The sequence below is a fragment of the Methylobacillus caricis genome (assembly GCF_020532705.1).
In the GTDB taxonomy this organism is placed as follows: Bacteria; Pseudomonadota; Gammaproteobacteria; order Burkholderiales; family Methylophilaceae; genus Methylobacillus; species Methylobacillus caricis.
Genome location: NZ_JAJAVD010000001.1, coordinates 1263228 through 1320898, shown reverse-complemented (window position 1 = coordinate 1320898; position 57671 = coordinate 1263228). Strand labels below are relative to the sequence as shown.

The window sequence follows — 57671 nt, the reverse complement described above, 5'->3', positions numbered from 1 at the left end:
GGAAACCCACAGTCCAGATGATGGGTGTGGAAAACTCGATACGACCACGGTACATGGTGAACAGCCAGTTGAATATCTTCACCCCGGTCGGGATCGAGATAATCATGGTAGCAATACCAAAGAAGGCGTTAACGCTGGCACCAGATCCCATAGTGAAGAAGTGGTGCAACCAGACAATGAACGACAGGATGGTAATGACCGCTGTCGCCCATACCAGCGAGGTGTAACCGAATAGTTTTTTCTTGGTGAAGGTGGCTACCACTTCAGAGAAGATACCAAATGCCGGAAGAATCAGGATGTACACCTCGGGGTGGCCCCAAATCCAGATCAGGTTGACATACATCATCTGGTTACCGCCGAGATCGTTGGTAAAGAAATGTGTGCCGAGGTAACGGTCAAAAGTCAAAAGGGCAAGAGTGACGGTCAGAACAGGGAAGGCTGCCAGGATCAGGATGTTGGTGCACAGGGCTGTCCATGTGAACACAGGCATCTTCATCAGGGTCATGCCGGGTGCGCGCATCTTAAGGATGGTGGCAAAGAAATTGACCCCAGTTAACAACGTTCCTAACCCGGAAATCTGCAAACTCCATATCCAGTAGTCCACACCGACGCCAGGGCTGTATTCAATGCCAGATAATGGAGGATAGGCCAGCCAGCCAGTTTGCGCGAATTCACCAACTCCCAGGGAGATGTTGATGAGCGCAACACCTACCACAAACAGCCAGAAGCTGAGCGAGTTCAGGAAAGGGAAGGCAACATCGCGCGCGCCAATTTGCAAAGGCACTACGATGTTCATCAACCCAACCATGAACGGCATCGCCATGAAGAAAATCATGATGACGCCATGCGCGGTAAAGATCTGGTCGTAGTGGTGTGGCGGGAGGAAGCCTTCAGAGCCGGCAGATGCAACGGCTAGCTGGGCGCGCATCATGATCGCATCGGCAAAGCCACGCAGCAGCATGATCATGGCCACCAGGATGTACATGATGCCGATTTTCTTGTGATCAACAGAGGTCAGCCAGTCTGACCATAGCCATTGCCATTTTTTGTAATAGGTCAGGGCCCCGACCATCCCAAGGCCCAGCACGCCGACAATCGCCAGCGTGATCATAATTATCGGTTCATGATAAGGAACCGCGTCCAGAGTTAATTTACCAAACATTTTTACTCCTTGCTCCCCGAATGTGAGTGCGCATGCGTACCCGAAGAATGTGTGTACTTTTCAACAATAGCGTCATAGAAGTTAGACGACACTGAAGAGAAACGCTCTATTGGGTTGTTGAATGAAGCTTTTTCCAGAGTGGCGTATTTGCCGGAATCTAGAGTTGTCGATGACTGCTTGACTTCTTGTACCCATTCATTGAATTTTTCTTGCGAGGTGACATTGGCATTGAATTTCATGCCCGAGAAACCATGTCCGCTGTAATTGGCAGACAGGCCGCGATAAACGCCGGACTCGTTTGCAATCAGGTGCAAAGTATTCTTCATGCCGGCCATGGCGTAAATCTGGCTGCCCAGCTGTGGAATGAAGAAGGAGTTCATGACGGTGCCGGAAGTCACTTCAAAGCGCACCGGGGTATTCACCGGGAAAGCCAGCTCATTGACAGTGGCAATGCCTTGTTCCGGGTAGATAAATAGCCATTTCCAGTCAAGTGAGACCACCTGGATGGTTATCTGGGGCTGCTCGGCGACGATAGGTTGGCGCGGGTCCAGAGAATGTGTTGTTTTCCAGGTGATGTAACCGAGAACCAGGATGATAAGAACAGGGATAGTCCAGACAACCGCTTCAATCTTGTTTGAGTGCGACCAGTCAGGAGCATAGGTGGCATTCTTGTTGGATGCCCGGTAACGCCAGGCAAATACGACTGTCATGATAATCACTGGAACTACCACGATCAGCATTAATAGAACTGCCGTGATGATAAGAGATTTTTCTTCTACTCCTATCTGGCCTTTCGGATCGAACAATACAAAGTCACACCCACTCAACAGCAACGTGACAACTAGGGAAGACAACAGACTGAAAAGTCTTGGATATCGCTTTTTTATCATTTCAGCATCTCAAGAATGTAAAGGACTCATAAAACCACCGTACTTCCTAAAAGGAACCTAGTCGCACTTGCCCACAAAGACCCAGAGGCTGTCAAGGTTGAGCTGTTGCTACAGAGCGACATACGCAGGTTTACCATAAACTGTCAGCGTCAATATTAAATACGGCACGCTAACAACCTTATGCTGAGGCGATACAAGGCAATCTTGAAACTAACGAATTACCCAGTTAACCCCCTACGCATTAACCCTACATTTTATACGAATATAGTTCTAAGGCCCATAGAAAAAGCGCCTTTTGAGAGATTTGGTGGTAGTTTTTGCTGATGTGAAATGAATTGTTACATCTGTCGCTATTTGGTAACAATTTGATACATCTGGACGATGCGCTGGATACTGCTTGATTGTCAGCCTGTTACTAAAAGCATTATTTATTGCTCTGTGGCTTGCCGATAGTCCTTGTCTGCTTTCCATATGCGATATTGCACATCAAAACCAACTGGAACATAGACTACGACGGGGAGTTTGCTGTTGTATCTCAAAAAGAAACCAGAGCCATTAGTGCCAACAAATCCTTCACGCTCTGCTTTTTCCGGGCAGGCCATACGCGTCGAGATGGGGCCCGCGATTTTTTCTATCCTGTAATAAGGGTATCCCCAGCCTTGGACTGTATGTTCAACCAAGTCAGCATTGAAGGAATGTCGGTTGCAGTCAATCGACATGGTTTTGCCAACCAATAGTTCAATTTTTTGATCCTCTTCATTCTTCAGGGTTTGTAAGTGGATCACGTATCTGGAATATCCTTGCTCAGCCTGAGGGTAGGGGGCCTTGTTATCAATTTCACCTTCCTGCGCGTAAGCGCTTTGGGGTATGCCAAGTAAGAATACAGGCAAGAAAGCTAACAATGACAGGAAGGGATTCATCAGGTTTCTCCATGGACAAGGTCTATCTTTTTACTTTACCTCAAGCCATGGAGTTTTTCAGGGGATTAATTCACGATCTTCAATATGAGCTGCCGTTGCCGCTCAAGGCGATGATATCCACCACCCAATACCCAAGGATGAAAATCATGATGGCAAATATAAGAAATATTAGAGTCTTGGCCATAGGATGTGTCGTCACCGTGATAAATGTCATATTTACTATAAATCAGGTACGAGGATCCTTTCTTTCAGCCTGGCTCTGACATTTGTGTAGGATAATCCAACGCAGATCCTGGTCGGATTAGGCAATTTGGAGATTTTTGCTTCGAATCAATATGAAAATGGCGCCAACTGGCGCCATTTTTCAAGGAGGCTGTACTGGATTAAATGCGCTCAGGCTTGAATGGTTCCAAGACACAACGCACTTCAAGTACCTTGGCCTCATTTTCTATGCCTTCTTCTTTTTCAAAGCTCAGCTTGGTATTGCGGGGCGCAGTAAATACGACACCATTGGCCTTTTTGATCTGCCCTGCGATATTTTCCAATCTGGCGGCACAGGATTCCACATCATCATGCACCGAGGTTTTCAGCAGGTAATGGTTGTTCAGGTGGTCAAAAATAGCTACAACAGTAGTCCATTGGCCTGGTTGAGGGTTCAGTTTTGACACATCTTCTGCAGCATAGGATTGAGCAGAGAAAACCGTGATCAGGCCCATAGTTAATATGGCTAATGTATGTTTCATCATGTTAGCTTTCTTAGAAGTTGTGAAACCTGTAGACCACCATTAATGAAAAAAGTTGAATTTTTTATCTTTGATTATCTCCACGGACTGAACTATGGCAATTAATGCACATATTCTGTGGATAAGGTTGTGGGCGGCGTCAGGATAGGACTGCTAAGTGCTTGTTGCAGAAAATGCGGTGCAGCCTGGTTATAAAAAGAGCAAGTATTGGCGCGGCTTGCAGGGCAGGTATGATGTACGCGAACACAACTTTGCTGCAGGACATATGACGCAGATTAATGAGATAATGTCACATGGTTTTTGTTCCTGATCTTTTGTCCCAGGCCAGCGCCCAGGGAGCCCTGGATGTCGAGTCCTGGCTGGTCTCCCTAGGTGAAAAGTATACGCCTGAGGAGGCGCTGCTTGTTCGCCACAGCTGCGAGTTTGTTCAGCCTTTCTATTTTGAGCGGAAAGAGGTGACCGGATTAAGCGTCTTCCATCATGTGGTGGGCGTTGCTTCCATACTGGTTGGCATGGGCATGGATGCCGATACCATCGCGGCCACCATCCTGCATGCATGCCCTGAATATGTGCCCGATTGGCAGGCTGTATTGCATGAGCAGTTTGGTGGCAATATCTGCGCCTTGGTTGAAGGCATTGCCCGGATGGAGCAGATTCAAGGTTTCAGCCGCCCGGATGCCATGCTGGCAAAAGATCGCAGGAAAGAAGGGGAGGCACAGCAAGGGCAGGTGGAAAGCCTGCGCAAGATGCTGCTCGCCATGGTTGAGGATATCCGCGTGGTACTGATCAAGCTTGCGGACAGAGTGGAAACACTACGCAGCCTGAATGGGACCAGTGAGCCTGATCAGCAGCGTATTGCCTATGAGGCCAAGAGTATTTTTGCCCCGCTGGCCAACCGCCTTGGCATATGGCATATCAAATGGGAGCTGGAAGACCTGTCCTTGCGCTTTCTGGAGCCCAAGCTCTACAAGGAAGTGGCAACCCTACTGGCTGAAAAGCGGGTCAGGCGAGAGCAATACATCAACGAGGTGCTGGATATCCTGAAAGCCCAGCTTGATGTTGCAGGCATCAAGGCGGAAATGACGGGCCGTCCCAAACATATCTACAGCATAGTCAACAAGATGCGGCGTAAGCATCTTTCATTCAATGAGCTGTATGACGTGCGTGCAGTGCGTATCCTGGTTGATGATGTCAAGGATTGCTATGCCGCTCTCGGCCTGATCCACAATCTCTGGCAACCGATTCCAAAAGAGTTTGACGACTATATTGCCCGTCCCAAGAGCAATAACTATCGCTCTTTGCATACAGTCGTGATCGGGCCGCGCAATCTACCGCTGGAAATCCAGATACGCACACATGAAATGCACCAACATTCAGAGTTGGGGGTGGCCGCCCATTGGCGTTATAAAGAAGGCGGCAAGGCCGACACCAAGTTTGATGACAAGATCGTGTGGTTGCGCCAGATCCTTGAGTGGAAGCAGGATGTGTCTGACAATGGCGGTGCCATCGAGCAATTCAAGAATGAGTTGTTCCATGACAAAGTCTATGTGCTGACACCGCAAGGCAGGGTGGTGGACTTGCCACGTGGCGCGACGCCTGTGGACTTTGCTTATATCCTGCACACTGACCTTGGCCATCGTACGCGCGGAGCCAAGGTGGATGGCAGCATCGTGCCGCTTAATTACAAACTGCAAAATGGCCAGCGTGTTGAGATCATGGCGGCCAAACAGGGCGCGCCCAGCCGTGACTGGCTCAACCCCAATCTCGGCTATCTGCAAAGTTCACGTGCAAGAGCCAAGGTGCGGCACTGGTTCCGTTACCAGAATTTTGAGGAAGATGTTTCTCAAGGCCGTATCCGCCTGGATAGGGAGTTGCATCGCCTGGGCCTGGTAGACCTGAATCAGGAAAAAATTGCGCAAAAACTGCATTTTACCAAGCTTGACGAATTGCTGGCTGCGATAGGCAGGGGGGAGATAGGCGAGCATCAGATTGCCCAGGCATTGCAAGCCGAGCTGCCAGCCAAGGCGGAAGAATCCGAGGCGCCTTTCCAGATCAAGGCGGGTACCACAGAAGATTTGCCTTCAGGCATTCTGGTAGAAGGCGTTGGTAACTTAATGACTTATATGGCGAAATGCTGCAAGCCTGCGCCACCTGACCCAATTGTGGGCTATGTAACGCGTGGCCGGGGCGTGACTATTCACCGTCAGGCTTGTCCATTTATCAAGCGGCTTGCAGTGGATAAACATGATCGCTTGCTGGCAACGCAATGGGGCAGCCGTCAGGAGATGCTGGCTGCAGTGGATATTGATATAGAGGCTTACGACCGTCAGGGGCTATTGCGTGATATCAGTGATCTGTTTGCTCGCGAGCGCGTCAATGTCACCCAGGTCAAAACGAAAAGCCGTAACAACCAGGCCAGAATGCGCTTTTCGATTGAAATTTCAGGTCTGGGCCAGCTTGACCGCCTGTTGGCGTTATTGCGCCAAGTACCCAGTGTCAACGAGGCCGTGCGCCATCTTTAAGGCTGCTTTTGATGACGCGGCACACGCCATAGATACCAAGCGGCTGCGGTGCGGTAAGGGCTCCATGCTTCACTGAACAATTTCATTGCCTTGCTGGCTGGTGCTGCATCCAGTGATTTAAGCCTGCGATAGCCTTCGCGGATACCCAGGTCATCCGCTGGCAGGATATCTTGCCTGTCCAGTGTGAACATCAGTAGCATTTCTACCGTCCACTGGCCTATGCCTTTTAATGTGACTAATTGCCTGATCAGGTCCGCATCCGTCATCTTTGCAGCCTGTATCTGGGAAGGTACGATCCCATTTGAGACGCCTTGCGCAATGCCATAGATAGTGGCAATTTTTCTGCCGGAAAAACCACAGCCCCTGAGAGTATCTACATTGGTTGCCAATAACTGGGATGGTTGGGGAAACTGGCCATCAAACAAGCAAAGCAGGCGGGCCAATATGGCATCTGCGGCCTTGCCATGGAGCTGCTGATATGCCACGGCCCTGACCAGGGCTTCGTAAGGCTCTCTTTCTGCTTGAGCCTGATGCTGGCAGGGGCCAAGTGTTTTTATAAGTTGTGCCCAGTCTGGATCTATGGCGGCCAGAAAACTCGAGGCTTTTATAAGGTGAGTATTGGCTTGGAACGGTGAACTCATGATGATATGTTGGATATAGAGTTGTCGAGGATAATCTTTTCAGCTTTATTTTCCATCCGGATATTGCTTTTAATTTTCCTTGATACTCGTGAGTGGCAAAGCTGAATTCAAAAGCAATATCCGGAATGCAGGGCAGGTACAAGGCTGGTAGATTGACGATTATTACTTTATTCATCGAAGTTGACTATCATGAAATTGTCTTTGAAAACGGCCAAGGCCGCAGCAACTGAAAATGACGTGCGATGGCAAGCGGTGCTTGGACGGGATAGCGCTTATGATGGTCAATTTTATTATTCTGTGAGCAGTACAGGCATCTATTGCCGGCCTTCCTGCGCTGCACGCCGGCCCCGGCCTGAACATGTCAGTTTTCATGACAGTATTGAGGCAGCCGAGCACGCTGGATTCAGGCCCTGCCAACGGTGCAAACCCAATGATGCGACGCTTGCCGAGCAGCATGTTGCGTTGATTGCCAATGCCTGCGAGATGATAGAGCAAGCTGAACATGCCTTTACCTTGAAGCAACTTGCACAAAAATCTGGCATGAGCAGTTTTCATTTTCATCGTTTATTCAAGTCGGTGACCGGGCTTACTCCCAAGGCTTATAGCTCAGCCCACCAGCTTAAAAAAATGCGTAATGGCTTGCGTCATAGCGGTAGCGTGACGGAGGCAATATTCGAGGCAGGATATAACGCAAACAGCCGCTTTTATGAAAAATCCATGGCAGGGCTGGGCATGACACCGTCCCGGTTTCGCAGAGGGGGCATTAATACGCAAATCCGCTTTGCGGTTGCAGAGTGTTCCTTGGGCTCAATGCTTGTCGCCAGCACTGCCAAAGGTATATGTGCCATTTTGCTGGGTGATGATCCAGGGCAGTTGTTGCATGAGTTGCAGGATGCCTTTCCCAATGCTGAGTTATTGGGAGGAGACGAAGGGTATGAGGAAACAGTGTCGCGAGTGATCGGTTTGGTAGAGGCGCCTGCAATAGGCTTGGAGCTGCCGTTGGATATTCAGGGAACAGTATTCCAGCACCGGGTATGGCAGGCGCTGCGGGATATACCGCCTGGTGAGACCGCCAGTTACACTGAAATTGCAGCCAGGCTGGGCGCTCCTCGTGCAGTCAGGGCCGTCGCATCCGCTTGTGCCGCAAATAGGCTGGCGGTGGCAATTCCGTGTCACCGTGTCGTACGTAGCGATGGCGAGCTGGCAGGGTATCGCTGGGGGATAGAGCGTAAGCGCACCTTGCTGGAGCGAGAGTCGAATTGCGATGACGGAGGCCAATAATCTTGATTTCATCATCCGCGTAATAGATTAAATATGAGCGCTGATTTATTCGATTTTATGGAACCACAGGCACATTGCGAGTCAATGGGAAGGGATGCTTTTGTTCTCAGGCGTTTTGCTCTGCCATTTGAGCAGGATATCTGGGGAGAGTTGCAACAAGTCGTCTGGTTGTCTCCACTGCGGCATATGACAACTCCAGGCGGTTTCAGGATGTCGGTCGCCATGACCAACACTGGCAGGCTGGGCTGGATATCTGACAAGACAGGTTATCGCTATGATGAAATTGATCCCTTGTCAGGCAGGCCCTGGCCAACCATGCCATCAGCTTTTAAGTCACTGGCGAAGAGTGCAGCCAGTCATGTGGGATTTGAAGGGTTTGAGCCTGATGCCTGCCTGATCAACCATTATGAGGCAGGAGCCAGGCTAAGCCTCCATCAGGACAAGGACGAGCGAGACTACGCCCAGCCAATAGTTTCTGTATCGCTGGGTTTGCCTGCAACATTCTTGTTTGGCGGACTTGCCCGCACTGACAAAACCTTGCGCACTGTACTCCAACATGGAGATGTCGTCGTATGGGGTGGTGTTTCAAGGTTGAACTACCATGGGATATTACCACTCAAGCCTGGGCGACATCCATTGACAGGAGAGTGCAGGATCAATCTCACATTTCGTCATGCGGGAAGTTAATTAATCACTGACCCTGATATTTTGTGAAATCTGGATGATCATCATTGCCTGGTTTTTTGCTAAATTCCCTATATTCCGTGATTATCTGGCACCAGGCCCTGATAACATCTGGACAGACTTTAAATATTTGAGAGTTTAGTTGATGAAAACTGCAATAGCCCTGCGCCATCTTGCGTTTGAAGACCTCGATGGCATAGCGCCGGTTCTGGAGGAGGCGGGATACCAGATACAGTATATCGATGCACCTTCAGCAACTGACAGCGACTTCAGGCGGGCACTGAATGCTGATGTGCTATTCGTGCTGGGCGGCCCAATTGGCGTTTACCAAACGGATGATTATCCATTTCTGCAACAGGTGATAAATGTTACCAGGACGCGCCTTGAGAGTGACAAACCAGTCCTTGGCATATGTCTGGGTGCCCAGATCATGGCCTGTGCACTGGGGGCCGATGTTTATGCTGGTGAACAAGGCAAGGAAATTGGCTGGAGCCCTTTGTCATTGAGTGAGAAGGGCAGGGAGTCACCACTGGCCGCGCTGGCGGATGCCTGTCCGGTGCTGCACTGGCATGGTGATACGTTCGACCTGCCCGCAGGTGCTGTGCATCTGGCCTCCTCCGCACTGTACATTAACCAGGCATTTGCATATGGCAGGCATGGCCTGGCGTTACAGTTCCATATTGAAGTCACAGCGGTAGGGCTGGAGCGCTGGTATGTTGGCCATGTGGGAGAGCTGGCTAATTTTTCCGTGCGGGATCTCCGGCGCCAAGGTCAGCAACTGGCGCCCGCGTTGCAGCCAAAGCTGCAGGCAGTGATCACGCAATGGCTTTCCCAACTTTAAAACCCCTTCAGGTGAAACATGACGCTTAATCAATATGGCCAACCAATTGGCCCAGGCTTGCCTGATTGGCAGATACGGCCATTGCCCCCTCATCATCAACTTGTTGGGCAGTATTGCCGGCTTGAGCCTGTGGAAAAAAAACATGCAGAAAGCTTGTTTGCTGCTTATCAATTGGCACCTGACCACCGGGATTGGACTTATATCGCAGTTGGCCCGTTTGACGACTTCAACAGTTTTGAACAATATGTTCTGGAATTGGAATCCTCGCATGACCCATTGCACTATGCTGTGATAGATATCCAAACTGGGCGTGCGGTAGGAACCTTGTCCCTGATGCGAATAGATCCGCGCAATGGGGTGGTGGAGGTTGGATTCGTGGTTTACTCGCCGCTCCTGCAAAAATCAAGAATGGCAACTGAGGCACAATTTCTGCTGATGCAGCACGTGTTTGACGATCTTGGCTACAGGCGTTATGAATGGAAGTGCGACAACTTGAATGTACCATCCCGCGCTGCGGCCCGTAGGCTGGGGTTCAGTTTTGAAGGGGTGTTCCGCCAGGCCGTGGTCTATAAGGGACGCAGCCGTGATACTGCCTGGTTTTCCATTCTTGATCGAGAATGGCCAGGATTGCGGGATGCCTACCAACGCTGGCTTGCACCTGGAAATTTTGACGGGACTGGGCAACAGCGTGTGCGCTTGTCCGAGTTTATTGAAGCGAAGCGATAAAGCTGATTAATATGGTTCGAACATCAATTCATTGACGCCTGTTGTGGGCTGAGGCTCGATTTCAGCTTGGTCAGGGCGTGGATATTGTCCTCAGTCAGCCCAGTATCCGGATTACAACGTACCATGCGGTTAAATGATTCCGGGAAACCCGCATCGTCCAGTACTATCCATGATTGATGGTCTCCGCAACATTTAAGCCAGTCGAAAATTTCCGATAACCGCCAGTATTCTTCTTGCATGTCCTCTTGCAAATCTGGAGTCGTGCCGATGATACGCGATTTGATATCGTCGGAAAATATATGGCAAATATCTTCAAAAGGCATATTTTTGCGCCATTTACTACTGACAACAATTCGTATTTCCTGATGCATCCGTAACCAATTTTCCAGCAACGGCAATTTGCTGAAACTTTTATTGGGTTGGTCTGTGGGATGCAGTACACCGTCAAAACTAAGAAAGAGAATCATGAGTGAGGGATTGGCCTAAATCGCGCAAAGATTATTTTAAATGTATGTATAGGATATTCAACATTTGTTATGGGAATGTTACAACTTCAAATGAAAGCACATGACATTGTAAAAAGAATGATGCAGGACGTTGTGCAGTTTTCTTGAAGTGGCCCGGTTTGACGGGCCACGGTTTTGTTATTGAATTTCTGCCACTTTGCCAAGTTGTTTGATGAACTCTGCAATATTATTTTGGATAGATTTTTCGTTTGCAATCCTTAGGCGGGCAATAGCCACTGCCGCATCTGAGAAGGTAGCTGTCCCGGTTGCCTTGATGGGCAAGACCTTTTCAAAACCATCCTTATATACGCGATAGTTGACATTAGAAACGACATCAAATGTCAGGCCGATTAGGGGCTGCTCCAAAGAGACCAGGTTTGCATCGATTTTATATTGGGTACCATTGGCATCCGTTGCGGTCAGGCCTGCCAATATGAGTGATTCCTTCAATGCCCCTTCAAAATTTTCCTGACTGACTTGGGAAGTCCACATCGGATTGGTAGCCTTTCCTCCAGTCACTGCAGCAACGGTAAATTTACCTTTTTGTACAGGGTTCACGGTTTGAATAGTCTCTGAATTAATCAGCATGGCTTCCTTTGTTGCTGGTGATGCGCAGCCAGTGAGTGCAGCCAATATCAATAGAGGAATAATGTTCTTTTTCATTGTTATATAACCCTGAGTAATGAGATGAATTGATGCATATGCATCAAGGGCGAAGTTTAATGGATTAATGCTCATTTACTATACCCACTCAACCTATCAACTAATCTCATCACTCGACTTCCATACTCAATAGTCAGCTTTCTGTCAGCTAGAGTTAAGGTTGGCGTATGGTCCGGTCAATATTATGCAGCCATGAGTGAGAAAAGATTTTTCCTGGCTTTAACAAGGCAATTATTTTTATTGTCATTGCTGGCCTTGGTACCTTGCAAGGCATCGGCTGAGGATGCTTCGGTTATGAGCTTGCAGCAACTGGCTCAGGAACTGCGGGCTCGGAATCCGCAGTTCATGCAGGCCGAACAGGGACGGTTGCAAATTGAGGCGCAAATTCCGCAGGTGCTTGCGTGGGATAGGCCGATGGTGGGCATGGAGCAAACGCCGATTCCTCATGGCAATCTTAATCGTTCCCAGGGAATGAGCTACCGGCTTACCCAAACCATGTCTTTCCCCGGCAAAAAGCAGCTAGCGGCCGATATCCTGCAATCTCAGGCCGATAGCGCCGGAGCACAGATAGATGGGCTCCATGTTCAATTGCTGGCACAACTGAAAAATCAGTACTATCAATTGCTGGCCCTGCAAAAACAAGAACAGATCAACCAGGACACTATAGAGCGCCTTGGCCAGGTCAAACAGGTAGCCAAGGTGCGTTATGCCAATAATGCGGCGGCCTTTGTTGACTACATGAATGCCCAGGTAGCGCAGGGGAGCGCCGAAAATGACATCTTCCAGACTCGCCGCCAGATTGCAGTGGCGCAGCAAAGCATTAATAACCTCATAGGTCGAGATCCTATCCAGCCACTAACGGTGCAGCAACAAGAAATAAGCGAATTCATGCTGAAGCCCTTGGCTGAATTGATGACCGAAGCTCAAGTCAGGCATCCTGCATTGCGCGACAGCGCTTTCCAGCTGGAAGCCGCCCAGAAAAATGTGGCACTGGCCAAAAAAGCCTATTACCCCGATATGCAGCTCATCCTTACCAAGATTAGCGACCATCCTCCTTATGGTATGGCAGGCAGTGAATATGGCCTAGAGGTGGATCTGGTTCTGCCTACCTGGTTTTTCCAGAGTGAAAAGGCTGGGGTCAATGTAGCCAATGCCGGCTTGATTTCTGCCCAGGCTGGTGCCGAGGTGACATGGCGCCAAGTACAACTGGAGGTGGCCAATGCTTACAGCCAAGTGCAGCAGGTCATTAGTGAAAAGAACTTGCTGGAGCAACGACGCCTGCCAGAGGCCAGGGCCGCTTACCGATTGGCGCTGAATAGTTATGCCAATAACGCTGGTGATTTCAATGGCTTGTTGCTGGCTCAGCAGAATTTACGGGACACCGAGCTTGCTGCTGCTCACATAGAAGGAGGGCTGGCACAGGCAATAGCCGCGCTGGATGCATCCGTAGGAAGCGGAATGGAGTAATAACTATGCACAAGGCTTTGATGTTGTTCATTATATTTGTATTGGGGGCAGCGGCAGGGGCTATGCTTGCGCCTATCAGCTGGCGTCAGGATCAGGCACATCCACCCGAGATCAGCAATCAGCCGGATCCTGTGTCACAAGAGTCACAGCCAAGGACAGACAGGGTAGATCCTGATTTTTTTGAAAGCGCATTGCCTGAGTCTCGTGAGATCAGTGACCAGATTCCCATCATGGGTAGACTGGCATTCAATGCGGAGAATATCCATCTGGTGTCTGCGCGGATTGCTGGCCGGCTGGACCGCATCCTGGTATTTGAAGGAGTGACTGTGAAACCCGGGCAGCCGGTAGCTGCTCTCTACAGTCCGGAATATATCTCTGCGCAGAATGAGCTACTGTTGGCACGTAATACCTGGCGCACCTTGCAGGGCAGCCAGGTTACCCAGGGATTGGCGGAAGATGCGGAATCCACTCTCCAGTCGTCTCGTGAACGAATGAGGGTCATGGGTGCTTCCGAACAGGATATACGTCAGCTGGAGCAGACTGGAAAAATCAATGAGCATCTGTTGTTACGCGCGCCAATTGGTGGCGTGGTCACAGTTCGCAATATGGACCCTGGGGCATTCATCAACCTGGGTGACAGCTTCATGTCGATTGCCGATGTTTCAACACTGTGGTTTTACGGCAATGTTTATGAGCAGGACTACGCGCGGATCAAGTTGGGACAGGCGATGCAACTCAGTTTGCAGGCATTGCCGGGTAAAGTCTATCGGGCCCGTGTAGAACTTATCTCTCCTAGCCTTGATAGCGAAACCAATACGTTGCGAGTGCGTTGCCTTGTTGTCAATGATGGGCAGTTGCGCCCGGACATGTTTGCCACAGCTAGCCTGAATGTGGGCAAACACCAGGCTTTGCTTGTGCCGGCGGATGCCATTATCCGGTCTTTGCAGCTGGATTACATCATCGTGGAAATGACTGATGGCAATTTCCGCAAACGGCAGGTGACTACCATGCCTTATCAGGATGGGCTTGTGGCGATCGTGCAGGGATTGGCTGCCCGGGAGAAGGTGGTGGTAAGAGGGGCAACCTTGCTCAACCAGAAATTGTCAGGGGCGGCTTGATGCAGGCGAGCGGCGCTTTTATCGCGGGCGTGTTGCGCAGGCGATTGTTGATCATGGGCTTGTGTCTGGGTTTGTTGGTGTTGGGTTATATCAGCTTTAACAAACTGCCGATCGAACCTTATCCCAATATATCGCCGCTCAATGTCCAGGTGATCACGCAGTGGCCGGGGCGAGGCACCAATGAAATAGAACGCCAGATTACGGTGCCGGTGGAAACGTCGCTGGCCAACTTGCCACATCTCAAGACCTTCCGTTCTGTCTCCTTGTTTGGCCTCTCGGTGGTCACCCTGCAGTTCGAGGATGGTACAGACTCTTTCACTGCCCGCCAGAATGTGCAGCTGCAACTGGACACCGCCGAATTGCCAGAGGGCGTTCAGAGTGATCTGAGCCCGGATGCCGACGCACTGGGGGAAGTGCTGCGTTATCGTGTGGCCTCAGAGAGTGGCGATGATGTCATGCTGCTTAAGTCTTATCAGGACTGGGAAATTTATCGGCAGCTCAAGACCGTACCTGGCATCGCCGACATCAATGGGTTTGGCGGGCCCACCAAGCAGTACCAAGTGTTGCCGGATATTAGAAAACTGCAGGCTTACAATATTTCGCTCAACCAACTTTTGGAGGCGCTTGGCAATGCCAACGCCAATGCGGGGGGCGGCAATCTTAGGTCGGGGGAACAGCAATATGTAGTGCGTGGCATCGGCCTGGTGAAAACCCTGGATGACGTGCGTAACATCGTGATCGTATCCAAGCGCGGTATTCCGGTGCGGGTGGGGGATGTAGCCACGGTGGAATTTGGCTATGCGCCGCGCTTGGGCGTGGTGCAATACAACGACAATCCGGATGCGGTAGAAGGCATTGTGCTCATGCGCCGTGGCGGCAATGCCTCGGAAATGCTGGAGCGGGCGCACCGCAAAGTTGACCAAATCAACAGCAGTGGCTTATTGCCACAGGGCATACACCTGGAGCCTTTTTACGACAGGCAGGAGTTGCTGGACCTGACCATGGGCACTGTACATCACACGCTATTGTTCGGCATGGCGCTGGTGTTGGTGGTACTGTTCATTTTTCTGGGCAGTCTGCGTGCCGCGATTGCGGTGGCAATCGTCATCCCATTAGCGCTGAGTGTTTCGTTTGCAGGCATGGTGCTGGCGATTCCTGCCAATTTGATCTCCCTGGGTGCGATAGATTTTGGCCTGATTGTGGATGCAGCGGTGATTGTGATTGAGAATATCATGCGGCGTATGGAAAACGGCAGCAGCAATTTGCGCCAGACCATTGTGGCAGCCGCGGCCGAGGTGCAGCGACCCATGATCTTTTCCACCATGATCATCATCATGGCGTATGCGCCACTCTTCATCATGGGCGGGGTGGAAGGGAAAATTTTTCACCCGATGGCATACACCATGGGCTTGGCGCTCCTGGCCTCCATGATCCTTAGCCTGACCTTCATCCCATCCGCAGCCTCTTTCCTGTTCAAGCCGGACAGGATAGAACACAGGCCTGGCATGATCGGCGCTTTGATCAAAGTGTATCGTCCGCTGCTGGCGGTTTTGCTGCGCAGGCCTGGCATGGTGGCGGTAGCTGCATTAGTTGCCTTCGGCATTGCCATATTGGGTGCCAGCCGTTTGGGAACAAGCTTTTTACCCACACTGGAGGAAAACAACCTTTGGGTGCGCATCACGCTGCCTAACACGGTGGATTTGCATTACTCCTCTGACTTTGCTTCCCGCGTACGTGGTTATCTGCTGAAGCAACCTGAAGTAAAAACCGTGGTGGGGCAGATCGGCAGGCCGGATGATGGCACTGATGCCACCGGTGTCTTCAATGTGGAGTTCGGTGTTTACCTGAAAAAACCTGGAGAGTGGGCTGCAGGCGTGACACGAGATGACCTGGTCAAGCGAGTAGAACGCTATTTGCAGGCAATTCCCGGTATTGAGTACAATTTCTCGCAATACATACAGGACAACGTTGCCGAAGCATTATCTGGTGTCAAGGGTGAAAATTCGGTGAAGATTTTTGGTGACGATCTTGAAGTGCTGCATGAAAAGGCATTGCAGGTGCAATCTATACTCCGTGGCATTCATGGCATGACTGATGTTGGCATATTTCGCGAGCTGGGGCAGCCAACGATGAATATACGCGTCAACCGTGAAGCCAGCGCGCGCTTCGGGTTGAATGTGGCAGATATACAAAACCTGGTGATCAATGCCATTGGCGGCAACCCGCTGGGCAAGGTGCTGGAAGGCGAGCGTTCATTTGATCTGGCATTGCGTTTCCCCGAAGCACAACGCAACAGGCTGGACTTGATTCAGCGATTGCTGGTTGATACTCCTGATGGCCAGCGTATCCCGCTGTCCATGGTAGCGACAGTGGAACTGAGTGACGGACCGTTCTTTATTTATCGTGAATCTGGGCGCCGCTACATTGCTATCAGATTTGGGGTGAGGGATCGTGATCTTGGCAGCGCTGCGGCAGAAGCGCAGAAGCTGGTGAGCGAGCAGGTAGACTTGCCGCGTGGCTACAAAACCCAATGGGACGGACAGTTTAACCAGATGCAGGAGGCGCACAAGAAGCTGGCAGTGATTGTGCCCTTAACCCTGCTGGCCATCTTCATCATGCTGTATTCTGCATTTGGCAGTGCCAAGGATGCGGCGCTGGTACTCCTTAATGTACCTTTTGCCACCATAGGAGGCATTGCCGCGCTTTACCTGGCAGGAGAGGAACTATCGATTTCAGCCGGTATTGGTTTTCTTTCCCTGTTTGGCATTGCTATACAGGATGGCGTCATTCTTATCTCTTATATCAAGAGTTTGTATAATCAGGGAGAGCATGGGCTGCAGCAGGCCATTCTTGAAGGGGCTTCCATGCGCTTGCGCCCGGTGCTGATGACGGCCATGCTGGCAGGGCTGGGGCTGCTGCCAGCCGCGTTGTCACAGGCCATTGGCTCCCAGGCACAGCGGCCCCTGGCATTGGTGATTGTAGGGGGAATGGTCACTACTACCATACTCACCCTGCTGGTATTGCCGGTAGTATTTGGCTGGATTTACCGTCACTACCCCAACAGTTCCCGCACCGAGAGTGCTTATTAAGAGAGGTTTATGCGCATACTGGTGGTGGAAGATGATGCCATCCTTGCGGAAGGCACCTGCGAGTCGCTATCCAAGGCAGGCTACGCGGTAGACCTGGCTGAAACCGGCACAAGGGCAAATGCCATGATAGAAGCTGGCAGCTATGATCTTGTACTGCTGGATATAGGTTTGCCGGGCATGGATGGTTTTGAGGTGTTGCGCCGCCTGCGCAAGCACAACCGTAATATCCCTGTGCTGATTATCTCAGCGAGGGATGATATCGATTTTCGTGTCTATGGTCTGGACCTGGGAGCTGACGACTTCATGCTCAAGCCTTTTGTGCTGGCAGAGCTGCATGCCCGCACCCGTGCCTTGCTGCGGCGCCATGCATTGAGTGAGCGCAACACACTTTCCTGCGGCGAGTTGCTGATCGACCTCGGAGCACAACGAGCTCATGTAGACGGAGAGCCCCTTGAGCTTTCAATCCGGGAATGGGATGTCCTGGTGTACTTGCTACGCAACCAGGGTAAAGTAGTGCGCAAAGAGGCAATCGTTGAAACACTTTGCGACTGGAAAACGGATATTACACTCAATGCGGTGGAGGTCTACATATCACGTCTGCGTAGCAAGCTGGATAGTCATGGAGTGCATATCCGGACAGTGCGGGGTTTTGGATATCTGCTGGAAGAGCCTGCAGAATGAATGCTGCCAATAGTCTCAGGCAGAAGTTGCTGCGATGGCTGCTGGTTGCACTAAGCCTGCTGGTGGCCGTGGGCATTGTCACCGATTACTTCATGGCGCTGGAACCCGCACGAGAAGTCTATGACCAGCATCTGCTCAAGATGGCGTACAACATGGAGCGTAACCTGCCTGCTGATAGAAGTGCATGGCCGGGTGCTTATCCAGCGATAGAGCGCTCATTGCTCAAGAGTGAGCTGGATAGTTACGATGCTGCCATAGCCGCCATCTTTGACGAGTCTGGACATTTCATTGCAGGTGAATCCGGCCTGCCGATTCAAGCTCCATCCATTGATGCCAAGCCTTTGTTTTACGACGCCAAGTTCAATGATGACCCGATACGGGTGGTAGCGTTGCGGAGCCAATCCTTGGGTGCCGTGCTGTATCTTGCGGAAACCACCTATAAACGCAACCGCCTAGTGCAGAAAACCCTGTTGCACATGATTGTGCCGGAGCTGGTCTTTGCCATTTTTTCCATTGTTGTATTGTGGGTCGGGGTAGGGCGCGGCCTGCAACCCTTGGCGCAGATAAGGGCCCAGATCAATGCGCGTTCAGAAACTGACTTGAGTCCAATGGACGAGGGGAAAGCCCCAGAGGAAATACGAGAGATTATTGCTGCCATCAACTCTCTGTTGGGACGGTTGGATCATTCGATCAAACTGCAGAATCAATTTCTTGCCAACGCCGCCCACCAATTGCGTACCCCTCTGGCCGGATTACAGATGCAGCTGGAATTATCCGGCGACCAAAGCCCACAAGAACGGGAGCAATCGTATCAACGCATGTTGGCCAGCACCAAGCGTATTGTTCGCTTGGCCAATCAGTTATTAGCCTTAGCCAGGGCGGAGGGGGAGGCAGACGCCAATAAATTCACCATCATCAACATCAGTGACGCTATTCAGGATCTTGCCTCGGATTGGCTGGCTCGTGCCTATGCAAAAAACATAGACTTAGGCCTCAATCTGGAAAATGTGCAGGTTGAAGCCAGTCGATGGCAAATTCAGGAAATGCTCGCCAACCTGGTAGATAACGCCCTGCGCTATACCCCGAGTGGGGGCAATATCACCATACGCTGCTATGCGGATGCAACCCAAGCCGTGATAGATGTTGAAGACAATGGGCCAGGAATTCTAGAGGAGCAACGCGAGCAAGTGTTTGACCGGTTTTATCGTCTGGATGAAGATCCTGAAGGATGTGGCCTTGGGCTGGCTATTGTGCGCGAAATAGTGCGGCATCATGGTGGAAGTGTTGTCATCAATCAACCCATAGAATCTGCAGGCACACTAGTAAAAATTCATTTGCCACTGGCGATTGACCAAATACAGCCTCAGGAATAGCGGCCACCAGATTGGCGCGGAAAAGGCTTCCATGTTGAATTTTCTCAATCCTACTACTCAATCCAAGGCAGTCGGTGATAGAATGCTGCCTCGCTTCATTTGAGGCGTTTCAACATTCTCCATCATGCCCGGGTGGTGAAATTGGTAGACACAAGAGACTTAAAATCTCTCGGCTTATGGCCGTGCCGGTTCGATTCCGGCTCCGGGCACCATGCAAAATCAATAAGTTAGATTTTCCACTTTTTTTCGAAACTCCGCTTTGGTCAACATTGTGTCAACTTCGCAAGCGGGTTGAGCGTCTTGGCTTCTTGCAGATGATCTGGTGCCATGTGGGCATATCGCATGGTCATGGCTAGGGTTGAGTGTCCAAGAAGGCGTTGCAGCACAAGGATATTGCCGCCATTCATCATGAAATGGCTGGCAAAGGTATGGCGCAGCACGTGGGATAGCTGGCCTTTGGGTAGTTGCAGGTGGCTCTTTTCAACTGCTTTTCTGAATTGGTTATAGGCTGGTTTGAAGATGTTCCCACCTAGCGTTTTTGGTTTTAGGTTGGCCAATTCTGTATATAAAGCCTCATCAATTGGAATAGAGCGGTTTTTGCCGGATTTTGTACGGCTCAGATGAATCATGCCGTCTCTGACCTGGGTAGCTTTCAAGCTTTCCGCTTCGCTCCATCTGGCACCAGTAGACAGGCAGATTTTGGTGATGTGCAAGGCATCATCACTCAGGCAGCCCAATAGCTGCCTGATCTGGCTTTGTGTGAGGTAGGCAAGTTCTTTTTCTTCTATCTTGAATTGCCTGATTTTGGATAGTGGGTTTTCTTTGTTCCAATAGCCCAGTCTCTTGAGTTCATTGAATACCGCGCGCAGATAGGCATGGTCACGGTTGATGAAGTTAGCTGATATACCAGCATCAAGACGTCGTGCACGATAAGCTGAGAATTGCTCCGAATTGAAGTCATCAGCAAAAGGATTGCCCATGGCTTTGCAGAGGTTCTTGAGCTTTGGGAGTGTGTTTTTAGATTTCAGATGTTGGCCATGGTGCTGATGCCATAAATCAACCAGGTCAGAGAGTTTGCGCTTGTCTCTCTTGGGTGGCATCCATTCGGGCGTTTGAATGATCTGGGTTTTCACCCAGGCTTCCCAGGCCAAAGCTTCAGCTTTGGTAGTGAAAGTCTTGCGGAAGCGTTTAGCGCCACGACCACCGGGTTGGATGTCGACTAGCCAGCCGGAAGGGGTTTTCTTGATGCTCATGATTGTGACATTCCCGAAGTTCGCGAGAACCACATGGAGAAATAAGCATCAAGGGGCGGCATAAAGCCGTTCCGTTTCACTCCACTTTTTATACGCCCGGCTTTGCCGGTTTCACCCTTGACCCTTATTTCCCCATGTGTTGCTGGGCGGCCATGCCGTATGGCGAGGGCTGCACCCCTTTGGGGTACGCCTTCACCAATCGGCAGACCTAAACGCGAGGATGAAGCGATGAGAATCAGCAGGAGTTTTATGAGGTCAAGGGAATTCAGAGAGCGGCAGGGCTGGCTGGCATTTGAGTGCGCAGCAGGCATTGCCTTGCAGGTGATTGCCGATAGTATGGATGAAGCTAGGCGGTGGTTTAAGGGTTGGGTGAAGGTGTTTAGGTTCAGGCCGAAGGTAAAGACGGATAATTTCCTGCAGTTTGAGTTAGTTTTGCTGCAGCGGGATGGTATCCAGGGTGATTTTTTGACAGGGAATTTAAACAAGGTAAGATAGGTCCATGGATTACAGATTAAGTGACCATGCGTTAAAGCGGATGGTTAAGCGTGGTGTTAAGGAAGAGTGGGTCAGGGAGGTGCTGACCAATCCAGATACAACACGTAACGATGAAGATGACATTACGTTGGTACATGCGGTCAAAGCTATTGCTGACCGAGGATTTAAGCAGTTGCGTGTCATCTATAACGAAACCACTGAACCTGTGACGGTTGTCACGGTATTTTTTGAATAGGTGATGAATATGAAAATTGAGTTCGATCCAATAGCAGATGCTTTGTATATCGCGCTTAGCGAAAACGACGTAGAACGCACAGAGGAAATCAGGCCAGGCGTGATCTTGGACTATGACGCGCTGGGCAACATTGTGGGTTTTGAGATGTTGTCGGTCAGTAAGCAGAGCGGCAAACTTAAACACGCCGCTTGATAGTGAAGCCCCGAAAGGGGCTTTTTTATTGCCTACGTATTCGGGAATGCCCATTGGCTTTCCTTCATCCGTTCACGCTGAATAGCACTTGGCTGTATGGGTTGCTGTGAGATTTCAGGCTGCTGCGCTGTTTGAACAGGCGCTTGCTGTTGTTTCTCTCGCTCAGCCTCTTGACGTTCGCTGGCTCGCTGATGGTCATCAGCGATACGCTGGCGTTCTGCTGCCTGCCTATCTGCGACTTCTTGCCTGCGCTGGACTTCTGCAATGCTTTGACCGGGATTGAAGTCAACAAAGAAGCCTTTGGCAATGATCTGACGACACATGAGCTCATCAGTATTTAATTCAGTGGCTTGTTGTGTATAGCACTTGCATTGTCCCCTGAAATCAACACAGGCAGCATTGATAGGAGCTGTGACAGGCTTTGTAATCTCATCATAGACAGGCCTGGTGTGCGGAAGCCCAGGGACACGCTCGACTTGCTGCGCATACCAATCAGGCTTTGGATTGGTTGGTTGAACCGGGATCTGATTCACTGGCTGGACGTTCATTAACCCGTCCTGGGTCTTTTCAGGTTGGATTTGATGCTTGTCGGAAAAGCTGCCAATAGTGACCAGGGCGTACCAGATAGCAGCGATAAGCAGGATTGGCAGCACCACGACCAGCACAAGCCTTGCGGGTATGCGCTTCTTCATGGTGTGAAGATCAGCGGACTTGTACCAGGTGAACACTTCCTTTGGATAAACAAAGTGTTTTTCTATCGAACCCTTTAGGCTTTTGACGTTTTCCCGGACTGACTGGAATTCATGGATAGTCGACTTGGCAAACCCATAGAACCGCTCGACATGGTAATGACGCCCGACCAAGCGGCGCAGGTTGCCGTCGATCAGCATGGGATGCTGAGTGATCAAGAACAGGTCATGGCCGTCATGCCTATGCACCTCAAGCTGCGAGACATGCTTAGGCACCTGCGAACCATTCTGCCTTGGTCTGAAAGTGCCCTGGCATTCATCAATGACAATGATGGCGCCTTTTGGGCAATTGACCCAGTCTTCCCCCTTTTCCATCAATTGCCAATCCAAGGTCAATTCAGGAATGCCATGATAAAAAACCGGACGGTTTTCTTTATCAGCCAGATCCTTGACGGTTTTAAGCGTGAACAGGCTTTTGCCAGAGCCGGGCAAACCAGTGATCAATGTGATCATTGTTTAATTTCCAGCTTGGTAAATACGCCATTAGTAACCCCCTTCAATACCAGGCGCACCATGAAGGCGCTTGCAATAACATTCAAACATTTATCCACCTTTAACACGCCTAGCATGCCAACCATTTCAGGCGGCAGCGCACTGAGATTGACCTTAATACCCGTCAATATCTGCTGAATGAGTACGTCCAGACCTTGATACATGGCCCAGCCGATACCCATTGCTGTCAAAAACTTAACAATTCCTTCCATTAAGCCTTTACTGAAACCACCTACAATTGCGGCAACTAGCCATGCCGCTGGCGATGCGAAAATACCCATTTACCAAATCCCCACTATCCGAAGAGCATATAAATAAGCCGCTGCAAGCAATATGTAGCCAATCATTTCAAAATATGGGCACAGTTTGCTAAAGGGCACCGTGACGGAATGACCGCCAATACTGAACTGAACATCTGAAATACACTGCGCAGCGAATTGATATTCACCACTTTCTTTAACTTCATCGGCAAGATTAATGGTTCTTTTGTGATCTCCCTCTTTGTTCAACCAGCTCTTAATCTCAGGATCTTCCTCACCCATCAAAATACGCCTGCCTTCCTCAGCTGCCGGCTCAAATTCCTTTAGTTCATTCACGTCATCACAACGATGCTGATAAGCAGCACGTGCGATTGCACAATTCACACCGTCACCAGAGCATGTAAAACCAGTAGCACAACTACCTTTAAAATCGCCGCCACCAGAGCCGCCATTACCTGTGCCAGTGGATTTACATGTGGCACCAGTCGCATTGTTTTTGCAGTATTCGCCCATGCCGCTAGTAACAGTAGTCGTTGAACCATCGGGGTTGGTCGTTTCCTCCTTGACTGTAGGTTCCCCACCGCCGGGATTAGGGATAACCGTGACTGTAGGCTGAGGCTCGATTGTCTTTACCGGATCAGGATCAGGGTTTTCTGGCGTAGCCGGCGGCTTGGTCTCAGTGACTTTTGGCGGTGGAGTGGTCTGGACAGGCAGGGTGCCGGGAGTGCCTTTAGGTAGGCAAACATCAACGCCCTGAACTTGACCAAAGGAGCCGCCCGATTCCATGCAGTCGCATGCCGGACATGGCGGCTTGTTTGCTGGCGGTTCTTTAGGCGGGGCGGTTTCACCGTCTGAGCAATTCGAACCAGTATCAACATAATTGCCAGGGTAAACATAGCCGCAAATACCCACAGAGCCGGCACCGCCAATAGAGCAATTGATTTGAGGCGCACCCCCACCAGTAAGCGTTGCACGGCAGCCAGATATGCAACTGGACGAAGGTATTGAGCCATCACCATCGGTATCAGAGAAAGGGCCAGTAAGCAGAATGCGACCAGCCTGACAAACAGCAGGAGGGTCTTCACACGCCCCGGTTGTTTGGTTTCTAACTTGAGGTGCAGGGCAGCTTGTCGGGAAACGGCATATTTCCACACCGCCTACAGTGAGGCGGCTAGAGCCCGACGGGCAATACCATGTCTGATTCACCGGTTGATTATCTCCATTCCATTGGCAAGCAGGTATAGCCTCATTGAATATCCAGACACGACCCGTTCCAACCTGAAAAAGTGAGCACATTTCCTGTCCATCAAAGAAATTGCCATCCACAGTAACCATGGAATATCGCTTTCTGGCTGGTATATCATCAGCAAAAGCATAGATAGAACTACAAAGCAGCAGCAAAACGACGATCAAGCGTTGAACAATAGCCATAGCGCCCCCAATATTCCCAACATCACGATCCAGCCTTCCATCGCTGCCCCCTATAAATGAAAAAGGCCATGAGGGATTGATGCTCATGGCCGATTGGTTGATTTACTGATTAACCGCCACGCACTGCTGCGTAGGCCTTCTTGGTGCCCCAGATCAGTAGCAGGGCAACGCCTACCAGACCAACGGCGGTAGCCGCTTCACCCAAGAGGGTAACGATTGGCGCTACGTCAATTTCAGCGCGAGCAGCAGAGCTTGCAATCGCCAGTGGAGTAGCGACAACTGCACCCTGGACGATGTTGCGACCGTACTTCTTTAATTGATTAAATGGCTTCATTTGAATCTCCGTTTCTTTCTTTCAACATATGAATGACTACCCTAAAGGCAGCCGCTATAGCCCAGAGCAGCCCAATAGCGAGGCTGATCTGAACACCTTCAGCAGCGGTGAGATGCATCACACCGTTCTGCAATTCGGAAGGACTCACCACGAGCTGCATGCAGGTGGTGTAGTCGCTTGGTTGTGGTTCCAGCACTTGGTATTGGCCGGAACCGAGGTCAATGAGGCATTTCATGCGAAGCCCAACACCAACATGCCGCCCAGGCAGAGGCCTATTGCCAGCCATAACAGGTTAGTTAAGAGGCGCATCCTCTTCCCCCTCAAAGAACGAGTGAATTTCATAATCTCCCTCGTCAATGTTGTTGATGGCCGTGTCTATGGCTTCTTGCGGGTCATATAGACGGCCTGCCTTTTTAAGTGACCGCGTATAGAACAGTCCCTGGGTAAGGAACTCTCCTGTTCTGCGGTACTGGATGACATAGACACGGCGCAGCATGGTTAGGCAGCCTTGGATTGAGGTGCTTCTTTCACCAGATTGAAGCCGCGGCAGACAAAGCCTGATGTGGTCATTTCAATATCCAGTTCAGCTTGAACAGGGAAAGGCAGGTTTCTAAGCTTGTCGTAGTTATCTGACTTGCCAAAATTGATATGCACGGCATCAAATCCGGCTTTGTCTTCACTATCGTTAAACGGTGTTTCCACCACAACTTTGGTGAAATCGTGTTTGGTGCCTTCTACCGTGTCATTGAAACGGCGAACGCCTAGAACTTTGAATTGCTGACGCATGGTTATTCCCTTTCGAGGTCAAAAGATTCGTAGTAAGCCGCCATTGGGTAGACGGTTTTTTCGAGGTTGTGAAGGAATTCACCCGCCGTTAGGTAGCTTGGCACTTTGATGCCCTCGGGTAACTTGCCTTCACGCATGACCAGATCTAGGACTTTCTTTGCATCGCCCTCAATCTGGAACATTAGGTTGAGTGCAGCCCCGCACTGATGCTTGAGCCACTTCTTTGTGCGCTCATAGTAGGCCTGCACTGTTTTTTGAGTAGTTAGGATACGTTCAGCACGATCGCTGAAGGTGGATAGCAACGGGTAAGCCGCAGCAAAGTAGTCCTGGGGCCTAATAAGACACTCAAGCGGTACAACTCGACTTTTGGCGAGAAACTCAACTTCGTAGCGCATCCATGGGGATGTTGGGCAACCCAATTGCTTGCCTTTTTCATAGCCTCGGAATGACTTGCCATTCCCGCGAGTGCCAACGTAGAGGGTGCGCCCCTTACCATTAGGATTTTTCCAGTTTCCCCGCATTTCAACATCAGGATTGCGCCCACCGGCGTTAAAGTGGCCATCGTCATACGCCTTTTCTAAGGATTCCGGGGTGTGGAACTTTCCTTCATAATCATCATGAGCAAGGTCAATCCGGGTGATTTTTCCGGTCACTGATGCCTGTAAGAACTCATATAACCGTCGTTCCCAACCATGTTTGGCAGCCGCACAGCCAGTACCAGTCAACTGAATCAATACGGTGTTTCTTTGGCCCCCATAGCACACATGCCCGTATTTATCGCCCAGGACATAACTGGTGTTGTAGAAATGCATACCCCTGTCACGCTTGGCCGTGATGCCAAATCCAAAGATGGATTCACAAGTGCGGGATACATCCATGATGAAGTGTTCATCTGATACCCCATTGGTATGGTCAAAAGAGGCTTCATGGCAGGTAATGTGCAACCAGTCGATAAAACACACCTCATTTTCTGAATGTGTTCTTTCAGTAAGCAGTAGGAGTTTTCCCCCTTCAGTCACTAACTGAAATTTCTTTCCCCCCGTGTTACAGAGGGGGGGCAGCGTCTGCGCTGGCGCCGCTAACGCTGTCGCCTGCGCCGCCGCAGCTACTCGCTCAGCTGCTTCGCGCAGGCCTTTTTGCACTTCTGCATTGATGGCGTCAAAGTCGGATTGCACTAACGTGGCACGTGCAATCACGTGCGCGTCTGCCATCGGAACGAATTTGCGCTTAATCGAAGCCATTAGAGTGAAAACTCCTGATCCAGGGCGTGTTTGTTGAGTAGCGCGAGGTTGACGAGGCGGTATTTACCGATCTCTATCACAGGGAGATAACCGCGATTAATCCAGCCTGTGACGGTGTCTTCTGTCACACCCACTAGGTCAGCAAACTTTCTGCGCGACATCACAGGTACTGATGGCATTTGACTTGTATCTACTGGACTGTCCATAATCGCGTTAGGCCCCTTTGCATGTCATTGGATGTCTATATGTGAATTCACATATACGTTAAGTCACACTGTAAGGATATTCACGCATACATGTCAAGTGCTGCTGGGAAAAAAATAAGAGCAATACGCGAAAGTCTCGATATGGGTAGGCAGGAATTCGCCGATTTGACGGGTATTCCTAAAGGCACATTGATTGGGATAGAGCAGGACAGGCACGAGCCAAAGGCTGGTGTACTAGAGATCATTGCCAGCCACTGGCCGGAATTTGCCGCTTATCTATTAACGGATGAAACAGGCATTAAGCAGAGAAACCCGGAGCTAGAAGCTTTGGCCCGGGAATTGGAAGATCAGAAAAAGGCGAGTTAATCGCTCGAGAAGTGAAAAGAAGGTGGTTTAAAAAATGATATTAAAAGAATTAGACCCATTTTCCTCTGAGGATAAATATCAAAAAGCTGGAAGAAATGCTGAGGAGAGCATTTCGTTTTATCTCAAACGTTTTTTTGAAGATGAAGAAAACATACTTGTTTTAAATGGCATTCGATGGGAGGTAAATGATGATGCAGCCCAAATAGACCATTTAATTATTCATGAATATGGGGTCATCCTTATTGAATGCAAAAGTGTATCTGGAAAAATTCAGTTACTTGATGATGGCCAGTGGGTGCGTTGGTACAACGATAAATCCCAAGGTATGAAATCGCCAGTCACTCAAGTGAAGATGCAAGCAGCATTTTTTAAAAAACAACTCAGCAAAGCTGTCAAACAAGAGGGATTCTTTAATAATATCCCATTCGATACATTAGTGGCCCTGTCAGACCAAGGCCACTTTATCCCACCCAAAAACTCCCCACGCCCTAACGAAGTATGTAAAGCAGACCAGGTAGCCGACAAAGTTAATGAACTGGTGAAACAATATAAAGAACAGCAAGAAAAGCCTGTTTTATCGAAAAATAATCTCAATATTTTAGCTAAATATTTAATTGCATCCCATAAGCCTTTGAATACTTCAGCAGCACCTCAAAAAGAAGAAAAGGTTGAAATTCATGTTGAGGAAGCAGCGGCGGCACCAATCAATAAGTTGACTACCGCCAAACTAGCAGAATTAAAAGGGATGAAAACGAACTCTCTTACACAGCTATTAATAGATGCTGGATATTTGGAACTAAAAAACAAGCTTACTTATTTGACAGAGTCCGGCAAAAAATCTGGCGGTGAATGGAGGAAAGGATTTAAAGGTGGAGGGTTTTATTTTTTATGGCCCTCAGACCTCGCATTACCTGAACAGAAGATAGCTAAAAAGAAAAAATGGTGGGGAGTTTAAGCCGACTATTACTCACTTTGGTAGCAGATCATATTTGCCTGCCCCGAGTTTGCAGAAAACTGTCATAGAAATGTCAACGCCATTAGTCAGTAACATTAGATGAAGGAGAGTAACCCGCTGATGCTGATAGGTATTGAATGATATAGACACTCATTTAAGGAAACTTAAAATCTCTCGGCTTATGGCCGTGCCGGTTCGATTCCGGCCCCGGGCACCATTTAATCGGACTTCCAGTTCGGTTAAATTACTTCTCTCTGATTCGACAGTGTTTTTTTGTGCTATTGGAAATGAATCGGTAAGTCGAGACGGCGGCTTCACTTCATTAATCTTCTGACTCTATTCAATGTTCGATATAGAATAGATAAGTGAAATCAATTTTTGTTGTTCTGGTGATTGTGTTGGTAGGCTGTTCCAGCGCTCCCATTAATTTTGCCTCCAGTAATCCTGTGCCACGGGACAGGGTATATGCGAGTTACCCCAAGTTCTTTACTGGGGCGTATGTCACCGTGCGGCGGGATCCTGCACCTTCCGGAATAGGATTGGGCTGTGAAAACGAGATATATATCGACAATATCCGTTCATACACTATTCTGCCTTCTGAATATGTGACCTTCTTCCTGACTGAAGGAAAACATGTCATCAGGGTTGATACGGGGCGAGGCTCTTGCCAGGGAAGGCCGGGATCTGAGGAAATCACGATATCAAATGGTATTTCTCAGGAGTATAAATTGATTAGCCCTCCCGGCGAACCCCTGCGGCTATTCAGGGTAATGTAGCAATATACGCCTTCTTTGTCGCTAGAAATTAAGTGCCAAGTTTTCTCTTCATTGATTCCTTCCCCCATTCCTTGTCGGCCTGATTGGGAATAATCAAACGTTAGCTTAGCTATTTCATTGAGAGTAGTCGGCGATATCCAGGCAATTTTCTGAAATTAGCTAAGCAACATTTTTTTATAAAAATAAAAATTTAAATTCAATATGTTATTTGCCAATATTGATGTTTATTATTAAAGTGGTGGCCAATGTAATTCTTGAATATTTGAAGGTATTCGAAACATAAATTCTTGGCGTCCTTTTTATTTTATAAAGAAATTCCCATTAAAATGAAAAAAATGATAATTTGTGCTTGATATACTGTTTTATACAAAATCAGTTTACTCATTTAATAATTAAGGAGAATTAAATGCTCAAGGTATTTTTTGCGATCTGTATATTTGCTTTTGTTGGTAACGCTAACGCAGCAACTCCTTCAGATGAGTTGATTTTGAAATTCATGGGAGTTTCCAATGTCAGGGCAACCTTGGATGGAATGAGAGCAAATGCTGATAACGCCCTGAAGAACAATATGCTGCAATCGCTCGGTTATCCGCAGCTTAACGAAAAACAGAAGAAAATTGCAGAGGAGGCTGGAGATAAGGCGGTTAAAATCCAGCAAGAAAATTTATCATATGAAGCAATCGTTAAGTTGATCTTGCCCCTTTATCGCCGCACATTCACCCAGGAAGAGTTGGAAGCTGCCATCAGGTTCTATAGCTCGCCTGAGGGCAAGTCAATCAATCAGAAGATGCCGCTATTGGCAAATGATTCAATGAAGCTGACTGGTGAGGTAAACCAGAGGGTCATTCCTCAATATCAGAAAATCGCTTTAGAGGCAGCAGAGCTCATTAAGCAGGCCAAGTAATATTGCGCTTGAGACAGGCAACTCAAGGGTAAGGTTGTTAGCTATTGCTTAATTTTTGACTGGCTTTTTGACCGATCGTCATCCGCATTCTGTAATTGGTGCTGCTCAATGTTGGTGGCATGTTCCATTCCGAGTGCTTCTGGTTTTTGCATCAGAATTGAATCAATGGCTTGATGGGATGATGCATCGGGCAACATGAGGGAGGAGAGTGGTAACGAAATGCTCTTGAGGGGAGCCGGGTTGCTGGTACGTAGATCCAGTAGCACAGGCAAGCGAATGATTCCGGAGTGGGCTATTGCAAAAAATGCAATAACCAATGTCAGCAACAGAATAATGAATTGCATGCGTGCGCTGTCACGATGCCTTCGGTTTTCCTCCTGGAAGTCGCTCAGGCTTTTCCAGGCCAGCCCGGCAACTTTATAAGCATTATGACCTGACTCTTCAAGGTCTTTTGTCTCAACCAGCGAGGCCAGCTGGTATTTGATTTTTTGTGCATGCCAGTTTCGATCATTCTGTGAGAAGTATAAAAATCCATACATCTCTGCCATGAGTTCATGCAATGTGAATGGCGCATTCGAAATAGCTTTGTGTGCCACGATAAACTTGAGGAGTTCGTAACGCTCTCTGGCTTCTGCTGGGCGACGGTTGAAAATTGCGGTGATGAAGTAATACTTGAGATTGGCCACCCAACGAAAAAGTGGGGTAATAATGAAAGGTAGCTCCAATAATAGTTTGGATAATGACGCATACCTGCGGAATTTACTGATTCCCGCCACTGAATATTTGTACTCAACTACAATATTGTTATAGGCAAAGCGCTCTATGGGGCTGGCGATCACATTTCTGGACAATGCCCCTTCAGGACTGACAAACTGCCCGTAGACATTGCTGTGATCAACTGACAGGATCTTTTGTGCACCATATTGTGAGGTGGTAACAACAATGTTGAATTTATGATCCCGCTTGCCAAGGATCATAATCATGAGAAGCCAGAGGTTGAGTTTCATCTTAATTGATTGTCTTATTTCCTACGAGATATTCTACTTTTTTGTGAAAAGCGTGAAAAATTATTTAATTTGAGCAAAAGCATGCAGCCTTCCCAATTTGACTGAAATCGTCAGAAGATGGATAAAGTCTTCCTTTGATAGTGGTTCTGTAGCATTCGGATCGTTTGGATTGTTGCTGGTCATTTCAACTAATATGTTATAGCAATCAGCAACATAATCGACTTGTCTAGAAACCAGGGATGAGGTGAACATGGTGCCATAGATCGACTGGCATGCGTCCAGGCAAGTGTTGAATAGCTCCTTGTTAATTGCTGGCGGAGTTTTTTCGCTTTCTTTTGAATGATCATTCGCCAGAGTTTCTATCGGCAATGAATCATTGTCGGATACCCACCACTCTTTCGGGATACCAGTGACATTAATCAGCAATTGAAGATTGGCCCCCCGGGGCATTCTGTCGTGCTTGATCCATTCATGCACGGTTTGAACCGGTAAGCCATTTTTTTCGGCCCAGGATTTTGCTGATTGACCGCCAATTACCCTGAGCAACTTCTTTGAAATCCCGTTCATCCGATTTATATTAAAAACTCGGATCTATTTGAGGCGTTGGATTTTATATAAAAGTGCTTGATTTTAAATTGAAAAGCCAATTTATACTCCATTGTTATTATCGAAATGCAATAATTTGACCTATTGACATCCTAATTCGGATGTTTTTTAATGATTCATCTTCATTAGGTTTGGATGTTTAACAACAAGTCGCCATGAAAGATGAAAAAAATTTAACAACTAAAGATTGGCATCGTGCAGATATCATTGCGGCTGTACGCAAAACGCAGACAAACCTCCAAGAGTTGTCCAGGCGTTATGGTCTTTCACGTACAACTTTAAGCAATGCCCTCTATAGTCCTTGCCCTCGCTATGAACGTCTGATAGCCGAGCACCTTGGTCTTGCTCCACAAATCATATGGCCGAGCCGTTACCACCTAGATGGCACACCCAAGAGTGGAAGAGGTGAGCGCAATTTTGGCCGGCCTTCGAGACATAAGGTCAATGTTAGCATTGCCAGTAAATCGCGCAATCAATATCAAATGGCACCATCTCAATTATTCTCGGGACCAGGGCCGGGGAATGACACTTCATTTGACCATGAATCCAATCAACTTTACGACCTTGTCACTGGCTTGCCAAGAAAAGTTCTTTTTGTAGAGCATCTTACTCAATTTGTTTCCTATGCCAAAAGGCATCCTTTGAGAAAGGTTGCCGTGCTGGTTCTCCGACTTGACCGTTTTGAGCATACCGCAGAAATGCTGGGCGGCGTGCATGCGAATACTCTGCTAAATGAGATTGCTGTTCGCCTTAATGATCGTATGCCTGTGGCTCATCTTGAGCGAGATGAATTTGCTGTATTGCGGACTAGCTATGATGATGTCGATGCTGGTGTTTGCAAGGCTGCGGACGAGATCAGAGATGTTTTTTCCAAGCCTTTCCAGGTTGATAGTGGCGAGGTGATTTTGTCTTGCAGTATTGGTGTTTCTGTCTATCCGTGGCATGGGGAGGAGAGCCGAGAGTTGCTTTGCAATGCTGCTTTCGCTTTGTCTTTGCGACGTGGCCATAACAGCAATGGTATCTACGTATATTCAGAGCAGGCCATTGGCAGCGAGAGAGAGCGGATATTTCTTGAGGCTGCCTTGCATAGAGCTCTGGAGCGCAATGAGCTCAGTGTGTATTTCCAGCCCCAAATTGACGTCAGGCAGGGAAAGATTGTCGGAGCGGAAACTTTATTAAGGTGGTATCACCCGGAAAAAGGCTTTGTTCCGCCAGACCGCTTCATTCCCATTGCCGAAGAAAGCGGCCTGATTTTACCCATTGGAGTATGGACGCTGCGCCAGGCTTGCAAGCGTTTTTGTGTATGGACTGCACAAGGCCTGAAGCTTGAGCGCCTCTCCGTCAATATTTCAGCCAGGCAATTCCGTGAAAAGCATTTCCCTTCCATCGTCAACGGAATCCTGCGTGAAACAGGGGTTCCGGCTGACTGCCTGGAGTTGGAAATTACGGAAAGCCTGCTCTTGGAAGATATTGATGAGGTCATTTGCATCATGATGGAGCTGAGACAGCTTGGTGTGCATATTTCGCTTGACGACTTCGGTACCGGATACTCCAATCTTTGCTACATCAACCGTCTGCCAATTGACTCCATCAAAATTGATAAGTCCTTCATCCGAGACATTACCTCGGACCAAAACAGTGCGGCAATAGCGGATGGCATTTTGTCCATAGCTCATCGACTGGGGCTGAGAGTAATCGCTGAGGGGGTGGAAACCGAAGCCCAATTAAATGTGTTGCTAAAGAGCGGTTGCTATTTGGTGCAGGGCTTTTATTTCCACAAGCCTATGCCTGAAGATGTTTTTACCCAGACGCTTCACAATCCCCCTGTTTCCCAACTTTATCACCCCTCACAAAAGCTGCCGTCTCAAATAGATAGGCCATTTCAATAGTTTCACTACAAGAGTTTTTCATCAATAAAAATAGGGGAGATTTGGATGAACCGTGCTTACAAAACCATATGGAGTGCCGTGAGACAGATGTATCAAGTGGTGCCTGAGTCTGCCCGAGGTAGCAGCAGGTCGGCATTGAACATCAAAGTTCTCGTAGCATTGGCTGGAGTGGCGATGATGAGCGAGGATGTATTGGCCGAATCCATTGTGTATACGCCGTATGCAGTCGATATGAACCCTGCAAGTTGGGTTAAAGATAGGGGAGGTAGCCCAGGGCTGCAGCTTGTTGAATGGCAGGGGCGCGATGCACTGAAACTGGAGATAAATCCTCCGGCCATGCCTGATTCCTTCAATAACTGGCAAGGCTATTCTCAAAGAACACTCGTGCCAGCAGGGGCCTCATTTTTGCGTGGTGATCTGTGGATAGAGGCTGATTGGCAAAGTGGGACTGCCACGGACTATATCAATACAGGTTTGTGGGGGAGCGCCATGCCCGAGTCGGTTGTGGTTGAGGATAACTATATTAATAGTGAAGCAGCATTTCCTATTATTCATTTTAACAACCAGGATGGAAGCGGCCATTTGCAGGTGTGGGATGATGGAAGTTGGATTGATCTTGCCGAGACAGCCGGCCTTGTCAAATATGATGGCTGGAATAGTATGGATATGAGGTTGCTGCCCGAACAAAATAAGGTTGAGTACTACTTCAACGGGGCGCTTGTCTATTCATGGAATCCGCCTGCAACAGCAAGTGGCGAGCCATCACAATTCTGGGCAATGTATCTTAAGGCCAGAAATAACGGCGAGACGGTATTTGATAGTTACTGGTCTCGCCTACTTGCTGGGAAAATACATACCAATGGAGAGGTTATTGGGGACATAACCGGGGATCTCATGATTGAGGCTGGGGCCACTGCCAAGGTGCAAGCAGGAGCCACAATCTCTGGCAGCTTGCTTGCCGAAGGAGTGGACGGGCGCGCTGCAGCAGATTTTGCTGGTAGCGTGACCATCACTGGCAGCCTTATTGGCAGCAATGCAACTTACACCTTCACCGATCCTGATCAGTTGGCTGTTATTCATGGCAATGTCGAACTGGAGAATGGTTCGACTGCTGTTGGTGGTACCAAGGCCCGGCCCATTCTTGTTGGTGGCAATATCCGTTTGGCCGAGGCATCGCTTGGAGGCAGCTGGCAAGTGACTAACGGTTTTCTGGAAGCGGTCGACAATGCTGCTGCATTGCTTATTGACAGCCAGTTCAGCGGGACGGTCAATGGGATTGCAGGTGCAGTGGTAAAGTCTGATGCCAGCAGCATTGTGATGCATGGTGGCTCAGTGACTAATGCGGGTACAGGTAATGCCGTAACTGCCATTTCCGAAGGTACATATGATGGCGAGGGAGTTGAGTTGCATGCCTTGGGCAATGGTGGAGCCGGCATCGTCGCCAATACTGGCGGGCAGGCCAATCTCAATGACAGTGAGATATTCACTCAGGGACAGGCTGGGCATGGAATTGTCTCCGATGGGGTCGGTAGCCTGGCCAAGGCCACAGGCTCCAGTATCACGGTAGCAGGCAGCAAAGCATATGGAGTCCATGCAAGCAATGGGGGGCAGGTTGTGCTGGAGAGTGTATTGGTGAACCAAACCAATACTGATGCATATGGAAGAGGGCTGAATGCAACGGGCACAGGTTCCGGTATCACGGTGGGCAATACAGTCATTAATGTCAACGGGACTGGCACTAACGGCAGTGATGCAGCGGTGGGGGTCGCAGCGTCGCAGGGTGCCAGAATTACTTTGGATGGCGGCGATATTTTGATGACAGGGGAAGATCGCACTTACGGAATACGCTCAGACCAAGGGGGCAATGTAACCACCAACGGCACCAACATTTCCACCGAAGGTGTCAATTCCCATGGGTTATTGGCTTGGGCTGCCACCAGTGGCAGTTTTGCCAGCCTGGAGACTACGATCAATATTCACGGCGGTACGGTAACCACTGCAGGACAAAATTCTTATGGCTTGTTCGCTCAAAACCAGGGAGCCCTTGTTCATGCGAGCGAGGTACAGGTCATTACCAGTGGCGGAATTGGTCGAGGCCTCTATGCTTACAATGGAGGCATGCTTGATATTGCTGATGGGTTGATCCGTACTTCAGGTAACGATGCGGTTGCTGTTCAAGCCAGCGGAGCGCAATCCCTAATCAATACCAGTGACTTGACAGTCGAAACCACTGGTGAAAGGGCATTTGGTATTTCTGCTGGGTGGTTCGATGGTATTGGCGGCAAGGTGGTATTCGAGCAGGGAAGTATTTCGACATTTGGTCAGGACGCACATGGAGCTTCAGCCATGTTGGATGGAGAGGTGCAACTACACAATTCCATGTTAATTGTTCATGGGGAGAATGCGGCAGCTGCTTTTTCCACAGCTGGGGGTCAGCTTGAAATAACCTCTTCATCCATCACATCGCAGCAGGGTGCGGGAATTTACCTATTGAATAATGCCGGTGTGATCTTGAGCGATACGGACGTGAATGCTCATGGAGCTTCCATACTATCTGATTTGACTGAGGCAGGTCAGATCCAGAATATCTTGATTGGAACGGGAACAAGCCTGACTCGGAATAACGGTGTTCTGCTTCAGGTTAATCGTAATGAGGATGGTATGGATGGTACCATCAACCTCACTTTGGCTAGCGGTTCGGTATCTCGTGGGGATGTGGTTGATCTCGATGGGCTGGAGTCGGGCCGTAGTGGCCAAACCAATCTGACTATTGGTACAGGGGCACAATGGATAGGCGTTGTACGAGGTCTTAATGATTTGATTGCTAGTGATGGAGCTATCTTGATTGATACCGATGGCGGCCATATAGACGGCAATATCAGTGGCGGCGAGGCGGCCACGATTGCTTTTATAAATGGCGCGGATATTGGTGGAGGTGTCATCGCCGGTACCGGATCTATGGTGCGCTTTGATGGGTTTACCAGCATTGCCGAGACAGTGGCGAGTCAGGGTGCCAGTTTTGTCTTTGGTGGCGAAACCAGCATAGGCAGCAATGTGAGTGCCGAATCTCATGCGCAATTGGAGTTCAATGGGGTGACTACTACCGTGGGCGGCGGTGTTTCTGCAAGTCAAGGTACTACTTTGCTGTTTAACAGTAGTAGTACCAATATCATCGGTGACGTTAATCTGAGTAGCCAGTCCATCTTGAATATTACAGGTGATGCCACTATCGGCGGCGCTGTCAATGCTAATGGCAGCTCACTTTCTTTTACTGGAGCTACGAGGTTGGATAACGGATTAACCGCCACGAACTCTCTCATTCTATTCAGCCGTAGTGAGGCCACAAATATCCTTGGCGATGTTAGCCTTGGTCAAGGGGCGATCACCCATGGTGGCACAATCGCAACCCCCATTTTGGTCGATGGCAATGCCGTGGTGAGTGATAGTGCGCTACTGGGTGGCAATTTTATCTTTAGCGGGGTATTGAGCGGCAATGGCACCATCGGGCCTGGTAACTCGGTTGGTACACAGGCCTACGGATCGGTTGCTGGGTTCAGCGGCACGTACGTTGCGGAGGTCAACCTGTCAGGCCAGTCTGACCTTGTACATATCACAGATACGGGCGTTTCCAATCTTGGTGGTATCAATCTGGAGGTTACTCAGGAAAACGGCAATGGAGGTTATCTGCTTAACCATCGTTATACCATATTGACCACCGATGGCAGCTTGGGAACGCCATTCGGTTCCAGTGCCTGGACTGGTGGAGGCTTGGTTGGTCTTGATACGATTTATAACGCTGACAGTGTTGAGGTCAGCTTGTTCATTGATCAGGATGCAGTCAGTAGTGTGCAATCCAGCTTGACGCGCAACCAGCGTGCTGTACTGGGAGGAGCTTTGTTGGCTGCTGGCAGCAATCGTATTATTGATGCTGCATTGCAGCATCAGGATAGCGCTGCTGCGCTGGATCAGCTTTCGGGGGAAATTCACGCCTCAGTGCGCAATCTCATGACGGAGGATAGTCGTTTTGTACGCAATGCGGCGATTGATCGCGTGCGCCAGGCATTCGGTTCTGTGGCGGCAGCCGACAATGGAAGCACAGTGGAAAATGAGCGCTACACAACTTGGACCCAGGCCATAGGCCAATGGGGACACGATGATGGTAACCGTGATGCGGCAAGCATAAGTCGCCGTGTTGGCGGACTGTTGTTTGGAGCGGATGCCAAAATAGGAGAATATTGGCGAGCTGGCGCATTGGCTGGCTATGCCAATGGTAGCTATGATGCAGATGGCAGGCATTCATCCGCAAGCGTGCGCAGCTACCATATAGGTGCTTATGGCGGCACCGAGTGGAATAATGTCGGCCTCCGACTAGGTGTCGCTCATAGCTGGCATGATATCGATACTAGACGGAACGTGGTGTTTCCTGGCCTGGCAGTCAATAGCAAGGCCGGTTACGAGGGCCGTAGTGCTCAGGTTTTTGCCGAAATGGGCTATCGAGTGGATGCTGGTCGCCTGTCTTTAGAGCCATTTGCTTCTTTAGCCTATGTCAACCTCCATACCGATGGCTTCCATGAAAAAGAGGGGGCTGGCCTGCACGGGATTAGTCAGCGTAGTGATACGACATTCACAACCCTTGGTTTACGTGGAGCGCATTATCTTGGCAAAAGCGACACCAGTACCGCGATCTTGAGAGGATCTTTAGGCTGGCGTCGAGCAAGCGGTGATATTGATGGGCGTACTCAGCTTGCTTTCAATGGGGGCGAATCATTTGGTATCGCTGGAGTACCGATCCGCCGGGATGCATTGATGCTGGATGCCGGGCTCGATATTTCAATGAGCGGAAGCCTGAGCCTGACTTTTTCTTACTTGGGGCAGTTGGCCAGACATTCCGATGACCATGGCTTGCGCGCTAGCCTAAGTTGGCAGTTCTAGCCGTATCAATTAATTACTGCGAAGTATAAAAAGCCTGCATCAGCAGGCTTTTTATGGCCGTATTGCTTAAGCAAGAGCCCGTGCAATACGATCCAGCGCGTTCTTAAGGTTGTCCATCGAGGTAGCAAATGAAATGCGGAAGTAACCTTCAGCGCCGAAAGCAGAACCTGGTACCACGGCAACACCTTCTTGTTCAAGCAGGTATTCAGAAAGGGCCAGGTCGGTGGTTTCCTTGATCTTGCCTGCTGCAAATAGGTTGTTGATGGCTTCGCGTGCATCGGGGAAAGCATAAAATGCGCCACCCGCCTTGATACATTTCAAACCCTTGATCTCATTGAAGCGATTCACGACAAATTCATGACGTTCACGGAAGGCTTCCAGCATGGGAGTAATGCATTCCTGTGGACCTTCAAGAGCTGCCTGGGCTGCTACTTGCGAGATGGAGGTTGGGTTGGACGTTGATTGCGATTGCAGTATCTCCATAGCCTTGATGATCTTGGAAGGGCCTGCAGCATAACCAATACGCCAGCCGGTCATGGAATAGGCCTTGGAAACGCCGTTCAGCACAATACATCGATCCTTGAGCTCAGGAGTGGCATTGAGGATATTGTAGAACTTGTCACCGGTGAGGTTGACGTGTTCATACATGTCATCGGTGGCTACCAGGATATGTGGGTACTTCTTGAGCACTTCACCCAGGGATTTCAGCTCTTCCAATGTATAAACCGCGCCCGTTGGATTGGATGGAGAATTGATCATGAACAACTTGGTTTTTGGCGTGATGGCCGCTTCCAGTTGTGCAGAAGTGAGTTTGAAGCCCTGTTCGATCCCACATTCAATAATCACGGGTTTTGCACCAGCTACTAGGGCAATATCTGCATAAGACACCCAGTAAGGCGCGGGAACGATCACCTCATCTCCGGGATTGAGTACCGCCAATGCCAGATTGAAGATGCATTGTTTGCCACCGACCCCAACAATGACTTCCTTGTCGGTATAGTCAAAACCATTTTCATTCTTGAATTTGGCGACAATGGCTTTTTTCAACCCTGGAATGCCCGCCACAGGCGTGTATTTGGTGAAGCCTTGGTCTATGGCTTTTTTTGCAGCGTCCTTGATATGCTGGGGGGTGTCAAAATCCGGCTCACCTGCACCCAAGCCGATAATGTCGCGGCCTTCGGCTTTCAGTTTTGCGGCACGAGCAGTGACTGCAAGAGTGGGTGATTCCTTGATGGATTGAACGCGCTGCGAGAGTTCCAAGATCAAAATCCTATGAGTGGTTATAGAGACTACGGCAAAACCCTAATTTTACTCATATTATTCTGCTTGCGAAATATGGCGGCACGCGATATTCACTGTAAGCAGGCATTTTTTTAGTATTGCCTGCCGTTTTTTCAACATGCTCCAGTGCAGGCAATGGCTTTACGGAATTCGGCTGCCAGATTTTCACTGATTTTACCCAGACTTTCTTCAATCTGATCGGCTGCTAATTTATCCCCATGCCGAGAGGCAATTATCCCCAAGCGAAAGAGAGCATCCGTATTGTATTCATCCAGTGCTATTGCACGCTTATAAGACTCTTCAGCCATATTAAGATGGCTGAGCTGTTCCTGGGCGTAGCCCAATTCATACCAGGCCTCGCTGCTATCGGATTCTACTTGGGTCCAGCGCGAGGCAATGTCTGCCATGGCCTGCCAGTCTTTCTTCAGTTCCGGAATGGCAATCAGCAGGAAATACAGCCTGGACTGTTCGCTTGCCTCCCAAAGTGCCTGTCCGGCTAAAGGGAATTGGGTTTCCGGTTCGCGTTGTTGCAGGAGGGTTAACCACTCGACAGGCATGGCATAGTAATAAGCCTGCCGACCGATAGTTTTAAAGGTATTGATGCCAATCAGCTTGCCATCCATGTCGTAAAGGCCACTGCCGCTGGCGCCAAGCGAGAATTTGGCAGAGCTGCGAATGATGTTTCCCTGATCCATGCTGTAAATAGATTTGATGCTGCCAACCGAGACCATAGGGGAGGCTACACCATTAGAGTGGCCGATGGATGTGACTTCCTGACCTTTTTTCAGGTGATTGCTTTCGCCAATTTGAACCGGCTTGAAAGGTAGCTCAGCCGTTTTTAATAGGCACAGGTCATGCCAGCGGTCAGCTTGTACGGACTCTACTTCGTAGACATCCTCGCCACGAGAAACCCACGGGCGGCCAGTTTCGCGGAAAATATGGCAATTGGTGAGCACCTTGTTGCTGGCCACTACAATGCCCGACCCATAGCCGAGGCCGCCGTCAGCACGGTATCCACGGACCATGACGGTAGAGAAAAAGGGTTCTATCATCTTTTGCCTGTCATAGGCCTCGGCAATGGGCTGAGATGCGAGCAAGCCTGCAATTACAATCAGATAGCGCATACCACCTCCGAGCATAATGACTAGGTTAAGATGGGAATTGACTCCAACTGGACGAGAGGTGCGCATAGATGATCCATGCCTGTTAAAATCCTTGTTCCACCCTATTGGTAATCGCTGTGATTGTCACTTTCCCAAATAGCAAATACAAGCTTTTTCAACCATTTCCGCCTGCCGGAGACCAGCCGGCTGCAATCGATAAGCTCACGGATGGCATCAACCAGGGTCTGAAGTTTCAGACCCTGCTGGGTGTTACTGGTTCCGGCAAGACATATACCATGGCCAATGTGATTGCACGGACAGGCCGTCCCGCTATTGTCATGGCGCCAAATAAGACGTTGGCGGCACAGTTGTATTCAGAGTTCAGGGAATTCTTCCCTGAAAATGCCGTGGAATATTTTGTGTCCTATTACGATTATTATCAGCCCGAGGCTTATGTGCCTTCGCGCGACCTTTTCATCGAAAAAGACTCCAGCATCAATGACCATATTGAGCAAATGCGACTGTCTGCGACCAAATCCCTGCTTGAGCGCGAAGACAGCATCATTGTGGCTACCGTGTCCGCGATCTATGGTATCGGCGACCCTGGCGAGTACCATGGCATGGTGTTACATATCCATCTGGGGATGAAAGTCACCCAACGCGATATCGTCAATAAGCTGATTGCCATGCAATATGATCGCAATGACTTCGACTTTTCCCGCGGAGCTTTCCGCGTGCGCGGAGATGTGCTGGATGTATTTCCTTCTGAAAATAGTGAAACCGCTGTGCGCATCAGCCTGTTCGATGATGAGATTGAAAGCATAACCCTGTTTGATCCACTGACTGGGCAGATATTCAATAAAATCCACAATTTCCGTATTTTTCCCTCAAGCCATTACGTCACGGCGCGCGAGGCGACCATACGCGCGATGGAGACCATCAAGCATGAGCTACGCGACCGTGTTGATTTCTTCATCAAGAACAACAAGCTGGTCGAGGCCCAGCGTATAGAGCAGCGCACACGGTTTGACCTGGAAATGCTCAATGAAATCGGTTTCTGCAAGGGGATCGAAAACTATAGCCGGCATCTTACCGGCCGTTCGGTCGGGGATGCACCGCCAACACTGATTGATTACCTGCCTGACAATGCGCTGATGATCATAGACGAGAGTCATGTGACAGTGCCCCAGATAGGTGGCATGTACAAGGGTGACCGAGCACGCAAGGAAAATCTGGTGGATTATGGATTCCGTCTCCCTTCGGCGCTGGATAACCGTCCCTTGCGGTTTGAAGAGTTCGAGCACATCATGCGCCAGTGTATTTTTGTCAGTGCAACGCCATCGGAATATGAAGCCACCCACCAGCAGCAGGTCGTAGAGCAGGTGGTCAGGCCAACCGGGTTGATTGATCCGGAAATCACAGTTAAACCGGCAGATACGCAGGTGGATGACTTATTGTCCGAAATCAAGCTCAGAGTGGCGGTGAATGAACGTGTCCTGGCTACCACACTGACCAAGCGAATGGCGGAAGATTTGACGGATTACCTGGCCGAGCATGGTGTCAAGGTCCGTTATCTGCATTCAGATATTGATACGGTGGAGCGGGTGGAAATTATCCGGGATTTGCGTCTGGGTGAGTTTGATGTACTGGTGGGCATCAATCTTCTTCGGGAGGGTCTGGATATTCCCGAGGTGTCGCTGGTAGCGGTATTGGATGCAGATAAAGAAGGCTTTTTGCGCTCCGAGCGCTCCCTGATCCAGACGGCCGGACGTGCAGCACGTAATCTCAATGGTACCGTAATTTTCTATGCCAACAGGATTACGCGTTCAATGAAGCTGGCGATGGATGAAACCCAGCGCCGCCGGCAGAAACAAATGGCTTTCAATACTGAACATGGCATTACTCCCAAAGGAGTGACTAAACGGATCAAGGATATTATCGAGGGTGTTTACGACAAGGAAGATGCCCAGCGTGAACGCAAGGCTGCCCAAGAGCAGGCAAGCTATGATGTCATGAGCGAAAAGCAGGTCTTGAAGGAAATGAAGCGCCTGGAAAAAGCCATGCATGACAGTGCAAAGAATCTGGAATTTGAAAAAGCAGGGGAGTTCAGAGATCAGCTCAAGAAGTTGAAAACCCTGTTTTATGGCGCTACCATGCCAGACGAATTACCCAGGGAGTAAAGGGCAGTCTGAGTCAATGTTCTGTCCAGCAGTAAAAGAAAAAGCCCTGACATGTCAGGGCTTTTTTATGGTACCAATCCAGTCAATTACTTCTGTGTTTCTACCATTACCAGCGGTTCTGCTGGTGCAGATTCCGCAGCTGTCTTTTGTTGCCAGGCTGCTGGCTTGCGTGAACTACGTTTGGCAGGCTCCTCGACAGTGGGTGCAACTATCGCCTTGGCTGCATCAGCTTTTGTTTCAACTAGCTGCAGGCCGCTGGCTGCCAGATCAACAGGTTGCTCTGCAGCTGGTTCAGCTTTGCGGCGACGCGGTGCACGAGGCTTTTTCTCCGGCTTGGCTTCTGCCTCAACAGAGATTGCCTCTTTTGCAGCTTCAGTCTTTGCCGTGGATTTTTTACTTTCCACCACTTCAATGCTGCTGTCGCTTGCAGGTTTGGCCTTGCTTTCCTTGGCTTGAGTGGCAGCGGCAGGCTGCTGTGCAATCGCTTCAGCTTCGGTTTTAACAGGCTCAAGCGCTATCTCAGTCTTGGCAGTTTCTTTTTTCATGACTTCTGTCTTGGCCGAGCTAGCTGTTTCAGCCTTGGTTTCAGGAACGACAGGGGCTATAACTGCTGTCTTGGTTGTATCTTCAGTCACGGCCGGCTGTTGTTCAGCCTGAGCATTCTGACGATTTTCACGTGGACTGTTTTCATTGCGCGGCTGACGTTCACGGCGCCCGTTGCGACCACGACGGCCAGTGCGTTGTTCACCTTCTGCTACACCAGTTTCAGATTGCAGGGCAGCTGGCTGGCTATTTACTTGCTGTTGCGGCTTCTGTTGACGTTCGGTGCGGTCTTGACGCTCGGGTCTTTCCTGGCGCGGCGGCTGTTGCGTATTGGAACGCGTTTCCTGCGGCTGGCGTTTTTCATTATTGCCGCGGGTTTGCTCCTTGCGCTGCTCAGGACGCTCACTACCTTGCGCATTGCGTTCGTTGCGGTTGTTACGGCCATTGCGACGCTGGCTCTGGTTGCGATTGCCATTGTCACGACGCTGGGTTTCCTCAGCAGGCTTGGCCTCAGGCTTGGATGCTGTGACACTGGACAGCCAGGACTTGAAGCGGCCCAACAGTGAAACGTTAGCGACAGGCTTTTCCTTGGCGGTTGGTGCAGGGGAGGCCGGGGTAATTCCCTTGACAGCCGCTTCCACCTTGATTGCCTTGACTTCCTGGGCGACAACAGCTTCGATGGATTCCGATGGCAGCTCCACCATTTCATAGCTGGCACGACCAGTATCCTCAACATCATCATGGCGGATGCGTAAAATGTTGTAGTTGGGCGTTTCCATATGAATATTGGGGATCAGGACAACCTGTACACCCATGCGCTGTTCAATCTTGTGTATTTCAGCACGCTTTTCATTCAGCAGGAATGTGGCAGCTTCAACAGGTAACTGAACCTGGATCACTGCGCTGTTTTCCTTCATGGCTTCTTCCTGCGTGATGCGCAGGATATGCAGGGCAGTGGACTCTATGCCGCGGATATGGCCGGTGCCATGGCAGCGTGGGCAGGGAATGTGGTTGGATTCACCCAAGCTTGGGCGTAGGCGCTGACGAGACAGCTCAAGCAGGCCGAAGCGGGAGATCTTGCCCGTTTGCACACGCGCACGGTCATGATGCAGCGCGTCACGAAGGCGGTTTTCCACTTCCCGCTGGTTACGCTGGCTTTCCATGTCGATGAAGTCAATGACCACCAGGCCGCCAAGGTCACGCAAGCGCAATTGGCGTGCGACTTCATCAGCCGCTTCAAGGTTGGTGTTGAATGCAGTTTGTTCAATATCGCTGCCTTTGGTGGAGCGACCGGAGTTAACGTCTACCGAAACGAGGGCCTCAGTGTGGTCAATGACGATGGCGCCACCGGATGGCAAGCGTACCTCCCGAGAAAATGCCGACTCAATCTGATGCTCGATCTGGAAGCGTGAGAACAATGGGATTTCATCGCGATACAGTTTAACGCGGGAAACATTGCCTGGCATGACATGGTTCATGAACTGAACTGCCTGCTCATGAATGTCAGGGGTATCAATCAGGATTTCACCGATATCAGGCTGGAAGTAGTCGCGAATCGCACGGATCACCAGGCTGCCTTCCTGGTAGATCAGGAAAGGGCCGCTCTGGATGGTAGAGGCACTTTCAACAGCGGTCCACAGTTGCAGCAGGTAGTTAAGGTCCCACTGCAGCTCTTCCACGGTACGGCCGATACCAGCAGTACGGGCAATAATGCTCATGCCACTTGGGACTTCGAGCTGGGCCATGGTGTCGCGCAATTCGTTGCGGTCTTCGCCTTCGATACGGCGTGATACACCACCGCCACGAGGATTGTTCGGCATCAATACCAAGTAGCGGCCAGCGAGCGAGATGAATGTGGTCAGGGCGGCACCCTTGTTGCCACGCTCATCCTTGTCGACCTGGACAATCAGCTCCTGGCCTTCTTTTAATACGTCCTGGATACGGGCACGGCTGGCTTCGCTGTCGTTCTGGAAATAGCTGCGTGCCACTTCCTTGAACGGCAGGAAACCATGGCGGTCAGTACCATAATTGACAAAGGCAGCTTCCAGGGATGGTTCGATGCGGGTGATGACACCCTTGTAGATATTGCTTTTACGTTGTTCCTTGCCGGCAGACTCAATATCAAGGTCAATGAGTTTTTGTCCGTCGACAATAGCGACGCGGAGTTCTTCCGATTGCGTCGCATTAAATAGCATGCGTTTCATTTATTACTCCCGCGCTCTGAAGCGGGCAGCAGACCGTGCCATTTCTGGCGGCGGAGCAGTGCTATGACTGAAGTGCCGTATTGGCCTGTCATGCAGGTCACATTGACACGATACGAGCAGATTGAAATCCGCAGGAGGTAACGCGAAACAATAGTTTCTCAATTTTTCGGCTAGGCAGTTCTTTGCCTTCAGGCCGCTTTTCCCTGGGCGCTATCTAGCGCATGCAGTAGCATCTTGAGCTACTTGGAAAAAGATTTTCTAATACCGGTATGATTCGGTATCAGCTTGAATTTGTTAACGAAAGCTTTCGTAAACTATTGGGTTCTAAACCCCGATACGGCTATTCTGTCTCGGATTAGCCGACGTTATCGGCTAATATGCTATTTTTTTTCAGTATATCCTGGGCCGTGCGCCACCTTAAGAATCTTGGTCTGCGGCAGCTAGAGCGCATTGTTCCTGTTACAAAATCGCTACTTGTTTCAATTGGCGAGCGAGTTAACCAAGGTATTTTCCATTGCGGGTAAATCATTCCTGAAGAAGCGCTTAGCGCATTTACTTCAAGATCGTCGTAGTATAGGTGAGATGACTAATTTAAGCAAAACAAGAAATCAATTTAATCCCGCCGCAGTTAACCTGCTGACAATAGATGAGGCTAGCGAAGGGCAGAGAGTCGATAATTTCTTGGCAAAAACCCTCAAGGGCGTTCCTAAAAGCCATATTTACCGCATCCTTCGCAGTGGGGAGGTGCGCGTTAACAGCAAGCGTGTAGATTCCAGTTGCAAGCTAAACCTGGGAGATCAGGTGCGTGTGCCGCCTGTCAGGATGGCACAGCAGGCGGCTGAGGCCGCCCCCAAAACGCCAGCGGTGTCAAAATTTGAGAATGCGATTATCTTTGAGGACGATGCCATGCTGGTTCTGGACAAGCCTGCCGGCTTTGCCGTGCATGGCGGCAGCGGCATCAGCCGGGGGGTGATTGAGCAGCTGCGCCTGGAGCGCCCCCATGCCAAATTCCTCGAATTGGTACACAGGCTGGACCGTGAAACCTCGGGTGTACTCATGCTTGCCAAGAAACGCAGCGCCTTGGTGGCGTTGCATGACGCCATTCGCAACAACCAGACTGACAAGCGCTATCTGGTGTTGGTGCATGGACGCTGGAACGACCAAAAGCGCAAGGTCAAATTACCCCTGCACAAATATGTGCTCCCCAGTGGCGAGCGCCGAGTGTCGGTGCAAGAGGATGGGCAGGAATCGGAAACTATTTTCTACCTGCGTAAGCCGCTGGGAGAGTTTACCTTGTTGGAGGCGCAACTGGTCACTGGGCGGACACACCAGTTGCGGGTGCAATTGTCTCATCTTGGTTTCCCGATAGCTGGAGATGATAAATATGGTGACTTTGGCCTGAACAAGGCTTTGCAGAAACGAGGGTTAAAGCGGATGTTCCTGCATTCCGCGGAAACCATGTTGCGTCACCCCTTGAATGGAGAAAAACTGAAGTTGATTGCCCCTTTGCCTAAAGAACTTGAAAAGTTTGTCCAACTTATTGATTCCACTAGGGAGTTGCCCAGTGAGTAAGCGTTTTGACCTGATTGTGTTTGACTGGGATGGCACCCTGGCCAATTCCACGCAGATTATTGTCGACAGTATACGAACAGCTGCTGTTGAAGCTGGCCTTGCTGATCCTGGGCAGGAGTCAGCCAGCAGCATTATTGGCCTGGGGTTGCGCGAAGCTATCCAGCAATTGTTTGGTGTCATTACCAGTGAACAGCTCCAGCATATGGCAGAACGCTACAATGTGCATTATCACGCGCGGGAGAATGATGTATTGCTGTTTCCAGGGGCAAAAAATGCCGTGACGAGGCTCAATGAGCAAGGATATATGCTAGGGGTAGCGACCGGCAAAGGCCGCAGGGGCTTGAATCACGCGTTGGAGCATAGCGGATTGGGCACATATATACATGGTACGCGCTGTGTGGACGAGTGTTTATCCAAGCCACATCCGCAAATGTTGCTGGAGCTGATGGACGAGTTCGGTGCTGAGCCTGAACGCACATTAATGATAGGCGACACCAGTTTTGACCTTCAGATGGCGGAAAATGCCAAGGTTTCACGTATAGGCGTGACTTATGGCGCGCACCCGCTTGAGCGATTGTTGCCGCATTTGCCGCTGGCGCATTTCGATGAGTTTGCTACACTCGACCAATGGCTGGAACTGAACGCTTAATTTGCCATAGCCGCGATCTGGTGGATGGAGGGATGGGGGTGCGCTTTGACCTCCCAGAGCTTGGAGAGCGTATCGCCGGATTTGCTGTACGCTTCAACGGTAAGGTATACGCCTATATCAACCAGTGTGCACATGTGCCTATAGAGTTGGACTGGAATCATGGGGAGTTTTTTGATTTCAGTCAGCAATACCTGATATGTGCAACCCATGGCGCACACTATCAGCCTGATACCGGATATTGTGTGGCAGGGCCCTGCCGGGGCCGGACTCTGATACCTATACGGATAAAAGAGCAGGACGATAATATATTGATTAATTTTGAAAGTTTAACGAATGTCTGATAACCACCCTAATGGCTCCAACTGGGAGCGTGACACTCTGCATCAATTGGCACTTGCCTCTGTCAAGGAACAGCGGCGTGCGCGGCAATGGGGCATTTTTTTCAAGTCGATAGGATTTACCTATTTGTTTATTATCTTGTTCTACGCCTTGGGGTGGAATGCAAGTTCCAGTGCTTCGGTTGAGCATACGGCATTGATTGATATAAGCGGTGTGATCGGTAGCGACGATGCGGTGAATGCCGACTCGGTGGTATCCAGCCTGCAATCAGCTTTTGATAGCAAGGGCACCAAGGGCATTATCCTGCGTATCAATAGTCCTGGCGGTAGTCCGGTTCAGGCTGGCATCATTAATGACGAGATCAAGCGCCAGCGTAAGCTGCACCCCAATATCCCAGTGTATGCGGTAGTGGAGGATATCTGCGCATCCGGCGGCTATTACATAGCCGTTGCAGCAGACAGGATCTATGTGGACAAGGCTAGTATTGTCGGCTCTATCGGTGTGCTCATGGACGGATTTGGTTTTACAGGCATCATGGATAAGGTAGGAGTTGAACGCAGGCTGATGACGGCTGGAAGCAATAAGGCCATGCTGGATCCATTTTCCCCAGTGAATCCTAAACATCAGGAATTTGCCCAGCAGATGCTGGACCAGATTCATGCCCAGTTTATTGCGGTTGTACGTGAAGGTCGTGGCAAACGCCTGAAAGAAACGCCAGAAACTTTCAGTGGCCTGTTCTGGAGTGGTCAGTCTAGTATTGAAATGGGCCTGGCAGATGCGCTTGGCAGTTCGGATTATGTGGCGCGTGAGGTGATCAAGCAGGAAAACGTGGTGGACTTTACGGCCAAGGAAGGCTTGGCTGATCGATTTGCCAAGCGCTTGGGGGCAAGCGTCGGTGCCAGTTTTCTCGGCAAGAAGTTTAGTCTGGAATAAATTAAACAGCTAGGATATCAAGCAATAAGAAGCCACGATAAATCATCGTGGCTTTTTTTATTTTAATCAATCAATTGCTATCTGAATTTAAGGTAATTCATCAGGCCATTGGTTGAGCTGTCATACTCGGTTGAGTGTTTGCCGTCATTGAGTTGGGGAAGGATTTTCCTGGCTATCTGCTTGCCGTATTCCACCCCCCACTGATCGAATGAGTTGATGTTCCAGATGATGCCTTGTACGAATATCTTGTGTTCGTAAATGGCAATCAGCTTGCCCAGCATCTTGGGAGTAAGCTTGTCGAACAGAATGGTGGTGGTAGGGCGGTTGCCTTCAAACACCTTGTGCGGCAGCAGGACTTCGAGCTCCTCACCACTTAATCCCTGTTCAACCAACTCTGCCTTGGCTTCATCCAGCGTTTTGCCTTGCATTAGCGCACTGGTCTGGGCGAAGCAGTTGGCAAGAAGTATCAGATGATGCTCATTGCCATTGTTGCCAAGCTGGTATTGACTTTCCAGGGGCATCATGAAGTCGCAAGGGATCAGTCGGTTGCCTTGATGGATCAGTTGATAAAACGCGTGTTGGCCATTTGTGCCTGCTTCACCCCAGATGATAGGGCCGGTGGTGCATTGGACATTCCGGCCATCGCGGGCCACGAACTTGCCGTTGCTTTCCATGTCCGCCTGTTGCAGATAGGCGGGGAAGCGAGCCAGGCCTTGATCGTAGGGCAGGATCGCCAGGCTGTCTGCACCGAAGAAATTGTTGTACCACACGCCCAGCATTGCCATGATGACCGGAATGTTTTCTTCAAGTGGTGCGTTGCGGAAATGTTGGTCTATCTCATGTCCTCCAGACAGCAGGTCTTCAAAGTTGTCCATGCCGATATAGATCGCAATTGATAGGCCAATGGCTGACCATAAGGAATACCGGCCTCCCACCCAGTCCCAGAACTCGAACATATTGGATCCGTCAATGCCGAACTTTCTAACCTCTTCTGCATTGGTGGAAATGGCAACAAAGTGCTTGGCGACTTGGGTTTGGTCTTTTGCTGCATCCAAGAACCAATTGCGCGCCGATAAGGCATTGGTCATGGTTTCTTGGGTGGTGAAAGTCTTGGATGCCACAATGAAGAGGGTGGTCTCTGGATCGCAATTCTGCAGTGTTTGGGCGAGGTGGGTGCCGTCGATGTTGGAAACAAAATGAGCGTTGAGGCTGGCCTGTGCATATGGTTTCAGTGCGCCGCAGACCATGACGGGGCCCAGATCGGAGCCGCCGATGCCGATATTGACGATATCGGTAATACGTTTGCCGCTATAGCCTTTCCATTCGCCAGAGCGGATGAGTTCACTGAAGTTGCGCATCTGTTCGAGTACGCGGTTGACTTCAGGCATCACATCCTTGCCATCTACATAGATTGGCGTATTGCTACGGTTACGTAAGGCCGTGTGCAGTACGGCACGCTTTTCGGTGAAGTTGATTTTTTCACCAGAAAACATGCGCTCCCGCCACTCTTCCACCTTGGAGTCGCGCGCCAGTTTGAATAATAGGGGCAAGGTTTCATCTGTGATGCGATGCTTGGAATAATCCAGTAGCAGGCCTTCAGTCTTCAGGGAGAATTTCTCAAATCGTCGTCCGTCCCTGGTAAATAAATCACGCATCTGGAGGGGGAGGACTTCTTGATAATGAGCGCTTAGATCATGCCATACCGGGCAGTTTGTTGGGTTCGTCATTGCGAGTTTTATGTGTTTATTTAGGATGGGGTTTCTGGTCAAAATTTACTGGCATGAGGTTATCGATGCCAGTGACGGGTGACTGCATAATAATATAATAGGTCTAAATCCAAGTGATTTTGCCTGTCTCTCCATTAATGACCAGTTCAATCCTAATGATTCTATTCAATTCTGGATAAATAAACAATTTTAGTCTTAATGGTATGGGTGAACTTTGGATGAGCGGGTTTTGAAAGGGGTTCTATGCAATAGGATCCGGCATCTTTAGGAAATTGATTGATTAATTGGCGTTTTCTGGCTATGATCTCGGGTTTTCCACCTTGCCTTACCGTTTTCGCATGCGGGAGGCTGCTAATCCAAAAGGAGAGTATATGCGACATTATGAAGTAGTATTTATCGTCCATCCGGACCAGAGCGAGCAAGTGCCTGCAATGATCGAGCGCTATCGCACTCTGGTAACCGCCAACGGTGGTGCCATTCACCGCCTGGAAGACTGGGGCCGACGTCAACTGGCTTACCCAATCCAGAAAATTCACAAGGCACACTACGTGCTGATGAATATCGAATGTAACCAGGCTGTGCTGGATGAGCTTGAGCATGCTTTCAAGTTTAATGATGCCGTGTTGCGTCATCTGACACTGAGCACCAAAGAAGCTGTGACCGCGCCATCTCCAATGATGAAGGAAGAGAAGTCCAAGTCATTGCTGGGCGCTAAGGATGAAGCCGCTGCACCAGTTGCAGAGCAAGCATCTGCTTAAGTGAGTTTCAATCGGCTGGAGTTGAGCGCCGAGCTCGCAAAGATTGCAGAGCTACGCTACACCCCGGCAGGAATACCAGTATTGAGCTTTCATCTGCTCCATGTTTCTGAGCAGGTTGAAGCAAAATTGAAGCGCAGGGTTGAGTGTGATGTGCCGAGTGTGGCCATGGGCCAACTGGCACTGGAAACGCAAACAATTGCTGAGGGTACGCAGGTCAAAGTGACCGGTTTCCTTGCAAAGCGTAGTCTCAAGAGTGCGCAACTGGTGTTGCATATCCAAACATTAGAGAAAATTATCTGAAAGGTTTTATCATGGCACGTGACATGTTTAAGCGCCGCCGCTACTGCCGTTTCTCGGCAGAGGGCATCAAGGAAGTAGATTACAAGGATGCAGATCTGTTGAAGGATTTCATCAATGAAAACGGCAAGATCATCCCTGCACGTATTACTGGAACCAAGGCTAGATATCAGCGCCAGCTGACAACTGCAGTGAAGCGTGCTCGCTTCCTTGCGCTTCTGCCATACACTGACAAGCACTAAGGGGTTAGATCATGCAAGTTATTCTGTTAGAAAAAGTAGTAAACCTGGGTAATCTTGGTGACATCGTTAAGGTGAAGGACGGTTACGGCCGTAATTTCCTGATTCCTCAAGGCAAGGCAAAGCGTGCCACTGAAGCCAACAAGGCTGAGTTTGAAGTGCGTCGCGTGGAACTGGAAAAGCAGCAAGCCGCTCAATTGTCTGCTGCTCAACAACGTGGCGAGAAGCTGGCTGGCTTCCTGTTGCAAGTGACCCAGAAGGCTGGTGTTGATGGCCGCCTGTTTGGTTCCGTGACTACTGGTGACATTGCTGAAGCGCTGAACGCTCAAGGTTTTGAAACTGCCAAGTCTGAAGTGCGTTTGCCAGATGGTCCTTTAAAGACTATTGGTGATCATCAGATCAGCATTGCGCTGCATCATGATGTTGTTGTGGAAATTACTGTTTCTGTACTTGGTGAGCAATAATCTCACGCAGCTTTAACCGTGATTGAATAAAAAAGGCTGCTGATGCAGCCTTTTTTATTTTTGTCGGGCGTAATTGATATAATGCTGCATGGCTGACGATACCTTAGAATCCCTTAAACTTCCCCCGCATTCCGTAGAAGCAGAACAATCCGTATTGGGTGGGCTGCTGCTTGAAAACGAGGCCCTGGACCGCATTGCAGATCTGCTGGGCCCTGGCGATTTTTACCGACATGACCACAGGTTGATTTTTGATCACATCAGCCGCTTGGTTGAGCGCAGCAAGCCGGCTGATATCGTGACCGTGGCTGAGTCACTGGAGAACTCCGCCGAGCTTTCCAGTGTCGGCGGCTTGGCCTATTTGGGTGCGCTCGCACAGAATACGCCTACCGCAGCCAATATTCGCCGATATGCGGAAATCGTGCGCGAACGCGCGATCATGCGCAAACTGGTTGAGGTGGGGTCTGGCATTGCAGAAAGTGCCTACAATCCATTGGGGCGCGATGCGCAGCAGTTGCTGGATGAGGCCGAGGCCAAAATTTTCCAGATTGCCGAAGGGGGCAAGCGCTCTACCCAGGGGTTCCTGGATATGAAAACCATCCTGCCGCAGGTGGCTGACCGTATCGATTACCTTTATCAGCGAGACAATCACACTGATGTAACTGGTATTCCAACCGGCTTCTCCGATCTGGATTCCATGACTTCAGGCATGCAGGCGGGTGACCTCATCATTGTGGCCGGCCGACCCTCCATGGGTAAAACGGCGTTCTCCCTCAACATTGCAGAAAACGTGGCTCTGGATACCGGCTTGCCTGTGGCTGTGTTCTCCATGGAAATGGCGGCCACGCAACTGGTGACGCGTATGATAGGCTCGATAGGCAAGCTTGATCAGCATCGTATGCGTAATGGTAACCTTGAGGACGAGGACTGGGTGCGCTTGACGACGGCATTGGGCAAGCTGAATGAAGCCCCTGTATATATTGATGAAGGTGCAGGCCTCAGTTCCTTTGATGTGCGCGCACGGGCGCGCCGTTTGCACAGGCAAACCGGCAAGCTGGGGCTGATCGTCATCGATTATTTGCAGTTGATGACCGGGGCAGCAGGACGCCAGAGTGAAAATCGGGCAACTGAAATCTCGGAAATCTCCCGCTCGCTCAAGGCGCTGGCAAAAGAGCTGGATGTGCCCGTGATTGCGCTGTCACAGTTGAATCGAAGTGTAGAGCAGCGTCCGGACAAACGCCCGGTGATGTCTGATTTGCGAGAATCTGGTGCGATTGAGCAGGATGCTGACTTGATCTTGTTCATTTACCGTGACCAGGTCTATAACCCGGATAGCCCTGACAAGGGTACGGCTGAAATTATCATTGCCAAGCAGCGTAACGGCCCGATTGGCCGCGTCAGACTGACATTCCTTGGCGAAAATACGCGCTTTGAAAACTTCGTCGGTCAATACGACGACAGTTACGGCGAGTAAATATGCGTGCAACCCAGGCCACAGTGAATTTGGCAGCCTTGCGCCATAACCTCTCGGTAGTGCGTCAATATGCTCCCCACAGCAAAGTGCTGGCAGTGGTGAAGGCTGATGCCTATGGACACGGGCTGTTAAGGGCGACCCCAGGTTTGGAGGATGCCGATGGGTTTGGCGTGTTGCGCTTGAGCGAGGCATTGGCCTTGCGTGAAGCCGGATACAGCCAAACCTTGCTGCTGCTTGAAGGCGTGTTTTCTGCCGATGAGTTGATGGCAGCCGCCGAGCATGCCATCAGTATTGTCGTGCATAACGAGCAGCAATTGCAGATGCTTGAGCAGGCGGCGCCTCAGTTGCAACACCCGTTGCAGGTTTTCCTCAAAATGAATAGCGGCATGAATCGCCTGGGTTTCAGGCCAGATGCATTTCTCGCTGCATTAGAGAGGCTTGGGGCTTGTTCTGCCGTTAAGTCGGATATTGTCCTCATGACGCACTTTGCCACTGCAGATGACGAACGTGGGGTCGCACCAGCATTGGATATATTCCTGCGGGGTACTGCAGGTTTGTCATACCCGATTTCCCTCGCCAATTCAGCAGCGGTCTTACGGCACTCAACGGCGCATCATGACTGGGTGCGTCCTGGCATCATGCTTTACGGGGCTTCACCGGTGACAGGCGTGGCCGCCGCCAGTTATGGCCTGCAGCCCGTGATGCAATTGACCAGTGAAGTGATTGCGGTGCAGGAGCTGAAGGCAGGAGAGACTTTGGGCTATGGCGCCCGGTTTACGGCAGAGGACGAGATGAGAGTTGCCGTGGTTGCGTGCGGCTATGCCGATGGTTATCCGCGGCATGCGCCAAATGGCACACCGATTGCCATAGACGGCAGGATCAGCCAGACATTGGGCCGTGTATCCATGGACATGCTGTTTGCCGATCTTCGCCACCTGCCTCAAGCCGGGGTTGGCAGCAAGGTTGAATTGTGGGGGCAAACAGTGCCGGTAGATGCGGTGGCTGAGGCTTCAGGCACTGTGGGATATGAGCTGCTCTGTGCAGTGGCACCCAGGGTTCCTTTCAAGGTGGTGGGCTGATGGCCAAGGCTAAAACTGTATATACCTGTACCGAATGCGGTGGGCAAGCATCCAAATGGCAGGGCCAGTGTCCTGCCTGCCTGGCATGGAATACGCTGGTTGAAACGGTCGCTGAAACTACTGGCAATAATCGCTATGCCTCTTTGGCACAATCAAGCGGATTGCAGAAACTGGCAGATGTCGAGGCGGCAGATGTGCCTCGTCATCCTACTGGCATCAATGAATTTGATCGTGTCCTGGGGGGCGGCCTTGTGCCTGGCGGTGTGGTCTTGATCGGCGGTGACCCTGGCATAGGAAAGTCCACGCTCTTACTGCAAACCCTGTGTCATCTTGGCGCTCAGCGTAAATCGATTTATGTTTCTGGCGAGGAATCGGCACAACAGATCGCGATGCGTGCAAAACGTCTGGGCTTGAACGCCGGGCCGGTTGAACTGCTGGCTGAAATCAGTCTTGAGAGGATTATTCCCACCCTGCAAAAACATATGCCCGAGGTAGCGGTGATAGACTCCATTCAGACCGTTTATTCAGAGGCGTTACAGTCCGCGCCGGGATCGGTTGCCCAAGTCAGGGAATGTTCGGCTCAACTGACCAGATTGGCAAAACAGCTGGGCATTACCGTGATTCTGGTTGGTCATGTAACCAAGGAGGGATCACTGGCAGGACCGCGTGTACTGGAGCATATCGTCGATACCGTGCTTTATTTCGAGGGCGACCAGAATTCAAGTTTTCGCTTGGTGCGCGCCTTCAAGAACCGTTTTGGCGCAGTAAATGAATTGGGCGTATTTGCGATGACGGAAAAGGGGTTGCGTGAAGTCAGCAACCCTTCAGCCCTGTTTCTCTCCCACCATTCAGAACAGGTTTCAGGTTCATGCATTACCGTGACGCAGGAGGGTACGCGTCCCTTGCTGGTCGAGGTGCAGGCTTTGGTGGATGAAGCACATGCCCCAAATCCAAAGCGTTTGTGTGTAGGGCTGGAGCAGAATCGACTGGCGATGCTGTTGGCGGTGTTGCATCGACATGCCGGCGTAGCCTGTTTTGACCAGGATGTGTTTATCAATGCGGTGGGTGGTGTCAGGATTTCCGAGCCGGCGGTCGATCTTGCGGTATTGCTGGCGATTGTTTCTTCATTGAAAAACAAGCCGCTGCATAACAAACTGATTGTATTTGGTGAGGTTGGCCTTGCTGGTGAAGTGCGACCAGTTCAGCGGGGACAAGAAAGATTGCGCGAAGCGGCCAAGCTGGGATTCACCCATGCGATTGTGCCCAAGGCAAATATGCCCAAGCAGGCCATCAGTGGCCTGGAAGTCAAGGGAGTGGAGCGGCTGGAGCAAGCTTTGCAGTTGATGCGCGACAGCTAGCTTATAGAAGGCTAGTTATCCAGCTTGATGATCAGGCCGCCAAGTGGCGGCAAGGTTACAACCAATGAGTGTGGCTGGCTCATCCAGGCCATATTCTCTGATTTCAACCCAATACCGTTGCCATGGTTGGTTCCGCCATAACATTCCGCATCGCTGTTGAATAGCTCACGGTAATTGCCTGCAACAGGTATGCCAACCCGGTAACCTTCACGCAACACCGGGGTAAAGTTCAGCATGACCAGGACAAAGCTGCCATCTCTGGCTTTCCGCAGGTAGTTGATAATCGATTGGTCGCTGTCATTACAGTCTATCCATTCAAAACCGTGCGAATCGAAATCCAGTTCATATAACTCAGGCAGGTGCTTGTACAAATGTGCAAGGTCACGACTCAGCATTTGTACTCCCTTGTGCCAATGACTATCCAGTAAATGCCAGTCAAGGCTGGCATTGACATTCCATTCCCGGCCCTGGCCAAACTCGTTGCCCATGAAATTGAGTTTTTTGCCCGTAATGGTCATCTGATAGGTGAACAGCAGTCTGAGATTGGCGAATTTCTGCCATGCATCGCCCGGCATTTTATCCAGCAAGGAACGTTTCTCGTGTACGACTTCATCATGCGAGAAGGGCAATACAAAATTTTCAGTATAGGCATAAATCTGGCCAAAGGTCAGCTTGTCGTGATGATATCGCCTATGAATGGGGTCGTTGGCAAAGTAGGAGAGGGTGTCATTCATCCAGCCCATATTCCATTTCATGGAAAATCCCAGGCCTCCCAGATACACCGGGCGTGAAATCATTGGCCATGCTGTTGATTCCTCAGCAATGGTCAATGCGCCTGGAAAATCCTCATGGGCCATGATATTCAGTTGCTTGAGGAAATCGATGGCTTCCAGGTTTTCCCGTCCGCCATGGCGATTGGGCAGCCATTCGCCTGCCTTGCGTGAATAATCCAGGTAAATCATGGAGGCCACCGCATCAACGCGTAAGCCGTCTATATGAAATTCAGACAGCCAATAATGGGCGCTGGCCAGCAGAAAATTACGCACCTCATTGCGACC

At 50.0% G+C, this 57671-nt stretch carries 54 protein-coding genes and 1 tRNA gene (2 of these 55 cut by a window edge); 31 read left to right on the top strand and 24 right to left on the bottom strand.

The genetic code is table 11. The features are described from left to right. The 4 genes from cyoB to LG200_RS06235 form a co-directional block, all read right to left on the bottom strand. Positions 1-1162 carry the 5' portion of a cytochrome o ubiquinol oxidase subunit I gene (cyoB, locus tag LG200_RS06250; RefSeq protein WP_226756716.1) on the bottom strand. Its footprint begins 818 nt before the window's first position, so the window shows 1162 of its 1980 coding nt (coding positions 1-1162); its start codon is at positions 1160-1162; its stop codon lies beyond the left edge, outside the window. A gap of 2 nt (positions 1163-1164) precedes the next feature. Further along, entirely contained in the window at positions 1165-2016 is an 852-nt protein-coding gene (gene cyoA / locus LG200_RS06245; protein WP_226756715.1) for a ubiquinol oxidase subunit II, read from the bottom strand. Between the two features lie 464 nt (positions 2017-2480). Continuing rightward, complete coding sequence (gene eco / locus LG200_RS06240) at positions 2481-2972, bottom strand: serine protease inhibitor ecotin (RefSeq protein WP_226756714.1); 492 nt, start codon at positions 2970-2972, stop codon at positions 2481-2483. A gap of 383 nt (positions 2973-3355) precedes the next feature. Continuing rightward, on the bottom strand, positions 3356-3718 hold the full coding sequence (locus LG200_RS06235; RefSeq protein WP_226756713.1) for a hypothetical protein: 363 nt from the start codon (positions 3716-3718) through the stop codon (positions 3356-3358). Positions 3719-4008: 290 nt separating this feature from the next. On the opposite strand from LG200_RS06235, the gene LG200_RS06230 reads away from it, so the two are divergent. Further along, entirely contained in the window at positions 4009-6237 is a 2229-nt protein-coding gene (locus LG200_RS06230; RefSeq protein WP_226756712.1) for a RelA/SpoT family protein, read from the top strand. Here the strand turns inward: LG200_RS06230 and LG200_RS06225 are convergent. Further along, complete coding sequence (locus LG200_RS06225; protein WP_226756711.1) at positions 6234-6878, bottom strand: DNA-3-methyladenine glycosylase family protein; 645 nt, start codon at positions 6876-6878, stop codon at positions 6234-6236. The two genes, LG200_RS06230 and LG200_RS06225, sit on opposite strands and share 4 nt — an antisense overlap. A gap of 189 nt (positions 6879-7067) precedes the next feature. Here LG200_RS06225 and ada point away from each other — a divergent pair, with 189 nt between their 5' ends. From ada to LG200_RS06205, 4 genes are all read left to right on the top strand, one after another. Continuing rightward, positions 7068-8159 carry a bifunctional DNA-binding transcriptional regulator/O6-methylguanine-DNA methyltransferase Ada gene (gene ada, locus LG200_RS06220; protein WP_226756710.1) on the top strand — a complete coding sequence of 364 codons (1092 nt, stop codon included), beginning with the start codon at positions 7068-7070 and terminating at the stop codon, positions 8157-8159. A 33-nt stretch (positions 8160-8192) separates the two neighbouring features. Beyond that, positions 8193-8846, top strand: coding sequence for a DNA oxidative demethylase AlkB (gene alkB, locus LG200_RS06215; RefSeq protein ID WP_226756709.1), 654 nt, complete (start codon positions 8193-8195; stop codon positions 8844-8846). 142 nt (positions 8847-8988) lie between these two features. After that, positions 8989-9684 carry a glutamine amidotransferase gene (locus LG200_RS06210; RefSeq protein ID WP_226756708.1) on the top strand — a complete coding sequence of 232 codons (696 nt, stop codon included), beginning with the start codon at positions 8989-8991 and terminating at the stop codon, positions 9682-9684. Positions 9685-9702: 18 nt separating this feature from the next. Next, complete coding sequence (locus tag LG200_RS06205) at positions 9703-10410, top strand: GNAT family N-acetyltransferase (protein ID WP_226756707.1); 708 nt, start codon at positions 9703-9705, stop codon at positions 10408-10410. Between the two features lie 23 nt (positions 10411-10433). On the opposite strand, the gene LG200_RS06200 is transcribed toward LG200_RS06205, so the two are convergent. Together LG200_RS06200 and LG200_RS06195 are read right to left on the bottom strand one after the other, a co-directional pair. Beyond that, complete coding sequence (locus LG200_RS06200) at positions 10434-10877, bottom strand: HAD domain-containing protein (protein WP_226756706.1); 444 nt, start codon at positions 10875-10877, stop codon at positions 10434-10436. 177 nt (positions 10878-11054) lie between these two features. After that, positions 11055-11654 carry a hypothetical protein gene (locus LG200_RS06195; RefSeq protein ID WP_226756705.1) on the bottom strand — a complete coding sequence of 200 codons (600 nt, stop codon included), beginning with the start codon at positions 11652-11654 and terminating at the stop codon, positions 11055-11057. 219 nt (positions 11655-11873) lie between these two features. Here LG200_RS06195 and LG200_RS06190 point away from each other — a divergent pair, with 219 nt between their 5' ends. The 6 genes from LG200_RS06190 (at position 11874) to LG200_RS06165 (ending at position 19519) form a co-directional block, all read left to right on the top strand. Beyond that, positions 11874-13046 carry a TolC family protein gene (locus LG200_RS06190; protein ID WP_226756704.1) on the top strand — a complete coding sequence of 391 codons (1173 nt, stop codon included), beginning with the start codon at positions 11874-11876 and terminating at the stop codon, positions 13044-13046. A gap of 20 nt (positions 13047-13066) precedes the next feature. Then, positions 13067-14164 carry an efflux RND transporter periplasmic adaptor subunit gene (locus LG200_RS06185; RefSeq protein ID WP_226756703.1) on the top strand — a complete coding sequence of 366 codons (1098 nt, stop codon included), beginning with the start codon at positions 13067-13069 and terminating at the stop codon, positions 14162-14164. After that, entirely contained in the window at positions 14164-17253 is a 3090-nt protein-coding gene (locus LG200_RS06180; RefSeq protein ID WP_226756702.1) for an efflux RND transporter permease subunit, read from the top strand. Before LG200_RS06185 ends, LG200_RS06180 begins: the two co-directional genes overlap by 1 nt. Before the next feature lie 9 nt (positions 17254-17262). Continuing rightward, a complete protein-coding gene (locus tag LG200_RS06175) occupies positions 17263-17934 on the top strand; it encodes a response regulator (protein ID WP_226756701.1) in 672 nt (223 codons plus the stop codon). Further along, positions 17931-19307 (top strand): sensor histidine kinase, encoded by a 1377-nt coding sequence (locus LG200_RS06170; protein WP_226756700.1) that lies wholly within the window; start codon positions 17931-17933, stop codon positions 19305-19307. The genes LG200_RS06175 and LG200_RS06170 overlap by 4 nt, the downstream gene beginning before the upstream one ends. Before the next feature lie 126 nt (positions 19308-19433). Then, a tRNA-Leu gene (locus LG200_RS06165) sits at positions 19434-19519 on the top strand. Positions 19520-19570: 51 nt separating this feature from the next. Here the strand turns inward: LG200_RS06165 and LG200_RS06160 are convergent. Next, positions 19571-20560, bottom strand: coding sequence for a phage integrase (locus LG200_RS06160; RefSeq protein ID WP_226756699.1), 990 nt, complete (start codon positions 20558-20560; stop codon positions 19571-19573). 499 nt (positions 20561-21059) lie between these two features. Between LG200_RS06160 and LG200_RS06155 the strand changes: the two genes are divergently transcribed. After that, the gene (locus LG200_RS06155; protein ID WP_226756698.1) at positions 21060-21290 is read left to right on the top strand and encodes a DUF4258 domain-containing protein; all 231 of its coding nucleotides are present in this window, start codon (positions 21060-21062) and stop codon (positions 21288-21290) included. A gap of 9 nt (positions 21291-21299) precedes the next feature. Further along, a complete protein-coding gene (locus LG200_RS06150) occupies positions 21300-21482 on the top strand; it encodes a DUF2283 domain-containing protein (RefSeq protein ID WP_011479534.1) in 183 nt (60 codons plus the stop codon). A 32-nt stretch (positions 21483-21514) separates the two neighbouring features. Here the strand turns inward: LG200_RS06150 and LG200_RS06145 are convergent, their stop codons facing one another. Genes LG200_RS06145 through LG200_RS06105 form a run of 9 tightly spaced genes read right to left on the bottom strand, consistent with a single transcriptional unit; the run spans position 21515 to position 26954 of the window. Next, positions 21515-22684 carry a zonular occludens toxin domain-containing protein gene (locus LG200_RS06145; RefSeq protein ID WP_226756697.1) on the bottom strand — a complete coding sequence of 390 codons (1170 nt, stop codon included), beginning with the start codon at positions 22682-22684 and terminating at the stop codon, positions 21515-21517. Continuing rightward, complete coding sequence (locus tag LG200_RS06140) at positions 22681-23004, bottom strand: DUF2523 domain-containing protein (protein ID WP_226756696.1); 324 nt, start codon at positions 23002-23004, stop codon at positions 22681-22683. The genes LG200_RS06145 and LG200_RS06140 overlap by 4 nt, the downstream gene beginning before the upstream one ends. Next, positions 23005-24501 carry a virulence factor TspB C-terminal domain-related protein gene (locus tag LG200_RS06135; RefSeq protein WP_226756695.1) on the bottom strand — a complete coding sequence of 499 codons (1497 nt, stop codon included), beginning with the start codon at positions 24499-24501 and terminating at the stop codon, positions 23005-23007. A 22-nt stretch (positions 24502-24523) separates the two neighbouring features. Next, entirely contained in the window at positions 24524-24748 is a 225-nt protein-coding gene (locus LG200_RS06130) for a major capsid protein (protein ID WP_226756694.1), read from the bottom strand. Further along, a complete protein-coding gene (locus LG200_RS06125; protein WP_226756693.1) occupies positions 24735-24983 on the bottom strand; it encodes a hypothetical protein in 249 nt (82 codons plus the stop codon). Before LG200_RS06125 ends, LG200_RS06130 begins: the two co-directional genes overlap by 14 nt. 57 nt (positions 24984-25040) lie before the next feature. Then, entirely contained in the window at positions 25041-25244 is a 204-nt protein-coding gene (locus LG200_RS06120; protein WP_226756692.1) for a hypothetical protein, read from the bottom strand. Between the two features lie 2 nt (positions 25245-25246). Then, positions 25247-25534: a hypothetical protein gene (locus LG200_RS06115; RefSeq protein ID WP_226756691.1), complete on the bottom strand. Its 288-nt coding sequence runs from the start codon at positions 25532-25534 to the stop codon at positions 25247-25249. A 2-nt stretch (positions 25535-25536) separates the two neighbouring features. Next, positions 25537-26775 carry a replication initiation factor domain-containing protein gene (locus tag LG200_RS06110; RefSeq protein ID WP_226756690.1) on the bottom strand — a complete coding sequence of 413 codons (1239 nt, stop codon included), beginning with the start codon at positions 26773-26775 and terminating at the stop codon, positions 25537-25539. Next, a complete protein-coding gene (locus LG200_RS06105) occupies positions 26775-26954 on the bottom strand; it encodes a MerR family transcriptional regulator (protein WP_226756689.1) in 180 nt (59 codons plus the stop codon). The genes LG200_RS06110 and LG200_RS06105 overlap by 1 nt, the downstream gene beginning before the upstream one ends. Before the next feature lie 117 nt (positions 26955-27071). On the opposite strand from LG200_RS06105, the gene LG200_RS06100 reads away from it, so the two are divergent. The 4 genes from LG200_RS06100 to LG200_RS06085 all read left to right on the top strand — a co-directional run bounded on the left by LG200_RS06100 (position 27072) and on the right by LG200_RS06085 (position 29982). After that, positions 27072-27347: a helix-turn-helix transcriptional regulator gene (locus tag LG200_RS06100; RefSeq protein ID WP_226756688.1), complete on the top strand. Its 276-nt coding sequence runs from the start codon at positions 27072-27074 to the stop codon at positions 27345-27347. Between the two features lie 34 nt (positions 27348-27381). Beyond that, positions 27382-28302 carry a nuclease-related domain-containing protein gene (locus LG200_RS06095; protein WP_226756687.1) on the top strand — a complete coding sequence of 307 codons (921 nt, stop codon included), beginning with the start codon at positions 27382-27384 and terminating at the stop codon, positions 28300-28302. 365 nt (positions 28303-28667) lie between these two features. Then, positions 28668-29078 carry a hypothetical protein gene (locus tag LG200_RS06090; RefSeq protein ID WP_226756686.1) on the top strand — a complete coding sequence of 137 codons (411 nt, stop codon included), beginning with the start codon at positions 28668-28670 and terminating at the stop codon, positions 29076-29078. Between the two features lie 406 nt (positions 29079-29484). Beyond that, the gene (locus tag LG200_RS06085) at positions 29485-29982 is read left to right on the top strand and encodes a DUF2059 domain-containing protein (protein WP_226756685.1); all 498 of its coding nucleotides are present in this window, start codon (positions 29485-29487) and stop codon (positions 29980-29982) included. Positions 29983-30023: 41 nt separating this feature from the next. Here the strand turns inward: LG200_RS06085 and LG200_RS06080 are convergent, their stop codons facing one another. Beyond that, the gene (locus tag LG200_RS06080; RefSeq protein WP_226756684.1) at positions 30024-30965 is read right to left on the bottom strand and encodes a hypothetical protein; all 942 of its coding nucleotides are present in this window, start codon (positions 30963-30965) and stop codon (positions 30024-30026) included. An 84-nt stretch (positions 30966-31049) separates the two neighbouring features. Continuing rightward, positions 31050-31556 carry a hypothetical protein gene (locus tag LG200_RS06075; protein WP_226756683.1) on the bottom strand — a complete coding sequence of 169 codons (507 nt, stop codon included), beginning with the start codon at positions 31554-31556 and terminating at the stop codon, positions 31050-31052. Between the two features lie 194 nt (positions 31557-31750). Here LG200_RS06075 and LG200_RS06070 point away from each other — a divergent pair, with 194 nt between their 5' ends. Both LG200_RS06070 and LG200_RS06065 read left to right on the top strand, forming a co-directional pair. After that, complete coding sequence (locus LG200_RS06070) at positions 31751-33484, top strand: EAL domain-containing protein (protein WP_226756682.1); 1734 nt, start codon at positions 31751-31753, stop codon at positions 33482-33484. A gap of 45 nt (positions 33485-33529) precedes the next feature. Next, on the top strand, positions 33530-38416 hold the full coding sequence (locus LG200_RS06065; protein ID WP_226756681.1) for an autotransporter domain-containing protein: 4887 nt from the start codon (positions 33530-33532) through the stop codon (positions 38414-38416). A 66-nt stretch (positions 38417-38482) separates the two neighbouring features. Here LG200_RS06065 and LG200_RS06060 read toward each other — a convergent pair whose 3' ends face one another. Next, the gene (locus LG200_RS06060; protein ID WP_226756680.1) at positions 38483-39676 is read right to left on the bottom strand and encodes a pyridoxal phosphate-dependent aminotransferase; all 1194 of its coding nucleotides are present in this window, start codon (positions 39674-39676) and stop codon (positions 38483-38485) included. 134 nt (positions 39677-39810) lie between these two features. Further along, positions 39811-40821 (bottom strand): trypsin-like peptidase domain-containing protein, encoded by a 1011-nt coding sequence (locus tag LG200_RS06055; RefSeq protein WP_226756679.1) that lies wholly within the window; start codon positions 40819-40821, stop codon positions 39811-39813. Between the two features lie 116 nt (positions 40822-40937). On the opposite strand from LG200_RS06055, the gene uvrB reads away from it, so the two are divergent. Beyond that, the gene (uvrB, locus tag LG200_RS06050) at positions 40938-42980 is read left to right on the top strand and encodes an excinuclease ABC subunit UvrB (RefSeq protein WP_226756678.1); all 2043 of its coding nucleotides are present in this window, start codon (positions 40938-40940) and stop codon (positions 42978-42980) included. Between the two features lie 86 nt (positions 42981-43066). On the opposite strand, the gene LG200_RS06045 is transcribed toward uvrB, so the two are convergent. After that, positions 43067-45727 (bottom strand): Rne/Rng family ribonuclease, encoded by a 2661-nt coding sequence (locus LG200_RS06045; protein WP_226756677.1) that lies wholly within the window; start codon positions 45725-45727, stop codon positions 43067-43069. A gap of 582 nt (positions 45728-46309) precedes the next feature. Here LG200_RS06045 and LG200_RS06040 point away from each other — a divergent pair. From LG200_RS06040 to LG200_RS06025, 4 genes are read left to right on the top strand one after another with little or no spacing between them, the layout of a single operon-like run. Further along, the gene (locus LG200_RS06040) at positions 46310-47299 is read left to right on the top strand and encodes an RluA family pseudouridine synthase (RefSeq protein WP_226756676.1); all 990 of its coding nucleotides are present in this window, start codon (positions 46310-46312) and stop codon (positions 47297-47299) included. Beyond that, a complete protein-coding gene (locus LG200_RS06035; RefSeq protein WP_226756675.1) occupies positions 47292-47948 on the top strand; it encodes an HAD-IIIA family hydrolase in 657 nt (218 codons plus the stop codon). Before LG200_RS06040 ends, LG200_RS06035 begins: the two co-directional genes overlap by 8 nt. Continuing rightward, positions 47927-48289 carry a Rieske (2Fe-2S) protein gene (locus tag LG200_RS06030; RefSeq protein ID WP_226756674.1) on the top strand — a complete coding sequence of 121 codons (363 nt, stop codon included), beginning with the start codon at positions 47927-47929 and terminating at the stop codon, positions 48287-48289. The genes LG200_RS06035 and LG200_RS06030 overlap by 22 nt, the downstream gene beginning before the upstream one ends. Next, positions 48282-49220, top strand: coding sequence for a S49 family peptidase (locus LG200_RS06025; protein ID WP_226756673.1), 939 nt, complete (start codon positions 48282-48284; stop codon positions 49218-49220). Before LG200_RS06030 ends, LG200_RS06025 begins: the two co-directional genes overlap by 8 nt. 77 nt (positions 49221-49297) lie before the next feature. On the opposite strand, the gene pgi is transcribed toward LG200_RS06025, so the two are convergent. Then, entirely contained in the window at positions 49298-50947 is a 1650-nt protein-coding gene (gene pgi, locus LG200_RS06020) for a glucose-6-phosphate isomerase (protein WP_226756672.1), read from the bottom strand. 371 nt (positions 50948-51318) lie between these two features. Here pgi and rpsF point away from each other — a divergent pair, with 371 nt between their 5' ends. The 7 genes from rpsF (at position 51319) to radA (ending at position 56613) form a co-directional block, all read left to right on the top strand. After that, on the top strand, positions 51319-51705 hold the full coding sequence (gene rpsF, locus LG200_RS06015) for a 30S ribosomal protein S6 (protein ID WP_226757315.1): 387 nt from the start codon (positions 51319-51321) through the stop codon (positions 51703-51705). Continuing rightward, positions 51706-52005 (top strand): primosomal replication protein N, encoded by a 300-nt coding sequence (gene priB, locus LG200_RS06010; RefSeq protein WP_226756671.1) that lies wholly within the window; start codon positions 51706-51708, stop codon positions 52003-52005. Positions 52006-52016: 11 nt separating this feature from the next. Continuing rightward, positions 52017-52244 carry a 30S ribosomal protein S18 gene (rpsR, locus tag LG200_RS06005; RefSeq protein ID WP_025869803.1) on the top strand — a complete coding sequence of 76 codons (228 nt, stop codon included), beginning with the start codon at positions 52017-52019 and terminating at the stop codon, positions 52242-52244. A gap of 11 nt (positions 52245-52255) precedes the next feature. After that, entirely contained in the window at positions 52256-52705 is a 450-nt protein-coding gene (gene rplI, locus LG200_RS06000) for a 50S ribosomal protein L9 (RefSeq protein WP_226756670.1), read from the top strand. Positions 52706-52793: 88 nt separating this feature from the next. Further along, positions 52794-54176, top strand: a complete 1383-nt coding sequence (dnaB, locus tag LG200_RS05995; RefSeq protein WP_226756669.1) for a replicative DNA helicase — start codon at positions 52794-52796, stop codon at positions 54174-54176. A gap of 2 nt (positions 54177-54178) precedes the next feature. Next, positions 54179-55255, top strand: coding sequence for an alanine racemase (gene alr / locus LG200_RS05990; RefSeq protein ID WP_226756668.1), 1077 nt, complete (start codon positions 54179-54181; stop codon positions 55253-55255). Continuing rightward, a complete protein-coding gene (gene radA, locus LG200_RS05985) occupies positions 55255-56613 on the top strand; it encodes a DNA repair protein RadA (RefSeq protein ID WP_226756667.1) in 1359 nt (452 codons plus the stop codon). Before alr ends, radA begins: the two co-directional genes overlap by 1 nt. Positions 56614-56624: 11 nt before the next feature. Here the strand turns inward: radA and glgB are convergent, their stop codons facing one another. Next, a protein-coding gene (gene glgB / locus LG200_RS05980) for a 1,4-alpha-glucan branching protein GlgB (protein WP_226756666.1) crosses the window boundary here: on the bottom strand, positions 56625-57671 show its 3' portion. 1131 nt of this gene lie beyond the right edge of the window; 1047 of the gene's 2178 nt are visible here — the last part of the coding sequence; its start codon lies beyond the right edge, outside the window; its stop codon occupies positions 56625-56627.

Bases quoted from the DNA above. Each gene is read 5' to 3' on its own strand.
- eco (WP_226756714.1), bottom strand. From the start codon at position 2,972: ATGAATCCCTTCCTGTCATTGTTAGCTTTCTTGCCTGTATTCTTACTT.
- LG200_RS06235 (WP_226756713.1), bottom strand. From the start codon at position 3,718: ATGATGAAACATACATTAGCCATATTAACTATGGGCCTGATCACGGTT.
- LG200_RS06230 (WP_226756712.1), top strand. From the start codon at position 4,009: ATGGTTTTTGTTCCTGATCTTTTGTCCCAGGCCAGCGCCCAGGGAGCC.
- LG200_RS06225 (WP_226756711.1), bottom strand. From the start codon at position 6,878: ATGAGTTCACCGTTCCAAGCCAATACTCACCTTATAAAAGCCTCGAGT.
- ada (WP_226756710.1), top strand. From the start codon at position 7,068: ATGAAATTGTCTTTGAAAACGGCCAAGGCCGCAGCAACTGAAAATGAC.
- alkB (WP_226756709.1), top strand. From the start codon at position 8,193: ATGAGCGCTGATTTATTCGATTTTATGGAACCACAGGCACATTGCGAG.
- LG200_RS06210 (WP_226756708.1), top strand. From the start codon at position 8,989: ATGAAAACTGCAATAGCCCTGCGCCATCTTGCGTTTGAAGACCTCGAT.
- LG200_RS06205 (WP_226756707.1), top strand. From the start codon at position 9,703: ATGACGCTTAATCAATATGGCCAACCAATTGGCCCAGGCTTGCCTGAT.
- LG200_RS06200 (WP_226756706.1), bottom strand. From the start codon at position 10,877: ATGATTCTCTTTCTTAGTTTTGACGGTGTACTGCATCCCACAGACCAA.
- LG200_RS06195 (WP_226756705.1), bottom strand. From the start codon at position 11,654: ATGAGCATTAATCCATTAAACTTCGCCCTTGATGCATATGCATCAATT.
- LG200_RS06190 (WP_226756704.1), top strand. From the start codon at position 11,874: ATGAGCTTGCAGCAACTGGCTCAGGAACTGCGGGCTCGGAATCCGCAG.
- LG200_RS06185 (WP_226756703.1), top strand. From the start codon at position 13,067: ATGTTGTTCATTATATTTGTATTGGGGGCAGCGGCAGGGGCTATGCTT.
- LG200_RS06180 (WP_226756702.1), top strand. From the start codon at position 14,164: ATGCAGGCGAGCGGCGCTTTTATCGCGGGCGTGTTGCGCAGGCGATTG.
- LG200_RS06175 (WP_226756701.1), top strand. From the start codon at position 17,263: ATGCGCATACTGGTGGTGGAAGATGATGCCATCCTTGCGGAAGGCACC.
- LG200_RS06170 (WP_226756700.1), top strand. From the start codon at position 17,931: ATGAATGCTGCCAATAGTCTCAGGCAGAAGTTGCTGCGATGGCTGCTG.
- LG200_RS06160 (WP_226756699.1), bottom strand. From the start codon at position 20,560: ATGAGCATCAAGAAAACCCCTTCCGGCTGGCTAGTCGACATCCAACCC.
- LG200_RS06155 (WP_226756698.1), top strand. From the start codon at position 21,060: ATGGATTACAGATTAAGTGACCATGCGTTAAAGCGGATGGTTAAGCGT.
- LG200_RS06150 (WP_011479534.1), top strand. From the start codon at position 21,300: ATGAAAATTGAGTTCGATCCAATAGCAGATGCTTTGTATATCGCGCTT.
- LG200_RS06145 (WP_226756697.1), bottom strand. From the start codon at position 22,684: ATGATCACATTGATCACTGGTTTGCCCGGCTCTGGCAAAAGCCTGTTC.
- LG200_RS06140 (WP_226756696.1), bottom strand. From the start codon at position 23,004: ATGGGTATTTTCGCATCGCCAGCGGCATGGCTAGTTGCCGCAATTGTA.
- LG200_RS06135 (WP_226756695.1), bottom strand. From the start codon at position 24,501: ATGAGCATCAATCCCTCATGGCCTTTTTCATTTATAGGGGGCAGCGAT.
- LG200_RS06130 (WP_226756694.1), bottom strand. From the start codon at position 24,748: ATGAAGCCATTTAATCAATTAAAGAAGTACGGTCGCAACATCGTCCAG.
- LG200_RS06125 (WP_226756693.1), bottom strand. From the start codon at position 24,983: ATGAAATGCCTCATTGACCTCGGTTCCGGCCAATACCAAGTGCTGGAA.
- LG200_RS06120 (WP_226756692.1), bottom strand. From the start codon at position 25,244: ATGCTGCGCCGTGTCTATGTCATCCAGTACCGCAGAACAGGAGAGTTC.
- LG200_RS06115 (WP_226756691.1), bottom strand. From the start codon at position 25,534: ATGCGTCAGCAATTCAAAGTTCTAGGCGTTCGCCGTTTCAATGACACG.
- LG200_RS06110 (WP_226756690.1), bottom strand. From the start codon at position 26,775: ATGGCTTCGATTAAGCGCAAATTCGTTCCGATGGCAGACGCGCACGTG.
- LG200_RS06105 (WP_226756689.1), bottom strand. From the start codon at position 26,954: ATGCCATCAGTACCTGTGATGTCGCGCAGAAAGTTTGCTGACCTAGTG.
- LG200_RS06100 (WP_226756688.1), top strand. From the start codon at position 27,072: ATGTCAAGTGCTGCTGGGAAAAAAATAAGAGCAATACGCGAAAGTCTC.
- LG200_RS06095 (WP_226756687.1), top strand. From the start codon at position 27,382: ATGATATTAAAAGAATTAGACCCATTTTCCTCTGAGGATAAATATCAA.
- LG200_RS06085 (WP_226756685.1), top strand. From the start codon at position 29,485: ATGCTCAAGGTATTTTTTGCGATCTGTATATTTGCTTTTGTTGGTAAC.
- LG200_RS06080 (WP_226756684.1), bottom strand. From the start codon at position 30,965: ATGATTATGATCCTTGGCAAGCGGGATCATAAATTCAACATTGTTGTT.
- LG200_RS06075 (WP_226756683.1), bottom strand. From the start codon at position 31,556: ATGAACGGGATTTCAAAGAAGTTGCTCAGGGTAATTGGCGGTCAATCA.
- LG200_RS06070 (WP_226756682.1), top strand. From the start codon at position 31,751: ATGAAAGATGAAAAAAATTTAACAACTAAAGATTGGCATCGTGCAGAT.
- LG200_RS06065 (WP_226756681.1), top strand. From the start codon at position 33,530: ATGAACCGTGCTTACAAAACCATATGGAGTGCCGTGAGACAGATGTAT.
- LG200_RS06055 (WP_226756679.1), bottom strand. From the start codon at position 40,821: ATGCGCTATCTGATTGTAATTGCAGGCTTGCTCGCATCTCAGCCCATT.
- LG200_RS06045 (WP_226756677.1), bottom strand. From the start codon at position 45,727: ATGAAACGCATGCTATTTAATGCGACGCAATCGGAAGAACTCCGCGTC.
- LG200_RS06040 (WP_226756676.1), top strand. From the start codon at position 46,310: ATGACTAATTTAAGCAAAACAAGAAATCAATTTAATCCCGCCGCAGTT.
- LG200_RS06030 (WP_226756674.1), top strand. From the start codon at position 47,927: ATGGCTGGAACTGAACGCTTAATTTGCCATAGCCGCGATCTGGTGGAT.
- LG200_RS06025 (WP_226756673.1), top strand. From the start codon at position 48,282: ATGTCTGATAACCACCCTAATGGCTCCAACTGGGAGCGTGACACTCTG.
- pgi (WP_226756672.1), bottom strand. From the start codon at position 50,947: ATGACGAACCCAACAAACTGCCCGGTATGGCATGATCTAAGCGCTCAT.
- rpsF (WP_226757315.1), top strand. From the start codon at position 51,319: ATGCGACATTATGAAGTAGTATTTATCGTCCATCCGGACCAGAGCGAG.
- rpsR (WP_025869803.1), top strand. From the start codon at position 52,017: ATGGCACGTGACATGTTTAAGCGCCGCCGCTACTGCCGTTTCTCGGCA.
- rplI (WP_226756670.1), top strand. From the start codon at position 52,256: ATGCAAGTTATTCTGTTAGAAAAAGTAGTAAACCTGGGTAATCTTGGT.
- dnaB (WP_226756669.1), top strand. From the start codon at position 52,794: ATGGCTGACGATACCTTAGAATCCCTTAAACTTCCCCCGCATTCCGTA.
- alr (WP_226756668.1), top strand. From the start codon at position 54,179: ATGCGTGCAACCCAGGCCACAGTGAATTTGGCAGCCTTGCGCCATAAC.
- radA (WP_226756667.1), top strand. From the start codon at position 55,255: ATGGCCAAGGCTAAAACTGTATATACCTGTACCGAATGCGGTGGGCAA.